This is a genomic window from Burkholderia cenocepacia (assembly GCF_900446215.1).
In the GTDB taxonomy this organism is placed as follows: domain Bacteria; phylum Pseudomonadota; class Gammaproteobacteria; order Burkholderiales; family Burkholderiaceae; genus Burkholderia; species Burkholderia cenocepacia.
Genome location: NZ_UAQZ01000015.1, coordinates 227757 through 283486 on the forward strand (window position 1 = coordinate 227757; position 55730 = coordinate 283486).

Consider the following 55730-nt stretch of genomic DNA (forward strand, 5'->3'; position numbering starts at 1 on the left):
GGCAACGAAATCACGTCGCGCCGCACCGCGGCGGCGTCGGCGCTGGCCGCCACCTACCTGGCCCGGCCGGACGCATCGCGCATCGTGCTGCTGGGCGCCGGCCGGGTCGGCAGCCTCGTGCCGCTCGCGTATCGCAGCCAGTTGCCGATCTCGCACGTCGAGGTCTGGGACAAGGACCCCGCAGCGGTGGCGCGCCTGGTCGACCGGCTGACCCGCGACGGTTTCGACGCGGCGCCCGTCACGCATCTCGAGGACAGCGTCCGGCGCGCCGACGTCGTCGCCTGCGCGACGCTCGCGACGGAGCCGATCGTCCGCGGCGAGTGGCTCGCACCGGGCTCGCATCTGGACCTGATCGGCAGCTTCACGCCGCGCATGCGCGAAGCGGACGACGACTGCTTCCGGCACGCGGAGATTTACGTCGACACGGACGAGGCCGCGCAAAAGTCCGGCGACCTGCTGGGTCCGCTGGCGCGCAACGTCATTGCGCCCGACCACCTGGGTCGGACGCTGACGGCGCTGTGCCGGGGCGACGCGCGGGGCCGGACGAACGACCTGCAACGCACCGTGTTCAAGGCCGTCGGCACCGCGCTGGAGGATCTGGCCGCGGCCATTCAAATCCATGAAAAAACGAATTGAACCCGTGACGGGCAAGGAGATCGAGATGAAAGAGCTGATGGACGTGCAGCGCGGCGACGCGCCGGCGGCGGACCGCGAACGCGTGCTGGAACGGATGGCCGCGGGCATGGCGCGCTGGTCGGAGAAGTGGTTTCCGGACGCCTATATCTTCGCCGCGCTCGCGGTGATCATCGTGGCGGCGGGCGCGCTGGCGGCCGGGGCGCCGGTCGCGCGGATCGGCGTGGCGTTCGGCGACGGCTTCTGGAGCCTCATCCCGTTCACGATGCAGATGGCGATCGTCGCGATCTCGGGTTATGTCGTCGCGGTGTCGCCGCCCGCGTCGAGGCTCATCGATGCGCTCGCGCGCGTGCCCGCGTCCGGGCGCGCCGCGGTGACGTTCGTCGCGCTCGTCAGCATCGTCGCGTCGTTGTTCAACTGGGCGATCAGCCTGATCTTCAGCGGCCTGCTGGTGCGTGCGCTCGCGCGCCGCGCCGATCTGCGGATGGATTACCGCGCGGCCGGCGCGGCCGCTTATCTCGGCATGGGTGCGACGTGGGCGCTGGGTTTGAGTTCATCCGCGTCGCAATTGCAGGCGAATCCGGACAGCCTGCCCAAGGCGCTGCTCGCGATCTCCGGCGTCATCCCGTTCACCGAGACGATCTTTCTCCCGCAGTCGATGCTGATGGCCGCGGTGCTGACCGTCGCGTCGCTGCTGATCGCGTATCTGTCCGCGCCGAACGACGCGCGGGCGAAGACCGCGACGGAACTCGGCATTGCGCTCGACGAGAGCCATGCCGCGCTCGCCCGCCCCAGCCGCCCGGGCGACTGGCTCGAATACAGTCCGCTCGTCACCATCGTGATCGTGGCGATCGGTGCGATCTGGGCGTGGCACGAGTTCACGACGAAAAATCCGCTGATCGCGATCTCGAACCTGAACACGTACAACTTCCTGTTCCTGCTGCTGGGCATGCTGCTCAACTGGCGACCGCGGCGCTTCCTCAATGCCGTCGCGCGTTCGGTGCCGTCGGTCGCGGGCGTGCTGATCCAGTTTCCGCTGTACGGCGGGATCGCGTACATCCTGACCAAGGCGGCCGCGCCCACCGGACTGCCGCTGTCCGATCACCTCGCCCACTTCTTCGTCGCGCTGTCGTCGCATGCGTCGTTCCCCGCGGTGATGGGCGTGTATTCGGCCGTGCTCGGGTTCTTCGTGCCGTCCGGCGGCGGCAAGTGGATCATCGAGGCGCCGTACGTGATCGAGGCGGCCAAACTGCTGCAGGTTCATCTGGGCTGGGCCGTGACGGTCTACAACGCGGCCGAGGCATTGCCGAACCTGATCAATCCGTTCTGGATGCTGCCGCTGCTCGGCGTGCTCGGGTTGCGTGCCCGCGACATCGTCGGCTTCACGTTCACGCAACTGGTCGTTCACCTGCCGCTCGTGATCTTCATGCTGTGGGCGCTCGCGAGCACACTCACCTACCATCCGCCCGTCATGCCGTGACGCGTGACGCGCATCACGTTCACGGCATCGCGACGATCGAGCGGCTTCACGGCCGGCACGCCGAGAGCACATCGAACGTGCGAAACACGATGGACATCGTTCATCCGAAAGGCGTTATCGACTCGTCATTTGGTTCGAAAATGCTGGCGATAAGCCGCCGGCGACATGCCGACGACATTTTGAAACGCCTTCCGAAACGAAATCACATCGTCATATCCCAATTCCTTCGCAACGAGCGCGATCGGCCGGTTACCCAATCGAAGCGCATCCTTCGCCTTCGTCATTCTCACCTGCCTTACATAGTTCGCGGGATTCAATCCCGTTGCCTTTTGAAATCGCCGAATGAATGTCCTTTCCGTGAGACAAGAAATTCCGGCAAGACTGGCTATGGTGTGATTGATACCCGGCGTTGAAAGGATGAGATGTTGAGCCTCCAATATCGCATCGTCGTCGTGATCGAGTCTTGGAAGGAATCCTTCTAGCGGCCGCTGGTCGTCACGCACCCCTTCGCTGAGCATGAAACGCGATGTGGCCAGCATGACATTTGCGCCCATGACGCGATCGACGATCAAGAAACCAAGATCATTCCATGCAAGGATGGCGCCGGCCGTAATGACATCCCCATCATCGAGCACGATGTTCTCGCTCGCGACGTGAGCGTCGGGGCAGGTACGGGAAAGGAGTTCCGCAAATGCCCAGTGCGTGGTGATCCGCCGTCGCGCCAACAGGCCGGTTTGGGCCAGCACGAACGCGCCTGCGCAGATGGAGCAGACGATTACGCCGCGCCCGTGCAGCTCGGCCAACCAGGCCGCCTCGCGCGGCATGTCCGACATGCGCTCGGGCATCACAACACTCGGCGGGGCGATAGCGAAAGCCGGCTGATGCGCGTCGGCCGGATCGCTGTCCCAACAGCATTCGATACGTCCCGACGCCGGGTTCAGTTGCCAATGCGTGACGCGGATACGGCAGTGGCGATCGTCCTCGTGCGGATAGGCCGCCCAATCATTGGCGATCCGAAACAGATCGGTCAAGCAGTGAATCGCGGCGATTTGACAGTCTGGATAGACCAGGAGTGCAACCTCGACAACTTTGTCAGTTTTGGACCTTAACAATGTCAACCTCGTCAGTTTCAATATATCTGCATCCGCCTACAATGGGTCTGCGCAAACCAGCATTACTAAGGAGCAGAGCGAAGTTGATATCCAATCCCTTCCGGCATTATCAACATATTAGCCAGCAATCGCGTTGACGTCTTGCAGATATCTGTCGAACCAGAAGATGAATTGTCTCGATCACCAGATAATCAGAAGAATATAGCAATGGAAAAAATTTGCGATTCGAACCCTCAAGGCGGCGACGACGTTGATGTGCGACGTCGTCAATTACTCCTCGGCGGCGTCATTGCCGCGACCACGGGTTACTTGGCTTTACCCGCTCGAGCAGCATCCAGCAATCCTCTCTCTTCACCACAAGGCAATACGCAAGGAGTTCAGCACATGGGTACCGTTACCACCAAAGATGGCGTCGAGATCTTCTACAAGGACTGGGGTCCGCGCGATGCCAAGGTCATCCATTTCCACCATGGCTGGCCTCTCAGCTCAGATGATTGGGATGCGCAACTGCTGTTCTTTGTGAACAAGGGCTTTCGCGTCGTCGCGCATGATCGCCGGGGCCACGGTCGTTCCAGCCAGGTTTGGGACGGCCATGACATGGACCATTACGCCGATGATGCCGCGGCAGTGGTCGAGAAGCTCGGTACCCACGGAGCAATGCACGTTGGCCACTCCACCGGCGGTGGCGAGGTGGTGCGTTATATCGCACGGCATGGCGAGCGCAATGTGAGCAAAGCCGTCCTGATCAGCTCGGTGCCGCCGCTGATGGTCAAGACCAGCAGCAATCCGAACGGTACGCCGAAGTCCGTCTTCGACGATTTCCAGGCACATGTCGCAGCGAACCGGGCGCAGTTCTACCTCGACGTGCCGGCCGGCCCCTTCTACGGCTATAACCGCCCCGGGGCCAAGCCGTCGGAGGGGGTGATCTACAACTGGTGGCGTCAAGGCATGATGGGCAGTACGAAGGCGCAGTACGACGGCATCGTTGCGTTCTCGCAGACCGATTTCACCAACGATCTCAAGGGGATCACCATCCCCGTGCTGGTCATTCATGGTGACGATGACCAGGTTGTTCCTTATGCCGATTCCGGCGTGCTGTCCGCCAAGCTGGTCAAGAACGGGAAGCTGATTACGTACAAGGGGGCTCCGCACGGCATTCCGACTACCCATGCCGACAAGGTCAACGCCGATCTGCTCGAGTTCTTGCAAAGCTGATTACCTCTTCCATGCGAGCAAGAGGTGACAGCCTGACGTGATGGTGAGGTCACGGTCCCGCCCCGCCTCCGCGCGGGCTGGGACGATTGAGGCAGGCTCCCCGCACCTGTTGTTCATGTGATCCGGACGTGCATCACGATCGAACCCGGATTGAATACGACCATTTCGTCGAAATGATCCGTGAAGCAGGCAACCCGTCATCGCTCGTCGGCTAGCGTGGCCGCAATCGGTCCCCGCACGCACGCAGGACGAAGCGCACGCGTGCCGGCAGTGCATGCCGACCTTAGTGGAATTCCCGGCTCGACGTGCGCAGGCCGCCGAGCAGCGGCGTCAGATCCTCGAAATGCTGCGCGACGAGGTGCCGCACGTCGCTCACGACCTGCCACACGCCGGACGCCGCGAGCAGCCGCGAATCGAGTGTTTCGCGGCGCTGCCGCGCGAGCAGCTCGGGCCGGACGATCACGTTCACGCAGCCCGTTTCGTCCTCGAGCGTCATGAACATCACGCCCTTCGCGGTGCCCGGCATCTGCCGGGCGATCACGAGCCCGCATGCGCGTGCGAGCCGGCCGTCGGGACGGTCGCGCAACTCGGCCGCCGACGACAGCCGCTGCGCGCGCAAGGCCGGCCGCAGCAACGCGACCGGATGGCGGTTCAGCGTGAGGCCGGTGGTGTGATAGTCGGCGAGGATGTCGTCGGCTTCCGACGGCGCGCCGAGCGCGGGTTGCTCCACCTCGTCGATCGGCGCGGCGGCGAGCAGGTCGCGCTCCGGCGCCGCGGCGACGGCCTGCCACAACGCATCGCGACGATGGCCGGCGAGCGTCGCGAGCGCATTCGCGGCGGCGAGCGCCTCGAGATCGCGACGTTCGAGTTGCGCGCGGCGCGCGAGGGTGTCGACGTTGTCGAACGGGCCGGCGGCGCGTGCGGCTTCGATGCGCCGCGCGGCGGCTTCGCTCAGGCCGCGCACGAGCGACAGGCCGAGCCGCACGGCCGGCTGACCGTGCGGCGGCGGCTGGTCGGGCAACGCTTCGAGCGCGGCTTCCCAGGTGCTTTGCGTCACGTCGATCGGCAGCACCTTCACGCGGTGACGCTTCGCGTCCTGCACGAGTTGCGACGGCGGGTAGAACCCCATCGGCTGGCTGTTCAGCAGCGCGGCGAGAAAGATCGCGGGTTCGTGGCATTTGAGCCAGCTGCTCGCGTACGCGAGTTTCGCGAAGCTCGCGGCGTGGCTTTCGGGGAACCCGTATTCGCCGAAGCCTTTGATCTGCTCGAAGATCTGTTCGGCGAATTCGCGTGTGTAGTTGCGTTCGAGCATGCCGCTGATGATCTTGTCCTGATATTTCTCGAGATTGCCCTTGCGCTTCCACGCGGCCATCGCACGACGCAAGTCATCCGCTTCGCCAGGTGTAAAACCCGCGGCGACGATCGCAATCTGCATCACCTGTTCCTGGAAGATCGGCACACCCAGCGTACGAACGAGCACTTCCTTGAGCGCGTCGCTCGGATACGTGACCTCGCCCTCCTCTTCACCGGCCACGATCCTGCGCCGCTGCAAATACGGATGCACGGCGCCGCCTTGAATCGGACCGGGCCGCACGATCGATACCTGAACGACGAGATCGTAGTAGTTGCGCGGCTTCAGCCGCGGCAGCATCGACATCTGCGCGCGCGATTCGATCTGGAACACGCCGACGGTATCGGCACGGCAGATCATGTCGTAGGTTGCCTTGTCATCCTGCGGAATGTGTTTCAGCGTGAATGGCTTGCCGTCCTTCGCTGGCCCGCGCCACGCGGTGCGCAGGTCGAACGCGCGATGCAGCGCCGACAGCATGCCGAGCGCGAGCACGTCGACCTTCATCAGCCCGAGCGCTTCGAGATCGTCCTTGTCCCACTGGATCACGCGCCGCCCGTCCATCGCCGCGTTCTCGACCGGCACGAGCCGCGTGAGCTTGCCGCGGCTGATCGCGAAGCCGCCCGAATGCTGCGACAGGTGGCGCGGGAAGTTGAGCAAGCGCCCGGCCAGTTCGGCCCATGTGCGAATCAGCGGCGTTTCGGGATCGAGCCCGGTCGACGCGAATTGCCGCAGCAGATCGCGACTGCCGTCGAACCAGCGATGCCCCTTTGCGACGCGATCGACCAGCATCGGATCGACGCCGAGCGCCTTGCCGGTTTCGCGCAGCACGCCGCGCGGACGATACGTCGAAACGGCAGCCGCGAGCGCGGCGCGATCCTTGCCGTATTTTGCGTAGATGTGCTGGATCACTTCTTCGCGGCGCTGATGCTCGAAGTCGACGTCGATATCCGGCGGCTCGCCGCGTTCCTCGCTGATGAAACGCTCGAACAGCATCGTGCTTTGCTCGGGATTCACTTCGGTGATGCCGAGGCAATAACAGACGACCGAGTTCGCGGCCGAGCCACGGCCCTGGCACAGGATGTTCTGGCTGCGCGCGTATTTGACGATGTCGTAGACGGTCAGGAAGAACGGCTCGTAGCTCAGCCGGGCGATCAGGTCGAGTTCATGGCGGATCTGCTTGTCGACCTTCTCCGGGATGCCCTGCGGATAACGCACCGCCGCTCCGGCGAAGGTTTCCTGTTCCAGATAGCGCGTCGGCGTCAGTCCCGCCGGCACGATCTCGTCGGGATACTCGTAACGCAGCGAGTCGAGTTCGAAATCGCATGCATCGAACATCGCGCACGTCTCCGCGATCTCGGCCGACGAAAACAACTTCGCGATCCGCCCGCGCGAACGCAGATGCTGCTCCGCATTCGGCGCGAGCGCGTACCCGCATTCGGAGACCGGCATCCCGACGCGAATCGCCGTCATCACGTCCTGCAGCGGCTTGCACGAGCGCACGTGCATCGTCACGTCGCCCAGCGCGACGAGTCGCACGCCGCGCCGTTTGCCGGCCTCGCGAATCTCGTCGCGCTGCGCGCCGTCCAGCGCGCGCTGCAACTGCACGAGCCCGAGCCGCGCCCGCTCGCCGAACGTCGCGCGAAACCACGCGACCTGCGCATCGAGCACGTCCGCCCGCACCGGGTACGTCGGCACGAGAATCGCGAAGCAGTCGGGCATGCCGCGCAAGTGGGCAAACTCCGCCGGCGGCGCCGACAGCATCCGCGACGTCAGCTGGTAAGTGCCCTTCGGCGATGCCATCCGCCGCCACGAAATCAACTCGGAAAGATTGCCGTACCCTTCGCGGTTCTGCGCGAGCAGCACGAGCCCGAACGCACCGGGGCCCGGGTCGTGGCCGGGCGCGACGTCATCCGGCGTGACGTCGAAATACGAACCGATGACGAGCGGCAATCCGTTCGCCTTCGCCGCGACATGCATGCGCGGCGCGCCGGCGAGCGAGCATTCGTCGGTGATCGCGATCCCGCGATAGCCGAGTTTCACCGCACGCTCGACCAGTTCGTCCGCATGCGATGCGCCATGCAGGAATGAAAAGTTCGAACGGCAGAACAACTCCGCGTAATCGGGCAGCCCGCTGAAATCCGCCATCATCTTCGTTCACCCGAACAGGCCGTGCAGGAACCAGTGCGGTTCGGACTCGCTCCCCGCCCGTTCCCTGAACACCCAATAGCACGCACCGGCTTCGTCCTGCGCGACGTGGTAATCGCGTGCCGCGAGCTGACCATCGAACCACCCGGCCTCGATCCGCTCCGCCGACGACATCATCCTCAGCGGCGTATGGAATACCGGCCGCTCGCCACGCATCAGCAACGGCAGCGGTTCGGCCAGCAACCACGCGGGGCGCGGCGGCACGGCCGGCGGCCCGCCGGCCGGCTTGCCCGCCTGCGCATCGAGCGGCAGCCAGCGGTTCGCGGCTTCGGGCCGATGATCGGCGACGGGTGCCGCGCGCAGCACGTTGTCCGCGCCGAGCCGCGCGACCAGCAACTCGAGCAACCGCTCGCGGGTTTCCCGCGTACCGCCCGGCTCGGGAAAAAGATCGTCGGCCGGCGGCGCGACCGATTCGACGCGCGTGGCCTTCAGACGCACCGCGATCACCGCGGCCGGCAGCTCGACGCGCGCGAGCCGCTCGCCGAGCAGCCGCATGAAATGCCCCTCGTCGCGCACGGGGGCGGCGAACGCGAGCGCGAGCGGGGTCGGCGGCACGGCCTGGCGGCCGCGTTCGTGCTCGAGATCGAACGTCATCGCGGCGAGCGACAGGTGCCGCGCGGCCAGCCAGCCGCACAGCTGCACGACGAGCCGCCGCGCGGCGAACAGCACGGCTTCCGCGTATTCGACGCGCTCCGGCAACTCGAGCCGCACGTCGAACACGGGCGGCACCGCCATCCATGCGAGCGGCTCGACCGCTTCGCCGTACGCACGATCGAGCGCGGCCAGCAACGCGGGACCGCAGCGTCGCTGCAGCCCTGCGCGCGGCAGGCGGCGCAGATCGGCGAGCGTGCGGCAGCCGAGGCCGTCGAACCAGCCCGCATACGGACGCGCATCGGGCAGCAGCACGCACGGCAGCCGGTCGAGCGTGCGGACGAGCGAGGTCTGGCGTGCGACGCGGCGCCGGCTGCGTGCGCGGGCCGACGTGCGCGCGAGCAGCCATGCGCCGCGCCCGGTCGGCGCGGCGGACAGGCGCGCCGCGTAGCCGAGCGCCGCGAGCATCGCGCGCACCTGGCGGCACAGCGACGGCAGGCCGCCGAACAGGCGCAGGCTCGAGCCGACGTCGACGATCAGCGTGGCTTCGTCGTCGAGCGCGACGCACGGCGAGAAACGCAGCAGCGCGAGCGCGACCGCGCGCAGCGCATCGGCTTCGCGCGCGGGATCGCGTTCGACGAGTTGCGTATCGGGCGCGAGCGTGAGCACGCCGCCGCGCTTCATGCCCGCGCGCACGCCCTGCCGGCGCGCGGCCGCGTCGGCGATCAGCACGACGCCCTGCTCGAGCACCGCGCAGCCGGCCTCGCCGGCCTCGCCGGCCGCCGCGTCAGACGGCGGCGGGGCGCACACGTCGAGCGGCAGGCGCGGCAGATGGATGCCGAGCAAGACGCGCATAGCGGCTCTCCACGATGGGCGACGGCAAATCGAGCACGAGCGGCTCGCTGCGCGCGGGCCCGCGACGCTTGACGATGTCGAGCGACACGCCGCCCGGCACCGGATACAGCGCGACGCGCAGCACGGCCGGCGACGGCTGCCGCGCGGCCGACAGCGGACGCAGCATCACGAACAGCGTGTCGCCCGTGCGCGCGGCCGCGAGATGCAGGCGCCGCAGCGCATCGGGCCGCGCGTCCTGCCAGAGCAGCAGCGCGCCGCAACAGCCGGCCTTGAGCGCCTGCTCGGCGGCCCACAACGCATCGGTACGGCTACCGGCGCGCAGCCACAGCAGCGTGTCGGCCGGCACGCCGAGACTGGCGAGCGCGGTGGCATGCGGCGACTGCGGCGGCGCAACGAGCGCGAGCGGCCGCCGCACGCTGACGGTGCGGGCAAGCGCCGGCGCGAGCAGCCGCATCTCGCCGCAGCCCGGCTGCGCGGCCAGCAGTTCGACGAGGCCGCCGACCGGCCAGCCGCCGCCCGGCAGCTCGGCCGACAGCGGCGCGAAGCCCGTGTCGATCGTGCGCGGGCCGCCGCGCGCGAGCTGCGAGCCGCGCCAAAGGGACGGATGAAGGGATTCGGGAGTAATGGAGGATGCGAGCATGACGCCACCCACAACTGTATGGATATACAGTATATGGCAATGCGCGCGCGTCGCACAGCACCGGTGCAAAACCGGTTTTCGTCGGAAGAAACCGGGGAGAAGCCGGCGCGCCCGTCATGTCACGGCGCGCCGGCCCGTCAGCCGTCGGTCAGCAGCCCGTCAGCCGAGCAGCAACGCGTCGTCGTCGAGCTGCTCGTGCCGCACCTTCTCGAACATCTGCAGCAGATCCGGCACGTCCAGCCCCTTGCGCGCGTCGCCCGACACGTCGAGCACGACCTGCCCCTGGTGCAGCATCACCGTACGGTCGCCGTAGTCGAGCGCCTGCCGCATGCTGTGCGTGACCATCATCGTCGTCAGCTTGCTCTCGGCGACGATGCGCGCGGTCAGCTCCAGCACGAACGCGGCCGTCTTCGGATCGAGCGCGGCCGTGTGCTCGTCGAGCAGCAGGATCCGCGACGGCCGCAGCGACGCCATCAGCAGGCTCACGGCCTGCCGCTGGCCGCCCGACAGCAGCCCGATCCGGTCGGTCAGCCGGTTTTCCAGCCCGAGGTTCAGCAGCCGCAGCTTGTCGCGGAACAGCTCGCGCGACGGCCGGTCGAGCGCCGCCCGGAAGCCGCGCCGCGCGCCGCGCGCCATCGCGAGCGCCATGTTCTCCTCGATCGTCAGCGCCTCGCAGGTGCCGGCCATCGGGTCCTGGAACACGCGCGCGACGAGGTGCGCGCGGTCCCACGCGGCCTTGCGCGTCACATCCGTGCCGTCGATCGCGATGCGTCCCGCATCGACGCGCTGGTCGCCGCTGACCGCATTGAGGAAGGTCGACTTGCCGGCGCCGTTCGAGCCGATCACCGCGACGAACTGGCCGTCGGGAATCTCGAGCGACAGCCCGCGCAGCGCGCGCGTCTCGATCGGCGTGCCGGGATTGAACGTGAGTTTGAGATCGTGTGCGGACAGCATGTCATGCCCCTCCGTTCTTGCGCGCGAACAGCTTCTTGCGCGTCGCCGGCAGCACCAGCGCGATCGTGACGAGCGCGGCCGTCACGAGGTTCAGGTCCTGCGCCTTCAGGCCGATGAATTCGCTGTTCAGCGCGAGCGCGATGAAGAAGCGGTAGACGATCGCGCCGAGCACGACGGCAAGCGTCGTCAGCACCAGCCGGCGCGCCGGCAGCAGCGTCTCGCCGATGATCACGGCGGCCAGCCCGATCACGATCGTGCCGATCCCCATCGAGATGTCCGAGCCGCCCTGCGTCTGCGCAAACAGGGCGCCCGCGAGCGCGACGAGCGCGTTCGACAGCGCCATCCCGGCGAGCGTCGCCCGGCCGGTCGCGATGCCCTGCGCGCGCGCCATCCGCGGGTTCGCGCCGGTCGCGCGCATCGCGAGGCCGAGCTGCGACGAGAAGAACCAGTCGAGGCCGAGCTTCGCGATCACGACGACGATCGCGAGCAGCGCCGGGCGCAGCACGTAATCGGGCATCCAGTCGGGCTGCAGCACGGTGAAGAGCGTCGGCTCGGTGATCAGCGGCACGTTCGGCCGGCCCATGATCCGCAGGTTCACCGAGTAGAGCGCGATCATCATCAGGATACTGGCGAGCAGATCCATGATCTTCAGGCGCACGTTCAGCCAGCCGGTGACGAAGCCGGCCAGCGCGCCCGCGACGATCGCGAGCAGCGTCGCGGAAAACGGGTCATGGCCGGCCGAGATCAGCGTCGCGGCGACGGCGCCGCCGAGCGGAAAGCTGCCGTCGACGGTGAGGTCGGGGAAGTTGAGGATGCGAAACGAGATCAGCACCCCGAGGGCGACGAGGCTGAAGATCAGGCCGATCTCCAGTGCGCCCAGAAACGAGAACAGAGACATGATGGGGAAATCCTGTTGCTTCCCGGCCGGACGTGTACGGCCGGGCGAAGCGGACGGGCGGCCCCGGGTGGGAGCCGCCCGTCCGGCGATGTCGTCGAGGCCCGGATCGGGCCTGCAAGCGCGGCGGTCGGGCCGCGGCTTACTTGATGACCGTCTTCGCTTCCTTCACGAGATCCGGCGACAGCGTGACGCCCTGCTTCGCGGCCGCGCCCGTATTCACGAACAGTTCGAGGTTGCTGCTCGTCTCCGACGCGATCGCGCCCGGCTTCTCGCCCTTCAGGATGCGCGCGACGACCTTGCCCGTCTGGCGGCCGAGGTCGCCGTAGTTGATGCCGAGCGCCGCGATGCCGCCGCGCTTCACGCTGTCGGTGTCGCCCGCGACGAGCGGAATCTTCGCTTCGTTCGCGACCTTCACCAGCGCTTCGTACGCGGACACGACGTTGTTGTCGGTGTTCGTGTAGATCACATCGACCTTGCCGATCAGGCTCTTCGCGGCCGGGCCGATGTCGACGGTGCGCGGCGCGGCCGCTTCCTTCAGCGTCATCCCCTGCTTCGCGAGGATCTCCTTGAGCTCCTTCACGACGACGACCGAATTCGCCTCGCCCGGGTTGTAGACCATGCCGACCGTCTTCGCATTCGGCACGACGCGCTTGATCAGCGCGACCTGGCGATCGAGCGGCAGCTTGTCGGACACGCCCGTCACGTTGGTGCCCGACGGGCCCCAGCCCTTCACGAGCTGCGCGGCGACCGGGTCGGTGACGCCCGAGTAGACGACCGGCACGCTCTTCGTCGCGGCGACGACCGACTGCGCGGCCGGCGTTGCGATCGCGACGATCACGTCGGGCTTGTCGCCGACGAACTTGCGCGCGATCTGCGCGGCCGTGCCGGTGTTGCCCTGCGCGCTCTGGTACTCCCACTTGAGCTTGTCGTCGCCGTAACCTTCCGCCTTCAGTTCGGCGCGCACGCCGTCGCGGATCGCATCGAGCGCCGGATGGTCGACGATCGACAGCACCTTGACGGTCTGTGCATGCGCGGCGCCTGCCAGCGCGAGTGCGGCGACGCCGGCCGTGATCGAACGGATCGCGAAAGTCTTGAATCGCTTCATGGGTGAGTCTCCCCCGTATTGTGTCGGTTCTGGATGATGGATTCCCGCCGCCGTCGGGCGGGCGCCGCCCGTGCGTACGAGACGCGGGCGATCGGCCCGCGCACGCTCCGGGAAAGCGTGCAGCGGCGAACGCACGAGGATACCATTTCCGCAGACCACCGCCTGACTCCGTGCTTTCGCGCGGCGCGCCGGGCACCACCTCGCCGAGGCCCCGAGAAAGCGCGCCAAGCCTTGCCGGTGGCGGCGCCGATCCGCGTCGGCCAATGCGTCGGCCGCGCATGCGGCTTTACGCTATGCTGTCGGCCGACCCAATCCACTCCACCGGAGGGCAGATGAAACGGGGTATCCGAGCCGCCGCATTCGCAGCATTCACCGCCGTCGCGCTGACGCCGCCGGGCGCGGCGTTCGCGCTGACCGACGGCAACGCGCAATACGACGACTGCATGCTCAACGCGCTGCGCGAAAGCCGCAACGGCGCGGCGGCCCAGTTGATCCAGCGCTCGTGCGACGCGCTGTACCGCAACAACGCGATGCTGCTGCCGCGCGAACGGCGCTTTCACGAGTGCGTCGTGCAGTCGCTGCCCGGCGTGCGCGACAACTACGCGATCCAGCAGATCATGTCGATCTGCTCGCGGCGCGGGGAGATGTAGGCATAGGCGCGCGTGCTGCGCCAATGAAAAAAGGGCCTGCGCGATGCAGGCCCTTTTCGTTCAGCGGTCCGACCGGTGAGCGGCGTTCAGAACGACGCGACCATCGAGCCCTTGAACTGCTTCTTGATGAATTCCTTCACTTCCGGCGACTGGTACGCCTTGACCAGCTTCTTCACCCACGGCTGATCCTTGTCCTTCGCGCGCACGGCGATCAGGTTCGCGTACGGGCTCGTCAGCGATTCGAGCGCGATCGCGTCCTTGGTCGGCTGCAGATTCGCGGCCAGCGCGTAGTTCGTGTTGATCACGGCCGCGTCGACGTCCGACAGCACGCGCGGCAGTTGCGCGGCGTCGAGTTCGGAGATCTTCAGCTTCTTCGGGTTCTCGGCGATGTCGAGCACCGTCGCGTTGTTGCCGCCCGTGCCGGCGCCGGCCTTCAGCTTGATCACGCCTTGCGTCTGCAGCAGCAGCAGCGCGCGGTTCTCGTTCGACGGATCGTTCGGCACCGCGAGCTTCGCGCCCTGCGGCAGATCCTTCAGCGACTTGAACTTCTTCGAGTACACGCCGATCGGCGAGATGTAGGTCAGGCCCGCGCTGACGATCTTGTAGCCGCGCTGCTTCACCTGGCTGTCGAGGTAGGGCTGGTGCTGGAAGCTGTTCGCGTCGAGATCGCCCGAATCGAGCGCCGCGTTCGGCTGCACGTAGTCGTTGAACTCGATGACCTTCACGTTCAGGCCTTCCTTCTCTTTCGCGACCTTCTGCACGACTTGCCACACTTCCGAATCCGGGCCGGCGACCGTGCCGACCTTGATCACCTTGTCTTCGGCGTGCGCGCCTGCCGACAGCGTCAGCGCGGCGCCGGTGGCCAGCACGGAAAATACCTTCAGGAGACTGCGACGCTTCATCTGTTTCTCGCTTTCTTGCTTACTGGAAATGGGGCGCGATACGGGTATGCCCGGACTCGCAGGAAGGGCCAAATGGTGTCACAGGATCGGCGGGAAGTGAAATACATCCCGCTCATATGGGTATGCACCAGCGCAGTGCCGGCGGCCGCCGCACAACTCGGCCGTTAGTTGCATTTTTCCTCGACGCATCGGCCCATTGGTCCATCGGCCGATCGGCCGATACACGTCACGCCGCCACCGTCTCGTCGGCCGCCTTCGTGCCGAAAGCCGGCTCGGCCGCCCATGCACCGGTCCCGCGCGGCGACGGGCCGCCGGTATTGGCGACCCGGAACGCGCCGACCGCGTCGCGCAGCCGCGCGGCCTGTTCCTGCAGCGACGCAGCGGCCGCGGCCGCTTCCTCGACCAGCGCCGCATTCTGCTGCGTCACCTGGTCCATCTGCGTGACCGCGCGGCCGACCTGCGTGATGCCGCTCGCCTGCTCCTCGGACGCCGCCGCGATCTCGCCCATGATGTCGGTCACGCGTGCGACCGCCTGCAGGATCTCGCCCATCGTCGTGCCGGCCTGGCCGACCAGCGTCGAGCCGTTGCGCACGCGCTCGACCGAATCGACGATCAGCGCGCGGATCTCCTTCGCGGCCGTCGCGCTGCGCTGCGCGAGCGAGCGCACCTCGCCCGCGACCACCGCGAAGCCGCGGCCCTGCTCGCCCGCGCGCGCGGCTTCGACCGCCGCGTTCAGCGCGAGGATGTTGGTCTGGAACGCGATGCCCTCGATCACGCCGATGATGTCGGCGATCTTGCGCGAGCTGTCGTCGATCTCGCCCATCGTGCCGATCACGCGGTTCACGACGTCGCTGCCCGCACGCGCGATGTCCGACGCATTGTTCGCGAGCCCGCTCGCCTGCCGCGCGTTGTCCGCGTTCTGCTTCACCGTCGCGGTCAACTGCTCCATGCTCGCGGCGGTTTCCTCGAGCGACGCGGCCTGCTCCTCGGTGCGCTGCGACAGGTCGTCGTTGCCGGCCGAAATCTGGCGGCTCGCCGACGCGATCGATTCGGCCGACTGGCGAATCCCGCCGATCGTCGCCTGCAACCGTGCCTGCATGTCGTGCATCGCGGCCATCATGCTGGTGCGATCGCCCGCGCGCACCGGCACCGGCTGCGTGAGGTCGCCCTGCGCGATGCGCGTCGCGAGCGCGACCGCTTCGTCCGGCTCGCCGCCGAGGCTGCCGCGCACGTTGCGGATGATCACCAGCATCGCCGCGCTGATCACGAAGCCGATCACGAACACCATGGCCAGATGGCCGAACAGCGTCCGGTAGTACACGGTGTCGATGTCCTTCAGGAACACGCCGCTCGAGATATTCCAGTCCCACGGCGCGAACCGCGTGACGTAGCTGATCTTCGGCACGGCCGTCTCGCTGTGCGGCAGCCGCCCGCGATATTCGGCGAAGCCGCTGCCGGTCGCCTTCGCCGCGTTCAGGATCGTCACGAACAGCGGCTTGCCGTCCGGATCGAGATAGTCGCCGACCTGCGTGTTGACGAGTTTCGGCAGCGTCGGATGCATCAGCACGACCGGCTTCGAATCCATCACGAACACGTAGCCCGAATCGCCGTAGCGCATCGCGGCGAGGCTCGCGAGCGCGTCGCGCTTCGCGTTGGCCTCGGGCAGCGTGCCGCTCTGCGCGAGCGCGTGATAGGCCTTCACGATGCCCGCCGCCGAGTCGACGAGATTCGCGATGCCGGCCTTGCGTTCGGCGAGCATCGTCGCGCGCGTCTCGTAGGCGCTCCATGCGCCGACGCCCAGAAGACCGATCCATACCAGCGCAAGCGCGAGCCACAGCTTGCGGTTCAAACTCATTCTGCTCATCTGCGTGCCTCTGTCGATGTCGATGCATCCGACGCGCGAACGGCCGGCCGCGCGCAAACGGTTGCTCTTTTATTTACGGCAACGAGGCTTACATCTTGAATACGCGTCGCCGCGGCGAACCGGCGATCGACAGGCCCCCACGCGGCGCGCCGGCGCGACAGCCCGCATCCGCTGTGCTAAAAAGACCGGCTGGCCGGCGCGCGAAGCGCCGGCATCATTCCAGGGGCATCCATGTACGTCATCGACATCCACTACACCGCGTCGCTCGAGCGCATCGACGACGCGCTCGAACGCCATCGCGCGTACCTGCAGCCGCAGTTCGACAAGGGCATCTTCATCGCGGCGGGGCCGAAGGTGCCGCGCGCAGGCGGCATGATCCTCGCGGCCCGCATCGATCGCGACGCACTCGACGCGATCCTCGAGACCGACCCGTTCGTCACCGAGGGGCTCGCCACGTATCGCGTGACGGAATTCCGGATCACCCGCGCCGCGTCGGGCTTCAACGTGCCGGCGCTGCCGTAACGCGGCTTCGGCGCAATACGTGCGCAATACGCGCGCATGCCGACGCGCCGCCCGGCGGGCAGCGCATGCGCGCAACGATGAGAGCGGGGAAACGTGACGGCGCGAACACGGCCGTCACGCGAAACGCCGGGCGGGCGCCCGGCGGCGGCCGGTCAGTCGACCAGCAGCTTCAGGTCGTGGACCCACGGGGCCGGGCCCTGGCCGTCGCGCACGAACAGGCGCAGCTTGCCGTCGCGGTCGAACACGTAGCTCGCGGCCGTGTGATCCATCGTGTAGCTGCCGGGCGTCTTGCCGGGCACCTTCGCGTAGTACACGCGGAAATCCTTCGTGACCTTCTTGAGCGCCGCTTCGTCGGCCGGCCGCAGGCCGATGAACGACGGATCGAACGCGGGCACGTACTGGCCGAGCAGCGCCGGCGTGTCGCGCTCCGGATCGACGGTGACGAACAGCACCTGCACGCGCTTCGCGGCATCCGGCCCGAGCTGCTTCAGCGCTTCGGACAATTCCGCCATCGTGGTCGGGCACACGTCCGGGCAATGCGTATAGCCGAAGAACATCACGACGGCCTTGCCCTTGAAGTCGGCGAGCGTGCGGACCTTGCCGCTCGTATCGGGCAGCGCGAAGTCGCTGCCGAACTGCGTGTTGCCGGTGATGTCGAGATTCTGGAATTTCGGCGCGTTGTCGCATCCCGCGAGCAGCAGCGCTGCCGTGAATGCGCACGCGAGCATCCAGCCTTGGCGCGCGCGGCGCCCGAACCGTGATGGGAGCATTGCGTTCAAACCGTGCGGTTACACGCCGAGCAGCGGGCGTGCGTAGTGATCGACGAGCAGCGCGGCAAACAGCAGCGACAGATAGACGATCGAGTAGCGGAAGGCCTTGCGGGCGAGTTCGTCCGAATAGTCGCGATGGATCTTCCACGCATACGCGAGGAACACCGCGCCGAGCAGTACCGCGCTCGTCAGGTAGACGGCCCCGCTCATCCCGGAAATGAAGGGCATCAGCGTGACCGCGAACAGGATCACCGTGTACAGCAGGATGTGCAGCCGCGTGAACTTCTCGCCGTGCGTGACGGGCAGCATCGGCAGCCCCGCGTTCTCGTAATCCTTGCGGCGATAGAGCGCGAGCACCCAGAAATGCGGCGGCGTCCACACGAAGATGATCAGCACGAGGATCCACGCGTCGCCCGGCACCGCGCCGGTGACGGCGGCCCAGCCGAGCGCCGGCGGCATCGCGCCCGACGCGCCGCCGATCACGATGTTCTGCGGCGTCATCGGCTTGAGCAGCAGCGTGTAGATCACCGCGTAGCCGACGAACGTCGCGATCGTCAGCCACATCGTCAACGGATTCGTGAACGTATAGAGCGTCCATGCGCCGACGCTGCCGAGCACGGCCGAGAACAGCAGGATCTGCGGCGTCGTGATCTCGCCGCGCGCGGACGGGCGCCATGCGGTGCGGCGCATCATCGCGTCGATCTTCTGTTCGACGAGGCAGTTGATCGCGAACGCGGCGCCGGCCAGCAGCCAGATGCCGACGGTGCCGCCGATCAGCACATGCCACGGCACCATGCCCGGCGTCGCGAGGAACATGCCGATCACCGCGCAGAACACCGCGAGCTGCGTGACACGCGGCTTCGTCAGCGCCATGTACTGGGAAAAGCGGCTACCGGGCGATTGGGAGAGGGTGCTTTGCATGGGGGCGGTCACGCCGGGGCGGCGTCGCGCGCAGGCTGCGCGACACGGCCGGGGCGGCTTGAAAGGATGCGAAAGTTTAACATGACGACGAGCAGCAGCAGGATCGCGGCCCCGCCGTTGTGCGCGACGGCGACGGGCAGCGGCCACTGCAGCACGATGTTGGTCAGGCCCGTCACGAACTGCAGCAGGACGACCAGCAGCACGCCGTTCGCGGGCCGCCGCAGCGATTCGAAGCGGCGCATCTTCAGCGCGAACGCGACCAGGTACGCGACCACGACGAACGCGAACGTGCGGTGCGTCCAGTGGATCGCGACCAGCGCGTCCTGCGTGATCGCGTCGCCGTCCTTCGTCATCCCGAGCGCGCGCCACAGGTGAAAGCCGTGCTGGAAGTCCATCGGCGGAATCCACTGGCCGTTGCAGGTCGGGAAGTCGGTGCACGCGAGCACCGCGTAGTTCGTGCTCACCCAGCCGCCGAGCGCGATCTGCACGACCAGCAGCACGAGCGCCGCGAGCGCGGCCGCGCGGTAACGCCCGGCCTCGGGGTCATACGACGGCAGCGGCGTCTGGCGCGCCGCGAGCCAACCCAGCGTGCCGAGCAGCGTGAGGCCGAGCAGCAAGTGGATCGTGACGATCACCGGTTGCAGCTTCATCGTGACCGTCCATGCGCCGAACGCGCCCTGCACGAGAATCAGCAGCAGCAGGCTCGTCGGCCACCACGGCGACACGTGCAGCGGGCGGCGACGCAGCCGCGCGGCCCATGCGATCACGGTCTGCGCGATGATCAGCACGCCGATCGCCATCGCGAAATAGCGGTGGATCATCTCGATCCACGCCTTCGTCATGCTGACCGGCCCGGTCGGCATCGCCTGGTGCGCGGCCGTGATCGCCGCGTGCGCGATGAACGGCGACGACGTGCCGTAGCAGCCTGGCCAGTCGGGACAGCCGAGCCCCGAATCGGTCAGCCGCGTGAAGCCGCCGAACATCACGAGGTCGAGGGTCAGGAAGGTGGTGATCCACACGAGCTTGCGAAACTTGTCGTCGTCGGCCTTCACCCACACGTACGACAGCGGCAGCAGCGCGATGCACAAGCCGATCAGGCCGAGTTGCAGTAGATACGACATCGGAATGGTGCCTCGTTCTCTCGCCTTAACCGATGCTCGACCACTTCAGCAGCTTCGTCACGTCCGACTTGATCTTGCTGGGATTCGGGTCTTTCGGGAAACGCATCATCAGGTTGCCGTTCGGGTCGACCATGTAGATGTGGTCGCTGTCCTTCGTGCCGGCGTCGGCCGGCAGCCACGCGGCCACCGCGGCCGGATCGGCGACGAGCCGGCGCGTGTCCGGATACGCGTCCAGCACCTTCTGCGGCACCGCGCCCGCATCGCTGCGCAGCCACACCATCGTGATCCGGTGCCGTTCTCCCGCCTGCGTGACGCGGATCTGGCGCATGAAATAGAGCTTCTGCGCGCACGCGTCGTCGCACGCGCTGCGGTCGGTCATCACGAACAGCCAGACGCCGCGCAGCGACGACAGCGGCACCGTCTTGCCGGCTTCGTCGGTGACCTGCAGATCCGCCGGGATCGGGCGCTGCGGCTCGATCAGCGTGCCGTAGTTGGTCGACCCGCCCTTCGGCTTGATCACGTAATAGGTGAAGTACGACGCGATCATCGGCGCGGCGCACACGAGACCCAGCAGCACGAGCATCCAGCGGCCGCGCTTGCGGGCCGCGGGCGACATCGGCGCAGCGGCCGGACCCTGACGTGGAGATTGCATGGACAAATCAGACCTCTCGAAACGAACCCGCGGCGCGCTCGCCGCGTCCTGGCATGACGCTCACGCGCCGGCCGACTTCTTCGCCGCACGCCGCGCGGCGTACAGCCCGAAGCCGAGCGCGGCCGCCGCCATCGCCCACCACTGAAACATGTAACCGTAATTGCGCTCGACGCCGGTCGTCGCCGCCGGCCAGTCGCGCACGAGTTTGTCGCCGTCGTCGCTCGTCTGCTGGATCACGAACGGCTGCAGCGGCAGCCCGGTTTCCTTCGCATACGCGGCGACGTCGAGGTTCTGCCGGATCTTCTGATGCGCGGCCGACCCGCCTTCGCCGAGCTCGAACGCGCGCGACGCATCGGCGCGCGCGATGCCGACGATCTCGACGTCGCCCGCCGGCGTCGCGAACGGCTCGATCGCCGTGCGATCGGCGATATTGCGCGGCAGCCACCCGCGGTTCACGAGCACGACGCCGCCGCCCGTGAGTTTAAACGGCATCACGACGTAAAAACCCGGCTGGTCGTTATACGGCCGATTGTCGAGGAACACCGCTTGCTCGGGCATGAAACGGCCCTTTGCCCGCACGCGATGAAACTCGATCGACGCGAGCGGAACCGGCTGCGCGCCGATGTCGACAGGGGCCGCCTGCTCGTAGCGCTCGATGCTCGCCTGCAGCGCTTCCTTCTGGTGCGCGCGGTCGCGCTGCCAGAAACCGAGACGGATCGTGACGGCGACGACGACGAGGATCAGCAACGCGGGCAGCCAGCGGATCTTCATCATGCGGCCCGCCCGGCACCTGCGCGAAAGCGAAGTGCGATAATTATCCTCTTCCTTTCGAATTGCCGTCGTCCGGTTCGTGTCATGCACATACTCGTTCCCATCGCCTTCGTCCTCATCATTGCCAGCATGGGCTCGGCGCTCTACTTCATGATGCACGACCGCGGCCATACGAAGCGCATGGTCTGGTCGCTCGCCACCCGCGTCGGGCTGTCGGTGTCGCTGTTCCTGCTCATCCTGTTCGCGAACTGGATGGGCTGGATCCATTCGACCGGCCTGCCGATCGGGCGTTGATGCCGTTGCCGCGCCGGCCGCTGTGACATTTCGCCGCACGGCCGCGCCACCAAGCAAAAGCGCCGCCTGACTGAGTCGCGGCGGCGCCAGGGTGGTGTCGCTCGCGGCTTCGCCGCCGCGCGCTCGACACCAATGAAAACGGCCCGCGCATTGCTGCGCGGGCCGTCGTTCCATTTACAGCCAGTAGACGACGACGTACAGGCCGAGCCAGACGACGTCGACGAAGTGCCAGTACCACGCGGCGCCTTCGAAGGCGAAGTGGTGATCGGGCTTGAAGTGGCCGCGGATCATGCGCACCAGCACCACCGCGAGCATCGTGCCGCCGAGGAACACGTGGAAGCCGTGGAAGCCCGTCAGCAGGAAGAACGTCGAACCGTACACGCCCGAGTTCAGCGTCAGGTTCAGTTCGTTGTACGCGTGGTAGTACTCGAAGCCCTGCAGGAACAGGAAGCAGATACCGAACACGAGCGTCGCGGCCAGCCACGCGATCGCCTTCTTGCGATGATCGTCACGCAGCGCGTGGTGCGAGATCGTCAGCGTCACGCCCGAAGACAGCAGGAACGCGGTGTTCAGCGTCGGGACCGGCCACGGGCCCATCGTCTTGAAGTGACCGGCGAGCGCGGCGGGGCCTTCGTTCGGCCACACGGCGGAGAAGTCCGGCCAGATCAGCTTGTAGTCGAGGCTGCCGAGCTGGTGCAGCGCGATTTCACGCGCATAGAACAGCGCGCCGAAGAACGCGCCGAAGAACATCACTTCCGAGAAGATGAACCAGCTCATGCTCCAGCGGTACGACTTGTCGACGTTCTTGCCGTAATGACCGCCTTCCGATTCGGCGATCGCGTCGCCGAACCAGTGATACAGCGTGAAGAGCAACCACAGCAGGCCGAGCAGCGCCGTAAACGGCGCCCAGTCGTGACCGTTGATCCACAGCGCTACCGAGCCGAGCATGACCAGCAGGCCGATGGCCGCGCTGATCGGATGCTGCGACGGATGCGGCACGAAATAGTACGGGGTCTGGTTTTGACCGCTCATGCTTGATTCTCCACTTCAGTCCAATTTGTGTACCGGAAACCGCTCCGGCTTTATTTCTTGCGCGGCGAGACCGCCACCGCTCTTTCCTGCACGCCGCGCCGTGGCGCCGCGCACTGCATTCTTTCGTCGCCGCGGGCCGCTAGCCGCTAACTGCGCCCTCAACCCACGACGGCACGCACGATCAGGATCAGCACGCCGATGAACACGCCGGCCGCGATCAACGCGACGATCAGCACGTGCAGCGGATTGAGCTGCGTCGCGTCGGCCTCCAGGTCGCGCCGCTTGCGCACCCCGAAGAACGACCACAGCACCGCTTTCAGCGCCTGACCGAACGTACCGCTCCGCTTGACCTCCGTCATCGCCCCGCCTCCGTCGTCATGCATCCGGCTTCGCCGCACCCTGCGCCGCCGCCGTACTCCGCTGCGCCGGGGCCGGCGTGGCCGGGGTATTCAGCTCGAAGAACGTGTACGACAGCGTGATCGTCTTCACGTCCTTCGGCAATTTCGGGTCGATCACGAACACCACCGGCATCTTGCGCGACTCGTTCGCGGTCAGCGTCTGCTGCGTGAAGCAAAAGCACTCGATCTTCTTGAAGAACTCCGTCGCCTGCTTCGGCGCGTAGCTCGGAATCGCCTGCGCGACGACCGGCCGGCCCTGCCCGTTCGTCACGTCGTACACGATCGTCGTCAGTTCGCCCGGATGCACGTCGAGACTGTTGTGCTCCGGCTTGAAGCCGAGCGGCCCGCGCGCGTTCGCATCGAACTCGACCGACACCGTGCGGCTGTAGTCGACCTGCGAGTTCTTCACCTCGCGCTCGCTGACATCGCGCTGCACCAGGTTGTTGATGCCGGTGATCTGGCAGATCGCCCGATACATCGGGATCAGCGCGAAGCCGAAACCGAACATCAGCCCGGCCACGACGAAGAGCTTCACCAGCATCGAACGATTGAACGCGCGATCCGCGGCGCCCTCTTCCGGCTTCGACATACGACGACTTCCTCGCTACTGCGTCAGTTACTGCATCAGTGGGTGGACAGCCACCACTGCTTGATCACGACACCCACAAAAAAAACGGCGGCGATGACGAGCAGGGTGAGGCCGAGCCGCTTGTTGCCCGCGCGGATCTGCTCGGGCGTTCGTCTTTCTTGTGGATTCCGGGTCATCTGAAACTTCGCTGAAACTTCCGTTTCGCGCCCGCCGCGCCTGCCTGCGCGGCAGGCAGCGGCGGAACGCTAGGTGAAACTTATTCGACGTGCGGCGGTTGCTCGAACGTGTGGAACGGAGCCGGGCTCGGGACCGTCCACTCGAGGCCCGTCGCGCCATCCCACGGCTTGTCCGACGCCTTTTCCAGCTCGCCGCCGCCACGGTAGGCCGGCAGCGCGACCGCGAACAGGAAGTACACCTGCGCGAGGCCGAAGCCGAATGCACCGATCGTCGCCACCTGGTTGAAGTCCGTGAACTGCGCCGGGTAGTCCGCATAGCGGCGCGGCATGCCCGCGAGACCGACGAAGTGCATCGGGAAGAACGTCAGGTTGAAGAAGATCATCGACGCCCAGAAGTGGATCTTGCCGCGCGTCTCGTTGTACATCCAGCCCGTCCACTTCGGCGCCCAGTAGTACCAGCCCGAGAACAGCGCGAACAGCGAGCCGGCCACCAGCACGTAGTGGAAGTGCGCGACCACGAAGTAGGTGCCGTGATACTGGATGTCGAGCGGCGCCATCGCGAGCATCAGGCCCGTCAGGCCGCCGAACGTGAACACGAACAGGAAGCCGATCGCGAACAGCATCGGGGTTTCGAACGTCATCGAGCCGCGCCACATCGTCGCGAGCCAGTTGAACACCTTCACGCCCGTCGGCACCGCGATCAGCATCGTCGCGTACATGAAGAACAGCTGGCCGGTGACCGGCATGCCCGTGGCGAACATGTGGTGCGCCCAGACCATGAACGACAGGATCGCGATCGACGCCGTCGCGTACACCATCGAGCTATAGCCGAACAGCGTCTTGCGTGCGAACGCCGGGATCACCTGCGACACGATCCCGAACGCCGGCAGAATCATGATGTACACCTCGGGGTGGCCGAAGAACCAGAAGATGTGCTGGTACATCACCGGGTCGCCGCCGCCTGCCGCATTGAAGAACGACGTGCCGAAGTGGCGGTCGAACAGCACCATCGTGATCGCGCCTGCCAGAACCGGCATCACGGCGATCAGCAGGTACGCGGTGATCAGCCACGTCCACGCGAACATCGGCATCTTCATCAGCGTCATGCCCGGTGCGCGCATGTTCAGGATCGTCACGACGATGTTGATCCCGCCCATGATCGACGATGCGCCCATGATGTGGACCGCGAAGATCGCGAAGTCCATGCCCGGGCCCATCTGCGTCGACAGCGGTGCGTACAGCGTCCAGCCGGCCGCCGTCGCGCCGCCCGGCGCGAAGAACGAACCGACCAGCAGCACGGCCGCGACCGGCAGCAGCCAGAAGCTGAAGTTGTTCATCCGCGCGAACGCCATGTCGGATGCGCCGATCTGCAGCGGAATCATCCAGTTCGCGAAGCCGACGAACGCCGGCATGATCGCGCCGAACACCATGATCAGGCCGTGCATCGTCGTGAGTTCGTTGAAGAACTCCGGACGCATGATCTGCAGGCCCGGCTCGAACAGCTCGGCACGGATGCCGAGTGCCATCACGCCGCCCGACAGGAACATGATGAACGAGAACAGCAGGTACAGCGTACCGATGTCCTTGTGGTTGGTGGCGAACAGCCAGCGACGCCAGCCGTGCGGGGCTTCGTGCGCGTGGTCGTCGTGCGCGTGGTCCGCGGCTACGTCGTGCCCGATGCTAGACATGAGAATCTCCTAATGCGAATACGTCGACTAACTCAGCGACACGTCAAGCCGCCGGGCCGATCTCGACACGCCGGGCTTCCTTCGCGTCAGCCCCGCCCGTGATCGTTTCCGGCTTTTTGAGAATAATGTGGTCTTCCGCCACGCCTGCTGCCTTCAGCGCATCGCGCACGGCCTGCGCCCGATGCTTCGCCAGTTCGGCGTTCGCGTCGGCCGAGCCCGTCTTGTCGGTGAAGCCCGACAGCGCGAGCTTCGCGTCCGGATGTGCCTTCGCATAGTCGGCCGCGGCGGCGATCGCCGCTTTCGCGTCGGCCGGCAGCACGCTCTTGCCCGTCTCGAAGTAGATCGTCGACAGCGCGGCCGATGCCGCTGCCGCCGGCTGCTCGGCGCCCGACGCGGCTTGCGCCGGCGCCGAAGCCGCTTCCGCCGGGGCCGCTGCCGTTGCCGCGCCTGCCGTGTCTTCCGGCAGCTTGCCGTTGCGTGCGTCGGCCACTTGCTTCGGCTGCAGCAGGTCGTTCTTGTGGTTGCCCCACGAGTTGCGTTCGTACGTGACGACCGAAGCGATGTCGAGGTCCGACAGCGACGCCCACGACGGCATCGCGCCCTTGCCGTGCAGCACGCGCTCGACGTGCGCGGCGATCGGGCCGTTCACGATCGGGCTGCCGTCCATCGCCGGGAATGCGCCGAGGCCCTTGCCGTTCACCTGGTGGCAGGCCGCGCAGTTCGCCTTGTAGACTTCCTCGCCGTGCGCGACGAGTTCGGCCATCGTGTAGACCTTGTTCGGGTCGACCGCCGCGCTGGCCAGCTTGGCCTTCTGCGCCGTCACCCACTTCGCGTAGTCGTCGTCCGACAGGACTTCGACGACGACCGGCATGTACGCGTGCTCCTTGCCGCACAGCTCGGTACAGAAGCCGCGGAACGTGCCGACCTTGTCGGCCTTGAACCACGTGTCGCGCACGAAGCCGGGGATCGCATCCTGCTTCACGCCGAACGCGGGCACGTACCACGAGTGGACGACGTCGTTCGCGGTCGTGATGATGCGGATCTTCTTGTTGACCGGCACGACGAGCGGATTGTCGACTTCCTGCAGATAGGTGTCGGTGATCGGCTTCTTGCCCATCACTTCGTCGCGCGGGGTGGTCAGCGTCGACAGGAAGCCGATGCCCTCGCCCGGGCCCTTCACGTAGTCGTAGCCCCACTTCCACTGGTAGCCGGTGACCTTGATCGTGAGATCGGCGTTCGTCGTGTCCTTCATCGCGACGACGGCCTTCGTCGCCGGCAGCGCCATCAGCACGACGATGACGAACGGCACGATCGTCCAGATGATCTCGACGGTCGTGCTTTCATGGAAATTGGCGGCCTTGTGGCCCTTGGATTTGCGGTGCGCGAAGATCGAATAGAACATCACGCCGAACACGCCGACGAAGATCACCGTACACAGGATCAGCATCATCGTGTGGAGATCGTAGAGCTCCTCGGCGATCTTCGTGACAGGCGGCTGAAAGTTGATCTCGTTGACACGGGGGCCGCCCGGGCTATCACCGACCGCCAGGGCCGCACCGGCAAAGAGCAATCCGCTGCATGCCAGCACGCCCGTGAGGGCTCGCTTGATTGTTTTCATAGCATCCTTACCCAAAATTTCCATTCAAACCCTCCCCCGTCGCAAGCCACCGGCCTCGTCCGGCCGATGACCGCGCCTCGTCAGCCGCAGCGCCTGAGCGACACGCGCAGTTCGTCGGCGAACTGCGCACGCTTGTACTGCGCGAGATGCTGCCCGATTACGACGGTCTGCCCGCGCGATACAAGCCGAATCGGATCGCGTGGCGTCGCACCCGGCTCGACCCGCACCCAGCGCGGGTTGAATTCGATCTGCGTGAGCCGCTCCGCATCCATCCGCTCGATCACGAGCCGGTGCGGAAACAGCCTGATGCGCTCGTAATCGACCGCATGGCGAGCATAGATCGCAAATGCGACACCCACCGCCAGCAACTCGATTCCGGTGAAGGGCATGACGAGCCAGACCCCTCTCCACATCAGCAACGCCGCGATCGCCAGCGAGAAGCCCGCGAGCGACGCATAAAACAGCACGAATTGGCGTGGCGACACCGAACAGTTGCGTTTCATGAGCCAGTCTTCGAGGACCGGTTCGCTGTCCGCCGTCTCCGCCAAAACCCTCGCTGCTTCCATCGCCGCCTCACGCGAATGGCATGCGATGCATGCCTGCATCGGACTCGTCGCCCCGTATTGCGGGGACCCCGGGACGACAAGCTGACGCATTATAGGCGGGTTCAATGGCATCCACAAGCAAGCGCCTATCGCCCGCCAAGCCAAGTGCGACAAGCTTTCCGGCCGTTTTTGGCGCCAATTCGACCCCGCTTTGCGCCGCTAATTTCAGACATAACAAAACCCCTCTTTACCGCTTTACCGATTCTTCGGACGCCCCTTGCCGATGTCCTCGATGCGCACGATCCCGTGGCCTTCCGCGGTCGTGCGCGGCACGGCCTTCCACGCGTGGCCGTAGATCACCTCGAAGGTCAGCGGGATCGTGCCGTCCTCGCGCCGGCGCGCGTCCAGCGCGTCGCCGAGCGCCGCGCGAAAGCGTCGCGTCGCGTGCTGCGGCGCCGTGCGCCCGAACGGATAGGCACCCCAGCGGCGCACGTCGGCCAGCAGGGAGTCGGGGGATTTGTAGGTGACGGTCAGCACTTCCTGGTCCATCACGGGAATCTCGAAGCCGCTCTCGACGAGCATGTCGCCGAGGTCGTGCATGTCGACGAAATCGATCACGCGCGCGGCGGGCGGCGCGATGCCGAGCGCCGCTTCGGCGTCCGCGCAGGCCGCGCGCAGCTCGCGCAGCGTGTCCGGGCCGAGCGTGCTGAACATCAGCAGGCCGTTCACGCGCAGCACGCGCTGCCATTCAGGAAACACCGTATCGGGACGCGAATGCCAGTGGAGCGCGAGATTCGACCAGATCAGGTCGAACGCGCCACCGGGAAACGGCAGCGCGGCGAAGTCGGCCTGCGCGACGCGCGGGCCGCGCTGGCCCAGCGCCCGGCCGAGCGACGCCGGCAGCCAGCGGCGCCAGTTGGTCTGCTCGACCTCGCGCTGGCCGGCCCGCGCGAGCATCGCGCCGGACAGGTCCACGCCGAACACCGGTGCCTCCGGAAAGCGCGCGCGCAGCGCCGGCAGGTCGTCGCCCGGGCCACAGCCCGCGTCGAGTACGGCCGCGGGGCTCACCTTGATGTATTCGAGGCGCTCGTTCATCCGCTGCGCGATCTCGCGCGGCAGGAACGCGACCGCATCGAACGTGGCGGCACGGCGGTCGAAGATCCGCCGCAGGCGCCGGGTGTCATTGGCCGGACGGCCGGTTGAAGTCGAAGCTGGGGACATGTCGGGCACACTGGCGAAGAGCCCGAAGTATACTCGCTCGCCTCGCAAGCTTCATTGAGGCGGCGTGCCAGGAGTGTTGCGATGGTCCGCGGTTCCGCCGAGCGCACGATGCGCGTCGTTTTGTCGCAGGTTCGAACGCTGGTCGTGCGCGTTGCCGCGGTCGCATTGCCGAATCGCTGCGCGTTGTGCGGCAATTTGTCACACGAAGTGATTTGCGGCGCCTGCGATGCCGCGTACTGGAATGAAGCGAGGCTGCGCTGCGCGGTCTGCGCGCTGCCGCTCGGCGTCGGGCATGCGCGATCGCTTGGCGGCCGTCGTACCGGCGCCGGCCGCGCGACCGCGTACCGGTGCGACGCGTGCCGCACCGCGCCGCCGCCGTTCGATGCGACGCTCGCGCTTGCCGATTACCGCGCACCGCTCGACGGGCTCGCGCGCGGCCTGAAGTTTCACGCGCGACTCGCGCTCGGCGGCGAATTCGCGGCCCGGCTCGCCCGGCTGGTCGACGATACGCACGGCGCGAGCGGCTTCGACCTCGTTGCGCCGGTGCCGCTGTCGCACCGGCGGCTCGTCGCGCGCGGCTACAACCAGACGTGGGCGATCGCACGTCCGCTCGCGCGCCGGCTCCGCGTGCAAGCGGACGCAACCTTGCTCACGCGCGTCGCCGACACCGCGCCGCAGTCGCGGCTCGACCGGCACGCACGGCGCGACAACGTGATGTCGGCTTTCGCGGTGGCCGGCGGCGTCGCCGGCCGCCACATCGCGCTCGTCGACGACGTGATGACGTCCGGCGCGACGCTCGCGGCGGCCGCGCAGGCGCTGAAGGCGGCGGGCGCCGCGCGCGTGACGAATCTGGTTGCGCTGCGCACCGCCAGGGATTAATTAGAGAGAGAGGCCGGCCGCCGCGAATGCGGCCGTCAAGAACCGGTCGGCCGGGAGCCCGCGCGCGTTGCGCGGCTCCGGCCGGCCCAGCCAAACCGAAACATGTTCAACGTCGTCCTCGTCGCCCCCGAAATTCCGCCGAACACCGGCAACGTGATCCGCCTGTGCGCGAACACCGGCGCGCACCTGCACCTGATCGAGCCGCTCGGCTTTCCGCTCGACGACGCGCGCATGCGTCGCGCCGGCCTCGACTATCACGAGTATGCGCAAATGCGCGTGCACCGCAACTGGGACGCATTCGTCGCCTCCGAAGCGCCCGATCCCGCGCGGATGTTCGCGTTCACGACGCGCGGCTCGGGCCGCTTCCACGATCGTGCGTTCCTGCCCGGCGACTGGTTCGTGTTCGGCTCGGAAACGCGCGGCCTGCCGGCCGAGCTGCTCGAACGCTTCCCGAACGAACAGCGCGTGCGCCTGCCGATGCGACCCGACAACCGCAGCCTGAACCTGTCGAACACGGTCGCGGTGGTCGTGTTCGAGGCGTGGCGCCAGGCCGGCTTCGAAGGCGGCGCCTGACGCTCGTCGCGCGCGGCGTCGAACGCGTCAGGTTCGCGCGAGCCGTGCGCGGTACAGGTCGTAGATATCGGGAGAAAAGCACGCGAACACCACGCGTGTGAGGTTCGGCGCCTGCGCGAGCATCTCGGCGACGGTGCCGACCGCGATATCGACGGCGGCTTCGGCCGGATAGCGGTAGACCCCGCAACTGATCGCCGGGAACGCGATCGACGTCGCGGCGACTTCTTCGGCCAGCTCGATCGCGCGCCGGTAGCACGACGCGAGCAACTCGGCCTCGCCACGCGCGCCGCCGTACCAGACCGGCCCGACCGCGTGGATCACATAGCGCGCCGGCAGCCCGTGGCCGCGCGTGAGCTTCGCGTCGCCGGTGTCGCAGCCGCCGAGCGTGCGGCACTCGGCGAGCAGGCCGGGGCCGGCCGCGCGGTGAATCGCGCCGTCGACACCGCCCCCGCCGAGCAGCGAGCCGTTCGCGGCGTTGACGATTGCGTCGACCTCGAGCGTCGTGATGTCGACGACTTGCGCATCGAGCGTGGTGGAATGGATCTGCAGCATGACGACCTCGCGGAACGCCGGAGATTGTTCAAGCGTAGTCCGCTTTGGCGCCGCGCGCCCGGCGCAACCGTGCCGGGCGAACCCGGCTCGCGCTACTCGGCGCGCGCGTCGCGGCGCAACAGGCCGCTGACGGCGTCGCGCGGCGCGATGCCGTCGAACAGCACCCCGCACACGGCTTCCGCAATCGGCATTTCGATCGATTGCGCGCGCGCGAGCGCCAGCACGGCCTGCGCGCAGCGCACGCCTTCGGCCACGTGGCCGAGCGCGCCGAGGATGTCGTTGAGCGTGCGGCCGGCCGCCAGTTGCAGGCCGACCGTGCGGTTGCGCGACAGGTCGCCCGTCGCGGTGAGGATCAGGTCGCCGAGGCCCGTGAGGCCCGTGAAGGTTTCCGCGCGGCCGCCGAGCGCCACGCCGAGCCGCGACATTTCGGCGAGGCCACGCGTGATCAGCGCGGCGCGTGCGTTCAGCCCGAGGCCGAGGCCGTCGGAAATGCCGGTCGCGATCGCCAGCACGTTCTTCACCGCGCCGCCGACCTCGACGCCGACCACGTCGTCGCCCGTATAGATCCGCATCGCGCCGTGATGGAACGCGGCGAGCGTGCGCTCGCGGCATCCGGCCGACGTGCTCGCCACCGTCAATGCGACGGGCAGCGACTGCCCGACCTCGCGCGCGAAACTCGGGCCCGACAGCACGCCGTTGCTCTGCTGTCCGGGCAGCTCGGCCGCGATCACCTGATGCGGCAGCAGGTGCGTGTCGGCCTCGAAGCCCTTGCAGACCCAGACGATATGCGCGGGCACGCAGCCGGCATCGCGCATCGCGTGACACAGCGTGCGCAGCCCGGCCACCGGCGCGGCGATCACGCACAGCGCGTCGTCCGCGGCGCCATGCGCGAGCGCGACGCCGAGATCGGCGTCGTAGCGCAGCGCGTCAGGCAACGCGATGCCGTCCAGATAGCGGGAATTTTCGTGCCGGGCCTGCAGCCCGGCGATGAGCGCGGCGTCGCGCGCCCACAAAAGCGTATCGTGCCGCGCGGCCAGATGGCCCGCGAGCGCGGTGCCCCAGGCACCGGCGCCGAGAACGGCTACTTTCATACCCAGCACCGGTCCGAGCGAAACGTCAGTTCAGCGTCGTGCCATTCGGCGCGCCGTTCGGTGCGCCTGCCGCACCAGCCTGCTGCTGGAGCTGCGCGAGACGCTGCTCGTACAGCGCCTGGAAGTTGATTTCCGCGAGGTGGATCGGCGGGAAGCCGGCGCGCGTGATCGCGTCGGCGATGTTCGAGCGCAGGTACGGGAACAGGATCGTCGGGCATGCGATGCCGACGAGCGGGTCGAGCTGTTCGTCCGGAATGTTGCGAATGTCGAAAATGCCGGCCTGCTTCGCTTCGATCAGGAACGCGACCTTGTCCTTCACCTTCGCGGTGACGGTACCCGACACGACGACTTCGAACACGCTTTCCGCGAGGCGGTCGGCCTTGACGTCGACTTCGACTTCAACCGACGGCATGTCCTGCTCGAGGAAGATCGCCGGCGAATTCGGCTGCTCGAGCGACATATCCTTCAGGTAGACGCGCTGGATGTTGAAGAACGGTTGGTTTTCGACGTCGGACATGGTGTTTCCCTAAAAGTGGTGACGGGGCGGCCCGGCTGTTCGCCGGCCGCCACGGATGAATCCTGCGCGCCCAAGCCGCGGCGCGGCCGGCGGCCATTCTGCCCTAATCAGGCCGCTTGCAGAAGCGGCACGAGGCCGCCTTCGCGGTCGAGCTTCGACAGATCGTCGTAGCCGCCGACGTGCGTGTCGCCGATATAGATCTGCGGCACCGTGCGGCGCCCCGTGCGCGTCATCATTTCCTCGCGGCGGGCCGGATCGCGATCGATCAGCACCTTTTCGATCTGCTCGACGCCGCGCAGCTTCAGCAGGCGCTCGGCCTGCATGCAATACGGACACACCTGCGTGCTGTACATCAAAACCTTGTTCACTTCGCCACTCCTTGTTTGACGACCGGCATCCCGGCCTGCTGCCAGGCGGCCACGCCGCCTTCGAGCACGTGCACCTCGGCGTACCCCGCCGCCTCGACCTCGCGCGCCGCCTTCTGCGACTGCTGGCCGTTCTGGCAGACGAGCAGCACCGGGGTGCTCTTGTTCTTCGCGACCTGCGCAATTTTCGCGCCGATCTCGCCCGCCGCGACCTGACGCGCCGACGGCAGGTGGCCGGCGGCGAAGTCGGACGCGGCGCGCAGGTCGATCACGACCGCGTTGCGGCGATTGATGAGCTGCGTCGCCTCGGCGGCCGACAGGCCGCCGCGGCCGCGGCGCAGGGCCGGCCATGCGAGCAGGCCGCCAGAAACCAGCAGGATCGCGATAAGGGCCAGGTTCGTGTAATTGGTAAAGAACGTCACGGAATGCCGCCGGAAAAAGAGAAATCGGATGAGGACAATCCCGCCATTATAAAATAACCGTCTTGCGCGATGTCGGGCCCCGGTTCGGTCCCGTGCGACGCGCCCCGCTTCCCTATCACTACCGACCGCAAGATCCATGTACAAACTCGTTCTCATCCGCCACGGCGAATCGACGTGGAACAAGGAAAACCGCTTCACCGGCTGGGTCGACGTCGACCTGACCGAACAGGGTCGCAACGAGGCCTATCAGGCCGGCGAATTGCTCAAGGAGGCCGGCTACACGTTCGACATCGCGTACACGTCGGTGCTCAAGCGCGCGATCCGCACGCTGTGGCACGTGCAGGACAAGATGGACCTGATGTACCTGCCGGTCGTCCATTCGTGGCGCCTGAACGAGCGCCACTACGGTGCGCTGTCGGGCCTGAACAAGGCGGAAACGGCCGCCAAATTCGGCGACGAGCAGGTGCTCGTGTGGCGTCGCAGCTACGACACGCCGCCGCCCGCCCTCGAGCCGACCGACGAACGCGCGCCGTTCAACGACCCGCGCTACGCGAAGGTGCCGCGCGAGCAGCTGCCGCTCACCGAGTGCCTGAAGGACACGGTCGCGCGCGTGCTGCCGCTGTGGAACGAGTCGATCGCGCCGGCGGTGCGCGCCGGCAAGCAGGTGCTGATCGCCGCGCACGGCAACTCGCTGCGCGCGCTGATCAAGTACCTCGACGGCATCTCGGACAGCGACATCGTCGGCCTGAACATCCCGAACGGCGTGCCGCTCGTCTATGAGCTCGACGAGAATCTGAAGCCGATCAAGCACTATTACCTCGGCGACCAGGAAGCGATCGCGCAGGCGCAGGCCGCCGTCGCGAAGCAAGGCAAGGCGGGCTGACGCCCGACGCGGCGGGCAGGCCCGGTTCCGGCGCGGCGCGCCCGGCCCCGGTCGCCCGCTGCACGCTGCACGCCGCGCGAACCTTCGCGGCCCCGCTGCGGTCGAACCCGCTTTCGAACCGCAGCGCCCCCGCCGGGGCCTCTGCGGCCTTTTCGACGCTTTTCGCGCCGTTCCACTGAGTTATCGGACGAACAGTTATACTTGTCCGCTACATCCCCGCTACCGCCACGCGCTTCCCGACCGCACCAGACTCTCTATGCGAATGAATTTGAAGAACATCGGCCTGATTGCCGCGGGCCTCGCCACGGGCGTGTTCGCCACGCTGCAGGTTTCCGCATCGGCCGAGCAGACCGCCACGGCGCCGCTTCCCCTCGACCAGCTCCGCCTGTTCGCGGAGGTATTCGGGCAGATCAAGCGCGAGTACGTCGAACCGGTCGACGACAAGAAGCTGCTGACGGCGGCGATCAAGGGCATGGTGTCGAGCCTCGATCCGCACTCGTCGTTCCTCGACAAGACCGACTATGACGAGCTGCAGGAGCAAACGAAGGGCCGCTTCGCGGGTCTCGGCATCGAGATCTCGCAGGAAGACGGCCTCGTCAAGGTGATCTCGCCGATCGAGGACACCCCCGCGTTCCGCGCCGGCATCCGTCCGGGCGACCTGATCACGCGCATCAACGACAAGCCGGTGCGCGGCATGACGCTCGACAAGGCCGTCAAGCAGATGCGCGGCGAGCCGGGCACCAAGGTCACGCTGACGATCTTCCGCAAGAGCGACGACCGCACGTTCCCGGTCACGGTCACGCGCGCGATCATCAAGGTCCAGAGCGTGAAGATGAAGATGCTCGATCCGGGCTACGCGTATGTCCGCATCACGAGCTTCCAGGAGCGCACGACGCCCGATCTCGCGCAGAAGCTGCAGGACATCGCGCGCCAGCAACCGAACCTGAAGGGCCTCATCCTCGACCTGCGCAACAACGGCGGCGGCCTGCTGCAGAGCGCGGTCGGCGTGGCCGGCGCGTTCCTGCCGCCCGACTCGGTCGTCGTGTCGACCAACGGCCAGATCCCCGATTCGAAGCAGGTCTACCGCGATACGTACGACAACTATCGCCTGCCGTCCTTCGACGGCGATCCGCTGAAGAACCTGCCGCCGATCTTCAAGACCGTGCCGATGATCGTGCTGACGAACGCGTATTCGGCGTCCGCGTCGGAAATCGTCGCCGGTGCGCTGCAGGATTCGAAGCGCGCGCAGATCATGGGCAAGACGACGTTCGGCAAGGGTTCGGTGCAGACGGTGCGCCCGATGACGGCCGACACCGCGCTGCGTCTGACCACCGCGTACTACTACACGCCGAGCGGCCGCTCCATCCAGAACAAGGGCATCACGCCGGACGTGCCGGTCGATCAGTACGCGGACGGCGATCCGGACGACGTGCTCGTGACGCGCGAGGTCGACTACACGAACCACCTCGCGAACACGCAGGATCCGAACGAGAAGAAGGAGCAGGAAGAACGCGAACAGCGCCGGATGGATCAGCTGCGCATTCTCGAAGAGCAGAACGACAAGAAGACGCCGGAGCAACGCCAGAAGGATCGCGATCGCAAGCCGATCGAGTTCGGCAGCGCCGACGACTTCATGATGCAGCAGGCGCTCAACAAGCTCGAAGGCAAGCCGGTCCAGGAATCGAAGTCGCTGCTCGCCGAGAGCACGACCAAGAGCCCGGCCGCGAAGGCGGCGACGGCGTCGAAGGCATCGGGCGCAAGCGCCGCGAAGCCGGCTTCCGCACCGAAGCCCGCATCCGCGCCGAAGTAAGCGCCGGCCGGCATCGAACGGGCCATCGCGGGAAGACCGCGATGGCCCGTTTTTCATGCGCGCCTAAAATAACGAACGTCCGCCCGCCTCGCTCACGACTCCCCATGAACGACGATCAACTCCTTCGCTACTCCCGCCACATCCTCGTCGACGAGATCGGCATCGAGGCGCAGCAGCGCTTTCTCGATGCGCATGCGATCGTCGTCGGCGCGGGCGGCCTCGGCTCGCCGGCCGCGATGTATCTCGCGGCGTCCGGAGTCGGCACGCTCACGCTCGTCGACGCCGACACGGTCGACCTCACGAACCTGCAGCGGCAGATCCTGCACGTGACGGCCTCGGTCGGCCGCAGCAAGGTCGAGTCGGGGCGCGACGCGCTCGCGCAACTGAACCCCGAGGTGACGGTGAACGCGGTCGCGGAGCGCGTCGACGATGCGTGGCTCGACGCGCACGTGCCGCATGCGAGCGTCGTGCTCGACTGCACCGACAACTTCGCGACGCGGCACGCGATCAATCGCGCGTGCGTCGCGCACGGCGTGCCGCTCGTGTCGGGCGCCGCGCTGCGCTTCGACGGCCAGATCAGCACGTTCGACTTCCGCGACGCGGCCGCGCCCTGCTATGCGTGCGTGTTCCCGGAAGACCAGCCGTTCGAGGAAGTCGCGTGTTCGACGATGGGCGTGTTCGCGCCGACCGTCGGGATCATCGGCGCGATGCAGGCGGCCGAGGCGCTGCGCGTGATCGGCGGCATCGGCAAGACGCTCAACGGCCGGCTGATGATGCTCGATTCGCTGCGGATGGAATGGACGACGATGAAAATCGCGCGCCAGGCCGACTGCCCCGTGTGCGGGGGTCGGCACTGACGCGCGACGGGCATGCGCTGGACGCGCATGCGTGACACTTCGCGACAGTTGGCGGCGACGAAAACGCCTACGCGGCCGCGTCCGCCCGCGGCTCGGCGACCGACAGCCGCTGCAGCGCCGCCTGCACTTCCTCCGGCTCGAACGCGGCCAGCACGTCGGCCGTCGGCTTTTCGAGCGCCTTCAGGTGCGCGCGCAGGATCTCCTGCTTCACGACGAGCAACTGGCTCGGGTGCATCGAGAACTCGGTGAGCCCCATCCCGAGCAACAGGCGCGTGAGCGCCGGGTCGCCCGCCATCTCCCCGCACACCGACACCGACACGCCCGCGCGCTTCGCTTCGCGCAGCGTGTACGCGATCAGATGCAGCACGGCCGGATGCAGCGGGTCGTACAAGTGCGCGACCGCGTTGTCCGCGCGATCGATCGCGAGCGTGTACTGAATCAGGTCGTTCGTGCCGATCGACAGGAAGTCGAAGCGCTTCAGGAACAGCGGCAGCGCGATCGCCGCGGCCGGGATCTCGATCATCGCGCCGAGGCGCACGTTCGGATCGTATGCGAGCCCCGCGTCGTCAAGCTGGCGCTTCGCCTCGCGGATCAGGTCGAGCGTCTGGTCGATCTCCTGCGCATGCGCGAGCATCGGGATCAGGATCTTCACCTGGCCGAACGCGGACGCGCGCAGGATCGCACGCAACTGCGTGAGGAACATCTGCGGCTCGGACAGGCTCCAGCGGATCGCGCGCAGCCCGAGCGCCGGGTTCGGCGCCGTTTCGTAGCCTTCGTCGAGCGCCTCGAGCGGTTTATCGGCGCCGACGTCGATCGTGCGGATCGTCACCGGCATGCCCTTCATCCACTCGACGGCCCGCTTGTACGCGGCGAACTGCTCCTCCTCTTCCGGCATCTCCTTCTGATGCATGAACAGGAACTCGGAGCGGAACAGGCCGACGCCGACCGCGCCGGCCTCGACGGCCGCCTTCGCGTCGTCGGGCAGCTCGATGTTCGCGTACAGCTCGATCTTCGTGCCGCACAACGTTTGCGTCGGCGAGAACTTCAGGCGCTGCAGCTTGCGTTGCTCCAGCAGCTTCTCGGACTGGCGGTACGAATATTCCTCGAGGACGATCGGCGCCGGATCGACGATCACGATGCCCTGGTCGCCGTCGACGATGATCAGGTCGTCCTGGCGGATCAGCGAGCTCGCGTGCTGCACGCCGACCGCGGCCGGAATGCCGAGACTGCGCGCGACGATCGCCGTGTGCGACGTGCGCCCGCCGAGATCGGTGACGAACGCCTGGAACGACTGCGTCTTGAACTGCATCATGTCGGCCGGCGCGATGTCGTGCGCGACGACGATCATGTCGTTCGTGCCGTTCCTGGCCGCGCCGTCGAGCGCCTGCGACGCGGACGGCGCACCGGCGAGCGCCTTCAGCACACGCTCGACCACTTGCTCGATGTCGGCCTTGCGCTCGCGCAGGTACTCGTCCTCGATGTCGTCGAAATGGCGCGTCAGCAGTTCGAGTTGCTCGGTCAGCGCCCATTCGACGTTGTAGCGGCGCGTGCGGATCAGGTCGATGGTTTCCTGCACGAGCATCTCGTCGCTCAGGATCATCGTGTGGACGTCGATGAATGCGCCGACTTCGCTCGGGGTGTCGTCGGTCAGGTCGGCGCGCAGCGCTTCGAGCTCGCGACGCACGACGTCGAGCGCCGTGCGGAATCGCTCCACTTCGGCGTCGATCTGGTTGGCCTCGATCAGGTAATGGGCGACGTCGAGCGCCGCCGGCGCGATCAGATACGCTCGCCCGATCGCGATACCTCGTGAGACGGGAATGCCATGCAGCGTGAAGGACACGCGCACCTCCTCTGTACAAGTAAAGCCGCGGCACACTGCTGCGATGCGCTTATGACCCCGGTTAGCGATTATAAATTCCGCGACTCCCTGCTGACTGCATGCAGCGCAGCATTGCGCATTCCGCATCAATGCTTCCGACGAAAAAAATGCCGCGAGATCCGCGGCATTCTGACTGGAAACGGCAATGATTCCGCGTGGCGATCACTGGCCTTCGCCGAACTTGTCGGCGATCAGCTTCAGCAGCGCGTCCATCGCTTCCCGCTCGTCGGGCCCTTCGGTTTCGATCGTCACGGTGCTGCCGATGCCGGCCGCCAGCATCATCACGCCCATGATGCTCTTCGCATTGATCTTGCGCCCGTTGCGTGTCATCCAGACTTCGGACTGGAAGTTGCCGGCCAGTTGCGTAAGCTTGGCCGATGCGCGCGCATGGAGCCCCAATTTATTGACGATGGTGGTTTCTTGTTGAAGCATGATTCTCGGTCGGGTCGGTCTGGACCGCCGGCGGCACGCGTCGGCGGGTCGGTCTAAAACGGAAAACGGCGGCTCAGTGCGATTCGGTGCGCGGTTGCGGCTCCGGCGGAATCGGCGCGCACTGGCCGCAGCCGGTTTCCGTCGGCGGCGGCGGCGTGCCGGACGACACCTCGTGGACGCCCTTCGCGCCGCCGGACAGCGCCTTGTCGACCAGCTTGTCGAGCGGCACGGTGCGGTAGCAGACGGCTCGCACGAGCATCGGCAGGTTCACGCCGGCCAGCACGCGCACGTTGTCGAGCTTCGCGAGCTGGCCCGCGATGTTCGCGGGCGTCGCGCCGTACATGTCGGTCAGTACGACCACGCCGTTTTCTTCCCGCAGCCGCGCGAGTTCCGCGTGCGCAAACGCCATCACCTGGGTCGGATCGCTGTCCGCCATCACGTCGATGCAGCCGATGCGGGCAGGTACGCCGCCGTAGATGTGCGCGATACAGTCCCGCAGCGCGGTGGCGAGCGGGGCGTGCGCGATGATCAGGATCCCGGCCATGTCAGATCGCTCCCGGCCGCCCCTGGCGGGCCGATACCCCGCGGCGGGGCAATGAGCGTAGCGAGTGTGGGGAACGTTTCATGTTCAGCCTTGCAACAGTGTCGGCCCGACCGCCGGGCCTTCGGTGCGCCGATCACGGCACCGGGCGAGCGGGCATTGTAGCAGGCCGGTCAAGCTGCTCCGGCGACGGGGGACCTGCGCGGCCGCCGCCGGGGTTGCGCGGGAAACGGGTCGGGCCTACGCGGCCGCACGCTCCAGCGCGTCGATGAACATCGCGGCGACGTCGAAACCCGTCTGCTCCATGATCTCGCGGAAGCACGTCGGGCTCGTGACGTTCACCTCGGTCAGCCAGTCGCCGATCGCGTCGAGCCCGACCAGCAGCAGCCCGCGCGATGCGAGCACGGGCCCGAGCGTGTCGGCGATCTCGCGGTCGCGGGCCGTCAGCGGCTGCGCGACGCCGAGCCCGCCCGCGGCGAGATTGCCGCGCACCTCGCTGCCCTGCGGAATCCGCGCGAGCGAATACGGCACCGGCTCGCCGCCGATCAGCAGGATGCGCTTGTCGCCGGCCTTGATCTCGGGAATGAACTTCTGCGCCATCACCGAGCGCGTGCCGTCGTGGCTCAGCATCTCGACGATCGAACCGAGGTTCATGCCGTCCGGCTTCACGCGGAACACGCCCATCCCGCCCATCCCGTCGAGCGGCTTCAGGATCACGTCGCCGTGCTCGGCGTGGAACGCGCGCAGCCGTTTCGCGTCGCGCGTGACGAGCGTCGGCGCGACGAACTGCGGAAACTCGCCGATCGCGAGCTTCTCCGAATGGTCGCGGATCGACTGCGCCTTGTTGAACACGCGTGCACCCGCGCGCTCGGCCAGCTCGAGCAGCCACGTCGACGTCACGTACTCCATGTCGAACGGCGGATCCTTGCGCATCAGCACCGCGCCGAACGATTCGAGACGGCGCGCGTCGACCGGGCCCGCGTCGAACCAGGTGTCGCGATGCAGGTCGTCCAGCTCGCCGACGAACGTGATGCGCCGCACGTCGGCCTCGACGGCCGAGCCCGTCCACGCGAGGTGGCGCGGCTCGCACGCGTACACCGCATGCCCGCGCCGGGCGGCCTCCACCATCATCGCGTAGGTCGAATCCTTGTAGATCTTGAAATGCTCGAGCGGGTCGGCGATAAAAAGAATGTCCATGCGGGTCCTGTACGTAGCGAAGCCGTTACACCTGGATGGCTTCGGGATCGGTCTTTTCCAGTTCGATCGACGACGCGATCAGCGACAGCCGCGCGACGACGCCGTACATGTAGAAACGGTTCGGCGGCGCGGCGCCCGGCTTGGCGCCTGCATCCGGCAGCGCGGTGTGCTCGAAGCCGAGCGGCACGTAGTGCATGCCCGGCGCGTTCAGGTTCTGGTCGCGCTCGCGGCCGCCGTGCGTGCGGTAGAAGCCGCCGACCACGTAGCGGTCGATCATGTAGACGACCGGCTCGGCCACTTCGTCGCCGACGCGCTCGAACGTGTAGACGCCTTCCTGCACGATCACGTCGCGCACCGCGAGGCCGGCCTTCGATTCGGCCATCTGCGCGCGCTCGGCCTTCGTCATGCGGCCGATCTCGGCCGCGTCGTGCACGGTCATCACGCCCCGGCCGGCGGTGCCCGCGTCGGCCTTCACGACGACGTACGGCTTCTCGCTGATCCCGTATTCGCGATACTTGCGCGCGATCTTCTTCAGCACGCCGTCGATCGCGTCGGCGAGCGCCTGCTCGCCTTCATGCGCCTGCCAGTCGACGCCTTCCACGTGCGCGAAATACGGATTCACCATCCACGGATCGACGCCGACCATCTTCGCGAACTTCTTCGCGACGTCGTCGTAGCACGAGAAATGCGTCGACTTGCGGCGCACGGCCCAGCCTGCGTGCAGCGGCGGCAGCAGGTACTGCTCGTGCAGGTTTTCCAGCACGGCCGGGATGCCGGCCGACAGGTCGTTGTTCAGCAGGATCGAGCACGGATCGAAATTCTTCAGGCCGAGGCGGCGCTGCGAACGCTCGAGCGGTTCGAGCACGATCTTCTGGCCGTCGGCCAGCGTGATCGGCGTCATGTCGGTGATGCTCGGGTCGAGCGAGCCGAAGCGCACGTTCAGGCCGGCCTGGCGCATGATCGTCGCGAGGCGCGCGACGTTTTCCAGGTAGAACGCGTTGCGGGTCGGCAGCTCGGGAATCACGAGCAGATTCTTCGCGTCCGGGCAGATTTTCTCGATCGCGGCCATCGCGGCCTGCACGGCGAGCGGCAGCACTTCGGACGGCAAATTGTTGAATGCGCCGGGAAACAGGTTCGCGTCGACGGGCGCCAGCTTGAAGCCGGCATTGCGCAGGTCCACCGAACAATAGAACGGCGGGGTGTGTTCCTGCCATTCGAGCCTGAACCAGCGTTCGATCGCAGGCGTCGCGTCGAGGATCTTCTGCTCGAGTTCGAGCAGCGGACCGTTCAACGCGGTAACGAGGTGGGGAACCATGAATCACTCGCGAGCGGGAGAATGAAGATTGTAGAGCAATTGCCTTGCCCATTTGGGGATTGTTCCCGGCTTCGCAAGGATATCGAGGAACTTTTCGGCTATTGACCCGATAGAGTGAAGGGTTATCCGCTACGGCAGCGGGTGGCAGGAGAAAAAAAGCCCGCCGGGTAGGCGGGCCGAAGTCGCTGCGCTCATTCGGGGCGGGCGCCGTCGTCGCGGCGGCCCGCCGTTGATTCGTGTGACTTATTCCACGTGCTCGCCGTGCAGGATCACGTCGAGACCTTCGCGCTCTTCCTCTTCGGTCACGCGCAGGCCGATCGTCAGGTCGATCAGCTTCAGCAGCACGAAGCTCAGCACGCCGCTGTAGACCAGCGTGATCAGCACGCCCTTGGCCTGCAGCAGCAGGCTGCCGTCGAAGCCGCCGATGTCCTTGACCGCGAATACGCCCGTTAGCAGCGCGCCGAGAATCCCGCCGATGCCGTGCACGCCGAACGCGTCGAGCGAATCGTCGTAGCCGAGCTTGGACTTGAGCCAGGTTGCCGACCAGAAGCAGACGACGCCCGCCGCGATACCGATCACCAGTGCGCCCGCCACGCCGACGAAACCGGCGGCCGGCGTGATCGCCACGAGACCCGCGACCGCGCCCGACACGATGCCGAGCACCGACGGCTTGCCCTTCGCGATCCACTCGGCAAACATCCAGCCGAGCGCCGCGCAGGCGGTCGCCACTTGCGTGGTCAGCATCGCGAAGCCGGCACGGCCATCGGCCGCGACCGCGGAGCCCGCGTTGAAGCCGAACCAGCCGACCCACAGCATCGAGCCGCCGATCATCGTCAGCACCAGGTTGTGCGGCGCCATCGATTCACGGCCGTAGCCGACGCGCTTGCCGAGCACGAGGCACGACACGAGGCCCGCGATACCGGCGTTGATGTGCACCACCGTGCCGCCCGCGAAGTCGAGCACGCCGTCGGCCGACAGCCAGCCGGTCGGCTCCCACACCATGTGCGCGATCGGCACGTAGACGATCAGCGACCAGAGCGTCATGAACACGAGCATCGCCGAGAACTTCATCCGGTCGGCGAACGCGCCGCAGATCAGCGCCGGCGTGATGATCGCGAACGTCATCTGGTAGACGAAGTAGACCGATTCCGGAATCGTCGTCGCGAGATGGCTGACCGTCAGCGTCGTCGCCTTGTCGCCCTTGATGTAGTTCATGCCGTGCAGGAACGCGCGCGACAGGCCGCCGATGAAGCCGTTGCCCGGCGTGAACGCGAGGCTGTAGCCGACCACCGTCCACAGCACCGTGATCACCGCGGTGATCGCGAAGCTCTGCATCACGGTCGCGAGCACGTTCTTCTTGCGGACCATGCCCGCGTAGAACAGCGCGAGGCCCGGGATCGTCATGAACAGCACGAGCGCGGTCGACGTCAGCATCCACGCGGTGTCGCCCGCGCTGATCTTCGACGAATCGACCGAGAACGGGGCGGTGGGCGCGGCCGGGGCGGCCGGCGCGGACGCGGCGGCGGCAGCCGATGCGTCGGTCGCGCCCGAAGCCGGTGCGGCCGCAGCGGCGGTGGCGGATGCGTCGGCGCTCGGCGCCGAAGCGGCCGGTGCGGCGGCAGCCGATGCGTCGGAAGCGGTGGCGGCAGGCGCGGAACCGGCCGCGGCGGACGCCGCGTCGTCCGCGAGCGCGGAGCCGACGCCGGCCGCGATCAGCGAGCCGGCCATCAGCAGGGACATCAGAAGTTTGCGCATCTTGGGTTTCCTCTTGTCGCTTGTCTTGTGTGTTCTGTTACAGCGCGTCCGCGCCCGTCTCCCCGGTGCGAATCCGGATCACCTGTTCGATCGGCGTGACGAAGATCTTGCCGTCGCCGATCTTGCCCGTGCGCGCGGCCCGCTCGATCGCTTCCACCGCCTGGTCGACGAGATCGTCGGACACGGCCGCCTCGATCTTCATCTTCGGCAGGAAATCGACCACGTATTCGGCGCCGCGATACAGCTCGGTGTGCCCCTTCTGGCGCCCGAACCCTTTCACCTCCGTCACCGTGATGCCCGAGACGCCAAGCGCCGACAGCGCCTCGCGCGTCTCATCGAGCTTGAACGGCTTGATGATTGCGGTAATGAGTTTCATGAAGTCCTCTCGCTGGGTTGTCCCGTCGAATGAGTTGGAATGTTGTAACGGACTCTTCTCAGCAACTCGCATGCCATGTTCGTCCGAACACCGTCTCGAAGGGCTTCGAAGCGGGGTCGCATCCCGCGGTGTAAGGCGCGGAAGCCCGGCCGAATGGCCAACATGGCCCGGTTTGCTGGCGCGGCGAAAGGATCGTTGCTAGAGTGCACGCACGTCCCGGATCGCCGGGCCATTCACCCATGCGGGCGCCATGCCCGGAATTCGCGCCCCGCGCGCACCATTTCCGGTCATGCGTGCATCATGGGCACGTACGCAACTGAAGATGCACATTTTTTGTGCAAGGAAGGGAAATCACATGAAGCAACCCAGCGACGTTTTCAACGATCTGCAGTCGCGCGTCAGCGATTTGCTGAAAAACTCGCCGGCCAAGGACGTCGAGCGCAACGTAAAGGCCATGCTGTCGCAAGGCTTCTCGAAGCTCGATCTCGTCACGCGCGAGGAATTCGACACCCAGGCACAGGTGCTCGCCCGCACCCGCGTGCGCCTCGAGGAACTCGAAAAGCGCGTCGCGGAACTCGAGCAGAAGCTCGCCGCCCCGCAGGCCTGACGCCCCACCCGGCCAAACGGTCCGGGCGCGGGCCGCCTCGTGCGGCCCGCGCCCCCACCCCCGAAGCCGGTCCCGCTCTTCGTCGTCCGTCGTTCTTCGCAGCACCCTCCGCTCTTCGCAGTCCATCGCTCTTCGCAGTACGTCGTTCCGCAACACCTCGTTCTTTCCCCCGCGCCACGCCGGCAAGCGCGCACCCGATTCCTCCGATTCCCGCGGCATGCGGCCCCGAACGGCCGTCGTCCGCCCGTTCACAGGAGCCTCGCCATGTCGCTCGCCGTGGTGCGCAGTCGCGCGCCCGCCTCCGGCCGCGCGCCGGACGTCACCGTCGAAGTCCATCTCGCCAACGGATTGCCGTCGTTCTCGATCGTCGGGCTGCCCGATCTCGAAGTCCGCGAAAGCCGCGAGCGCGTGCGCGCCGCGCTGCAGAACTGCGGATTCGAATTCCCGGTACGCCGCATCACCGTCAATCTCGCGCCGGCCGACCTGCCGAAGGAATCGGGCCGCTTCGACCTGCCGATCGCGCTCGGCATCCTCGCCGCGAACGGCCAGATCCCGGCCGACGCGCTGGCCGGCCGCGAATTCGCGGGGGAACTGTCGCTGACGGGCACACTGCGGTCGATGCGCGGCGCGTTCGCGATGGCGTGCGGCGCCGCGCGGGACTGGCGTGCGGCGGAATCCGGCGCGGGCCTCGCCGGCGGCCCGGGCCCGGATTCCGGCGCCGCGCGCGATTCCGTCGCGACCTCGCGACCGCCCGAGCTGTACCTGCCGCTCGACAGCGCCGCCGAGGCCGCGCTCGTGCCGGGCGTGACCGTGTTCGGTGCGCGCGACCTGCCCGCGCTGTGCGCGCACCTCGCGGATGCGCCGGACGGGCGGCTCGCGCCGGTCGCGGCGCCCTGTCTCGACGGCCTGCCGGCGCCCGCCGCGCCCGACCTCGCGGACGTCGTCGGCCAGCGCGGCGCCCGGCGCGCGCTGGAAGTCGCGGCCGCGGGCGGCCATCACATGCTGATGGTCGGGCCGCCCGGCGCCGGCAAGTCGATGCTGGCCGCGCGGCTGGCCGGGCTCCTGCCGCCGCTGACCGACGACGAGGCGCTGACCTCGGCCGCGCTGCTGTCCGCGAGCCGGCTCGGCTTCTCGCCCGCGCAGTGGCGCCGCCGGCCGTTCCGCGCGCCGCATCACTCGTCGAGCGCCGCCGCGCTGGTGGGCGGCCGCAATCCGCCGCAGCCGGGCGAAATCACGCTCGCGCATCTCGGCGTGCTGTTTCTCGACGAACTTCCGGAATTCGACCGGCACGTGCTGGAAATGCTGCGCGAGCCGCTGGAAGCCGGCCGCATCACGATCTCGCGCGCGGCCCAGCAGGCCGACTTCCCCGCCGCGTGCCAGTTGATCGCCGCGATGAACCCGTGCCCGTGCGGCTGGCACGGCGATCCGTCCGGGCGCTGCCGCTGCTCGCCGGACGTGGCCGCCCGCTATCTGCGCAAGCTGTCGGGGCCGCTGCTCGACCGCATCGACATCCAGATCGACCTGCCCGCGCTGTCGCCGGCGGAACTCGCGACCCGCGCGACGGCACCCGGCGAGCCGAGCGCGGCGGTGGCCGCCCGGGTCGCCCAGGCGCGGGCGCTGCAGCTCGATCGGCAAGGCAAGACGAATCACATGCTGAGCGGCCGCGAAACCGACGACCTGTGCCGGCCGACCGACGAAGGCGAGCGGCTGCTGCGCGAGGCCGGCGAGCGCTTCGGCTGGTCGGCGCGCGCGTATTTCCGCGTGCTGAAAGTCGCGCGGACGATCGCCGACCTGGCCGGCGACCCGCTGCCGACGGCCGCGCAGATCGCCGAGGCGATCCGCTACCGGCGCGCGCTGACGGCGCTGTGAGCGCGCTGGGAGGACAAAATCAGGCTGTCAAGACTTGACTTATGCACAATTTCGCGAATCCGGCCCCGGTTCGCGACTCGCCGCGGCCTTTGCCGGACGGAATTCGTATCCCATTGTTTTGATTGATTTTTCTCAAAGGGCGTACGGACGGCCAAACGGGCCGGAAGGCCGTCCGGCGCGGCTCTGCGGGAAATGCGCGCGACTTTTCAACAAAGTTATCCACATGCGCTGTGGATAGCCGAAAAACCCTCGCAAAATCCGGCGATTAGCGTCGAAAGCTGCGAACGAACTTTCAGTTGTCACAGTGTGTCCGGGCGCCGCGCCGGCCGTCGTCAATCGAGTTTGAACGAGCCGAAAAACTGGTCGAGTTGCTCCTGCGCGAGCGGCCCGTCGGCGATCACGACGGCCTGGTACGCATGCCGGCCGCGCGCGGCGAGCCGCGCGACGATCGTCTTGCGCGCGCGATCGCCGCCGGCGGCGGCGCCCGTGACGCGCAGCTCGAGCCCGTTCACCGCGCCGCCGGCCGCGAGCGGCACGGGCACCGACGCCGTCTGTGGCACGCCCTCGAGGTTGCGCGACAACCCGGCGCGCAGGAAGTCGAGCGCCGCGCGGCGCGTATCGTCGCGGTCGTCGGGCAGCGTCAGCGTGCCGACCGCGAACACCGCGCCGTCGACGTGCGCGGCCTGCATCCGCATCGGCATCGACGCGCCGCCGAGCGCCACCGGCTGCTGCTCGACGGTCGGCTTCGCCGGCAGGTCGATCGTATAGCCGGCGTCGTTGTGCAGCGTGCGCCAGTCGTACGACGGCGAGCACGCGGCCAGCGCGGCGCTCAGGCAGGCGAGCGCGGCGAAGTGTCGCAGCGGGCGAAAAAGGGGGCGCAACGAATCGGTGACTTCCTTCGGCATGGCGTGGATCGCGGCAGGCAAAACGGCCATTATCCGCCGAACCTGACAACCGGGATGCGGGGCCGCCGCCGGTGCGCGCGCCGCATTCGCGCTAAAATGAGCGCCGAATTTCGACGTCCCTTGCATCGATCCGCGTCATCGACTCCGAGAGCACCAGATGAACACCACGCCCCCCGCCCGCCGCAGTACCGGACCCGTCCGCTATATCGTCGCGGCCGCAGTCGTCGCGGCGATCGCCGTCGCCGGCTTCTTCGCGTTCAACGGCAAGTCCAGCGTGCCGGACGCGACCTTCACGCTGCTGTCGGGCCAGAAGGTCTCGACCGCCGGCGACCTGAAGGGCAAGGTCTATCTCGTGAATTTCTGGGCGACGAGCTGCGCGACCTGCATGCAGGAAATGCCGCAGATGGTCGATACCTACAATCGCTTCAAGGGTCAGGGGCTGGAATTCGTCGCGGTCGCGATGAACTACGATCCGCCGATGTACGTCGCGAACTACGCGCAGACGCGCCAGTTGCCGTTCAAGGTCGCGCTCGACGACGGCAGCGTCGCGAAGCAGTTCGGCAACGTGCAGCTCACGCCGACGACCTTCGTCGTCGACAAGGACGGCAAGATCCTGAAGCGCTACGTCGGCGCGCCGCAATTCGCGGAGCTCGACGCACTGCTCAAGAAGGCGCTCGACGGCAACGCGGCCTGAGCGCCGCCCGATCCGGCTCGCAGGCGCGCGCACCGCGCCCTTCCGGCAAGACAACGGACCGCATGACCGGGCAACCCGGTTCCGCGGTCCGTTTGCTTTTCAGCGCTCGGTGTCGCCTTTCGCCGACAGCCCGTAGCGCTTCATCTTCTCGTACAGCGTCGCCTTGCCGACGTGCAGCCGGTCGGCCGTTGCCGCGACCGCGCCGCCCGTCTGGTTCAGCGCCTCGGCGATCACCGCGCGCTCGAACTGCTCGATGCGCTCCTTCAGCGTCTGGTCGTTGTCGGCGTCGTCGCCCGCGCCCGTTTCCTGCGGCATGTCGGCCACGCCGAGCACGAAGCGGTCGGCCGCATTGCGCAGCTCGCGCACGTTGCCCGGCCAGTCGCGCTGCATCAGGCTCGCGCGCTGCCGGTCGGTCAGCACCGGTGCGGGCCGCCCGTAGCGCACGGCCGCGTCGAGCATGAAATGCTCGAACAGCGGCACGATGTCCTCGCGGCGCTCGGCGAGCGGCGGCAGCGCGATCGTCACGACGTTGAGCCGGTACAGCAGGTCGCGCCGGAACGTACCGGCCGCGACGAGTTCGCTCATGTCGCCCTTCGCGGCCGCGACCACGCGGCAGTTCACGCGGATCGGCTGGTTCGAGCCGAGCCGCTCCAGCACACCGTCCTGCAGCACGCGCAGCAGCTTGACCTGCAACGCGAGCGGCATGCTTTCGATTTCGTCGAGAAACAGCGTGCCGCCGGACGCGTATTCGAGCTTGCCGACGCGCCGCTTCGCCGCGCCGGTGAACGCGCCGGGCTCGTAGCCGAACATCTCCGATTCGAACATCGGCTCGGGCAGCGCGCCGCAATTGACCGCGATGAACGGCTTGTCGCGGCGCGGCGACAGCTCGTGCAGGCTGCGCGCGATCAGTTCCTTGCCGGCGCCCGTGTCGCCGTTGATCAGCACCGACGCGTCGGTCGGCGCGACGTTCGCGATCAGCTTGCGCACCTGCTCGATCGCCGGGCTGCGGCCGATGATGCGCGGCGCGACCACGTGCTGCCCGGCCAGTTCGCGCCGCAGCGCGTGGTTCTCGAGCACGAGCTCGCGGCGCTCGAGCGCGCGGCGCACCGTCTCGATCAGGCGCTCGGCCGCGAACGGCTTTTCGATGAAGTCGTACGCGCCGTCGCGCATCGCCTGCACGGCCATCGAGATGTCGCCGTGCCCGGTGACGAGGATCACCGGCACGTCGGGCACGCGCTCGCGGCACTGCGCGAGCACGTCGAGCCCGCTCGCGCCGGGCAGCCGGATGTCGCTGACGACCGCGCCGGCGGTATCCGCGACGATCGCCTTCTCGGCCGCTTCGGCCGACTCGAAGCCGGCGACGTCGAAGCCCGCCAGTTGAAGGCTCTGCACGCTCGCCCGGCGCACGAGCGCATCGTCTTCGATATAGATCACTTGCAGCCGGTTGGCCATCTTGGTCACTTGCTCCTGACAGGCCGCGCTGCGCTCGCACGCGGCTCTCGATTGATGCCGGTCGGTCGCCGACCGGGCCTGTTCACGCTAATGCGAACCCGCCGGCTCGGACACGGAGTCCGGATGATGCGTGCGGGCGCGCCGCAGCGTCAAGACGAACAGCGCGCCGCCCGACGGGGCGTTGCGGGCGGTCAGCGCACCGCCCGCGTCGCTCGCGATCGACGACGAGATCGCGAGGCCGAGCCCGAGCCCGCGCCCCATTTCCTTGGTCGTGAAGAACGGCTCGAACAGGCGCGGCAGCAGATCGGGCGCGATCCCGGAGCCGTTGTCGCGCACCTCGACCGCGAGCGTCGCGGCCGACACCGCGATCGTCACCTCGATCGCCGGCGCCGCGACGCCGGCCACCGCGTCGAGCGCGTTGCCGAGCAGGTTGATCAGCACCTGTTCGAGGCGCAGATCCTCGCAGCGCGCGACGAGTTCCGGATAGTCGCGCGCCAGGTCGAGCGGCGCGTCGCGCGCGGGCGACACGGTCGCGTCCTGCAGCGTCAGCGTGAGCGCGACGCCGCGCAGGCGCTCGTCGAGCAGCGACAGCACGCTGCGCAATGCGCGCACGACGAGGGCCTGCTCGTTGCGCGGCTTCGCGCGGCCGACGAACAGCTTCAGCTGGTTGGTGATCTTGCCCATCCGCTCGGTCAGCGCGGCGATCGCCTCGAGATTCTCGCGCGCGGCGGCCTGCTCGCCGCGATCGAGCAGCACGCGCGTGTTGTCCGAGAAGCTGCGCAGCGCCGCGAGCGGCTGGTTCAGTTCGTGCGTGATGCCGGCCGCCATCTGGCCGAGCGCGGCGAGCTTGCTCGCCTGGATCAGTTCGTCGTGCGCGGCGCGCAGCTCCTGCTCCGCGCGGATCCGGTCGCCGACTTCCTTCTGCAACTGCTCGTTCGCTTCCGACAAATCGGCCGTACGCTCCTCGACGCGCCGGTTCAGCTCCGCGTACGCCTGCTGCAGCAGCGCGCGGCCGCGGATCATCTCGCGCACGCGGGCGCGGCGCATTCGCCAGTAGAACGCCAGCAGCGCGACCGACACGAAGCCGAAGCCGGTGACGATCGTCGCGTTGCGCGCATCGGCATCGATCGGCGCGATCGGCGCGAGCGTGACGAGCAGCCAGTCGGGCTCGCCGATCCGCCGCTTGCTGGCGAGAAAGCGCGGCGCGCGCCGGCCGGCGCCGAGGCGCACGATCTCCGCATCGGCGCCGAGCGTCTGCTCGACGCGCAACGGCAACGGCGTGACCGGTTGCTGCGCGTACTGGCGCGTTTCGTAGATCGACGCGGCGACCGGCCCCGTGAGCGGGCGCAGCGTGTGGTACTTCCACGCGGGCACCGACGACAGGAACACGACGCCGTGATCGTCCACGACGACGAGCGGCTCGGACGCGTCGGCGCCCTGGAACCATTCGAGGTTGAGCTTCACGACGACGACGCCCGCGATCTTGCCGTCGTGCCACACGGGCTGCGAGATGTAGTAACCGGGGTCGCGCGAGATCGTGCCGATCCCGAAAAAGCGGCCGACCTGGCCGTTCATCGCGTCGAGAAAATACGGGCGGAAACGGTATTCGATTCCGACGAAGCTGTCGGGCGCGCGCCAGTTGCTGGCGGCGACGCACAGCCCGTCCGCGCCGATCACGTAGGTGACGGTCGCGTGCGCGTGTTCGTTGAGGTCTTCGAGATAGCGGTTGACGCGCGCGGTGTAGTCGCCGCGCTTGGGCTCCGCGAGCAGATCCTGCACGTACGGATGGCTGCCGAGCAGGTAAGGCAGCGATTCGTAGCGATCGAGCGTGCTCTTGAGCGCGTTGGTGGTGCGGTCGACGCGCACCGCGGCATTGCGCTGCAGCTCGGCGACGCCGCGCTGCCAGGTGACCGTCCACGTGAGCGCGCACGCCGCGACGAGCGCGGCGGCAAGCACGACGAGGATGAGCAGGCGGCGCGTCACGGTCGAGGCTTCCTGGCGATGCGGATCGCCTATTGTGTCATAGGCCTCCGCCTCGATGCCCCGGGCGCCGCGGGCCGCACGGCCGGCGGGCGGCTCCGCCGCCTGCTCGTTCATCGCGTCAGACGCCGGCCGTCTCGGTCGGCGCGACTTCGCTGCCGCCCTTCAGCGCCTGGCGCAGCTTGTTGCGGTCGAGCTCCTTCTCCCAGGCCGACACGACGACCGTCGCCACGCCGTTGCCGACGATGTTGGTCAGCGCACGGCATTCGCTCATGAAGCGGTCGATGCCGAGGATCAGCACCATGCCTGACAGCGGGATCGTCGGCACGACGGCCAGCGTCGCGGCGAGCGTGATGAAGCCCGCCCCGGTCACGCCGCTCGCGCCCTTCGACGTCAGCATCGCGACGGCCAGCAGCGTGAGCTGCTGCATCCAGGTCAGCTCGATGTTGGTCGCCTGCGCGATGAACAGCACGGCCATCGTCATGTAGATGTTGGTGCCGTCGAGGTTGAACGAATAGCCGGTCGGCACGACGAGGCCGACGACCGAACGCGAGCAGCCGGCCTTCTCGAGCTTTTCCATCAGTTGCGGCAGCGCGGCTTCCGACGAGCTCGTGCCGAGCACGATCAGCAGTTCTTCCTTGATGTACGACACGAAGCGGATGATCGAGAAGCCGGTGAAGCGCGCGATCGCGCCGAGCACGACGAGCACGAACACGACCGACGTCAGGTAGAACGTGCCGATCAGCTTGAGCAGCGGCACCAGCGAGCCGACGCCGTACTTGCCGATCGTGAACGCCATCGCGCCGAACGCGCCGATCGGGGCCAGCTTCGTGACGATGTGCACGATGCCGAACAGCACCCGCGTCAGGCCGTCGATGAAGTCGGTGACCACACGGCCGCGCTCGCCGAGGTGCGCGAGCACGCTGCCGAACAGCAGCGCGATCAGCAGGATCTGCAGGATTTCACCCTGCGCGAACGCGTCGACCATCGTGTTCGGGATGATGTGCATCAGGAAGTCGACCGTCGACTGCCCGTGCGCCTTCGCCGCGTACGACGCGACGGCCTTGCCGTCGAGCGTCGCCGGATCGATGTTGAAGCCGACGCCCGGACGCAGCAGGTGCGTGGCCGCGAGGCCGAGCAGCAGCGCGAAGGTCGACACGATCTCGAAGTACAGCAGCGCCTTGCCGCCGACTCGGCCGACCTTCTTCATGTCCTCCATGCCGGCGATGCCGGTGACGACCGTACAGAAGATGATCGGACCGATCACCATCTTGATCAGTTTGATGAACCCGTCGCCGAGCGGCTTCATGTCGGTGGCGAGCGCCGGGTAGTAGTGGCCGAGGATCACGCCGACGATGATGGCGAAGATCACCTGCACATAGAGCACTTTGTAGAAGGGTTTCTTCTTCACGATGGTTCCTGCTGAAGTAGATGATGAGCCGGTGGAAACGGCGTCACGCGCGCAGGCGAATGTCTCAGGGGAAAGTCACTCGCCCGCGCGGCTGCCGTGCCGCAACAAGCGATGCCTCAGAACATCCGGAGGGGGAGGAAGGCAGTGGTCATCGGTTGTCTCCTTGGTTTAATAGTCAGGCCGGGGGCCGGCCATGCGCTTTATATCGCAAGGTCGATGCCAGGTTTCCGGAACCCCTCAAGCCGTTGTTTTCATTGTATTTCTCATAATGCGGCAGGCAAGAAAATCCGGGATTCCGGATTTCCGGAAAATATCCGTCCGGCGATCCGGACGGATGTGTCGCTTCGTCAGACGAATCAGTGCCGCACGGCCTGGCTGGCCAGCACGCCGGTCTGCGCGTAGAACTCCTGCTGCGCGAACGCGTCGCGCTCGCGGCGTGCGCGCTCGCCGCGATCCGCGAGCGAACCGATGACGATCCCGACGAACGCGAGCGGCACCGACACGAGCGCAGGGTTGTCGAGGAACACCGGCGCATGCGCGTGGTGCAGCACGTCGACCCACACCGACTTCGACAGCACCGTGAGCGCGACCGCCGACACGAGGCCGAGGCCGCCGCCGAGCACCGCGCCGCGCGTGGTCATCCCGCGCCAGAAGATCGACATCGCGAGCACCGGGAAATTGGCGCTCGCGGCCACCGCCGCGACGAGCCCGACCATGAACGCGACGTTCACGTGCTCGAACAGGATCGACAGCCCGATCGCGACGGCCGACAGCACGATCGTCGCCGCGCGCGAGATCCGCATCTCCAGCCGTTCGTCGGGCTTGCCGCGCGCCCACATCTGCGCATACAGGTCGTGCGAGATCGTCGTCGCGCCGGCGAGCGTCAGGCCCGCGACCACCGCGAGGATCGTCGCGAACGTGACGGCCGCGATGAACCCGTAGAACCAGTTGCCGCCCACTGCCTGCGCGAGCTTCACCGCGACCATGTTGGAGCCGCCGAGCAGGTCGTGCGTCAGGTTGAACGTGCCGTTCGCGCCGAGCCGGAAGAATTCCGGATGCTGCGCGAGCAGCACGATCGCCGAGAAGCCGATCACGAAGGTCAGCAGGTAGAAGTAGCCGATGAAGCCCGTCGCGTAGAGCACCGACTTGCGCGCCTCCTTCGCGTTCGGCACCGTGAAGAAGCGCATCAGGATGTGCGGGAAGCCGGCCGTGCCGAACATCAGCGCGATGCCGAGCGACAGCGCATTGGCCGGGTCGCGGATCAGCTTGCCGGGCCCCATGATCGACAGCGCGCCCGGATGCACGGCCACCGCGCGGCGGAACATCGCGTCGATGCTGAAGCCGAACTCGCCGAGCGCGAGCACCGCGAGCAGCGTCGAGCCGCACAGCAGCAGCACGGCCTTGATCACCTGCACCCAGGTGGTCGCGGTCATCCCGCCGAAGAACACGTAGACGACCATCAGCACGCCGACGATCAGCTCGGCCGTGCCGTACGACAGCCCGAACAGCAACTGGATCAGCTTGCCCGCGCCGACCATCTGCACGACGAGGTACAGCACGACGATGGTCAGCGCGTTCGCCGACGTCAGCAACCGGATCGGCCGCTGCGCGAAGCGGTACGCGACGACGTCGACGAACGTGAACTTGCCGAGGTTGCGCAGCGGTTCGGCGATCAGGAACATCACGAACGGCCAGCCGACCAGGAAGCCGATCGAATAGATCAGCCCGTCGAAGCCGAACATGAACACCATCCCCGACAGCCCGAGGAACGACGCGGCCGACATGTAGTCGCCGGCGATCGCGAGCCCGTTCTGCAGCCCGGTGATGCCGCCGCCGGCCGTGTAGAAGTCGCGCGTCGAGCGGGTGCGGCGCGCGGCCCAGCGCGTGAGCGCGAGCGTCGCGAACACGAACGCGAAGAACATCGCGATCGCGACCGGGTTCAGCTCGACCTTGTCGGGCATCGGGCCGGCGACACCGGTCGCATGGGCGGTGGAGGAGACGAGAACGGTCAGCGCGCCGAGCGCGCGCGCAATGCGTCGCATGCGGGCCTCCGTCACGAACGTTGCAGGATCGCGTCGACGCGGCGGTCGAACGCACGGTTCGCGCGCAGCACGTAGCACGCGGTCAGGCCGATCGCGATCAGGATGATCGCGACACCCGCGGCGATCCCGACCGTCGTCGTCGCGCCGCGGTACAGCGGCGCGGCGAGCACGTGCGGCGCAAGCGCGACGAGCAGGATGAAGCCGTAGTAGGTGGCGATCATCAGCGCCGTCAGCGTGAAGCTGAAGCGGCGCCGTGCCCGCACGAGCTGCTGGTAGTCGCGGCGCGCCGTGACCGATTCGATGACGGAAAGCTCCATGGTGTCTCCATTTCCAGCTCGTCATGGCGAGCGGTGTTTTGTGGAATGGTCGGCGCGCGTCGACTGTTCCGCCCGCGCCGCGGCGGTAAATTGAATTACACGACGCGATCCGCGCGCAGCCGCGCGACGTCCTCCGCCGACATCCCGAGCCAGCCGCCCAGCACCGCATCGGTATCGGCGCCGAGCACCGGCGGCGCGCCGCGTACCGGCAGCCGCGCGCCGTCGAAGCGGTACGG

At 67.3% G+C, this 55730-nt stretch carries 55 protein-coding genes (2 of these 55 cut by a window edge); 14 read left to right on the plus strand and 41 right to left on the minus strand.

Annotated features, from left to right (window positions below; genetic code table 11):
* Window positions 1-636, plus strand: the 3' portion of a protein-coding gene (gene lhpI, locus DTA15_RS30750) for a bifunctional Delta(1)-pyrroline-2-carboxylate/Delta(1)-piperideine-2-carboxylate reductase (RefSeq protein WP_006487025.1). Its footprint begins 300 nt before the window's first position; the window shows 636 of its 936 coding nt (coding positions 301-936); its start codon lies off the left edge, out of view; its stop codon occupies window positions 634-636.
* A gap of 25 nt (window positions 637-661) precedes the next feature.
* A complete protein-coding gene (locus DTA15_RS30755; protein ID WP_012492392.1) occupies window positions 662-2113 on the plus strand; it encodes a short-chain fatty acid transporter in 1452 nt (483 codons plus the stop codon).
* Between the two features lie 125 nt (window positions 2114-2238).
* Here DTA15_RS30755 and DTA15_RS30760 read toward each other — a convergent pair whose 3' ends face one another.
* A complete protein-coding gene (locus DTA15_RS30760) occupies window positions 2239-3144 on the minus strand; it encodes a GlxA family transcriptional regulator (protein WP_227743243.1) in 906 nt (301 codons plus the stop codon).
* Between the two features lie 465 nt (window positions 3145-3609).
* On the opposite strand from DTA15_RS30760, the gene DTA15_RS30765 reads away from it, so the two are divergent.
* A complete protein-coding gene (locus tag DTA15_RS30765; RefSeq protein ID WP_006487016.1) occupies window positions 3610-4440 on the plus strand; it encodes an alpha/beta fold hydrolase in 831 nt (276 codons plus the stop codon).
* Between the two features lie 283 nt (window positions 4441-4723).
* On the opposite strand, the gene DTA15_RS30770 is transcribed toward DTA15_RS30765, so the two are convergent.
* The 6 genes from DTA15_RS30770 to DTA15_RS30795 form a co-directional block, all read right to left on the minus strand.
* Window positions 4724-7939 (minus strand): error-prone DNA polymerase, encoded by a 3216-nt coding sequence (locus tag DTA15_RS30770; RefSeq protein ID WP_034195644.1) that lies wholly within the window; start codon window positions 7937-7939, stop codon window positions 4724-4726.
* Window positions 7940-7945: 6 nt separating this feature from the next.
* Window positions 7946-9442 (minus strand): Y-family DNA polymerase, encoded by a 1497-nt coding sequence (locus DTA15_RS30775; protein WP_012492391.1) that lies wholly within the window; start codon window positions 9440-9442, stop codon window positions 7946-7948.
* Entirely contained in the window at window positions 9375-10082 is a 708-nt protein-coding gene (gene imuA, locus DTA15_RS30780) for a translesion DNA synthesis-associated protein ImuA (RefSeq protein WP_012492390.1), read from the minus strand. Before imuA ends, DTA15_RS30775 begins: the two co-directional genes overlap by 68 nt.
* 159 nt (window positions 10083-10241) lie before the next feature.
* Window positions 10242-11036 carry an ABC transporter ATP-binding protein gene (locus tag DTA15_RS30785; RefSeq protein ID WP_006486391.1) on the minus strand — a complete coding sequence of 265 codons (795 nt, stop codon included), beginning with the start codon at window positions 11034-11036 and terminating at the stop codon, window positions 10242-10244.
* A gap of 1 nt (window position 11037) precedes the next feature.
* Window positions 11038-11934 carry an ABC transporter permease gene (locus DTA15_RS30790; RefSeq protein WP_006486373.1) on the minus strand — a complete coding sequence of 299 codons (897 nt, stop codon included), beginning with the start codon at window positions 11932-11934 and terminating at the stop codon, window positions 11038-11040.
* A 139-nt stretch (window positions 11935-12073) separates the two neighbouring features.
* Window positions 12074-13039, minus strand: coding sequence for an ABC transporter substrate-binding protein (locus DTA15_RS30795; RefSeq protein ID WP_006486371.1), 966 nt, complete (start codon window positions 13037-13039; stop codon window positions 12074-12076).
* Window positions 13040-13371: 332 nt separating this feature from the next.
* Here DTA15_RS30795 and DTA15_RS30800 point away from each other — a divergent pair, with 332 nt between their 5' ends.
* Window positions 13372-13689: a VF_A0006 family four-cysteine protein gene (locus tag DTA15_RS30800; protein ID WP_006486375.1), complete on the plus strand. Its 318-nt coding sequence runs from the start codon at window positions 13372-13374 to the stop codon at window positions 13687-13689.
* Between the two features lie 86 nt (window positions 13690-13775).
* On the opposite strand, the gene DTA15_RS30805 is transcribed toward DTA15_RS30800, so the two are convergent.
* Window positions 13776-14591, minus strand: a complete 816-nt coding sequence (locus DTA15_RS30805; protein WP_006486394.1) for a MetQ/NlpA family ABC transporter substrate-binding protein — start codon at window positions 14589-14591, stop codon at window positions 13776-13778.
* Between the two features lie 226 nt (window positions 14592-14817).
* Window positions 14818-16455, minus strand: a complete 1638-nt coding sequence (locus DTA15_RS30810; RefSeq protein ID WP_012492389.1) for a methyl-accepting chemotaxis protein — start codon at window positions 16453-16455, stop codon at window positions 14818-14820.
* 231 nt (window positions 16456-16686) lie between these two features.
* Between DTA15_RS30810 and DTA15_RS30815 the strand changes: the two genes are divergently transcribed.
* Complete coding sequence (locus tag DTA15_RS30815; RefSeq protein ID WP_006486398.1) at window positions 16687-16977, plus strand: YciI family protein; 291 nt, start codon at window positions 16687-16689, stop codon at window positions 16975-16977.
* 152 nt (window positions 16978-17129) lie between these two features.
* Here DTA15_RS30815 and DTA15_RS30820 read toward each other — a convergent pair whose 3' ends face one another.
* The 5 genes from DTA15_RS30820 to DTA15_RS30840 are packed head-to-tail and all read right to left on the minus strand — an operon-like array spanning window position 17130 to window position 21212.
* Window positions 17130-17747: an SCO family protein gene (locus DTA15_RS30820; RefSeq protein ID WP_012492388.1), complete on the minus strand. Its 618-nt coding sequence runs from the start codon at window positions 17745-17747 to the stop codon at window positions 17130-17132.
* A gap of 18 nt (window positions 17748-17765) precedes the next feature.
* The gene (cyoE, locus tag DTA15_RS30825; RefSeq protein WP_006477738.1) at window positions 17766-18668 is read right to left on the minus strand and encodes a heme o synthase; all 903 of its coding nucleotides are present in this window, start codon (window positions 18666-18668) and stop codon (window positions 17766-17768) included.
* Between the two features lie 8 nt (window positions 18669-18676).
* A complete protein-coding gene (locus DTA15_RS30830; protein WP_006486378.1) occupies window positions 18677-19789 on the minus strand; it encodes a COX15/CtaA family protein in 1113 nt (370 codons plus the stop codon).
* Window positions 19790-19814: 25 nt separating this feature from the next.
* Window positions 19815-20441: an SCO family protein gene (locus DTA15_RS30835; RefSeq protein WP_012492387.1), complete on the minus strand. Its 627-nt coding sequence runs from the start codon at window positions 20439-20441 to the stop codon at window positions 19815-19817.
* A 60-nt stretch (window positions 20442-20501) separates the two neighbouring features.
* The gene (locus tag DTA15_RS30840) at window positions 20502-21212 is read right to left on the minus strand and encodes an SURF1 family protein (protein ID WP_012492386.1); all 711 of its coding nucleotides are present in this window, start codon (window positions 21210-21212) and stop codon (window positions 20502-20504) included.
* An 84-nt stretch (window positions 21213-21296) separates the two neighbouring features.
* Here DTA15_RS30840 and DTA15_RS30845 point away from each other — a divergent pair, with 84 nt between their 5' ends.
* Window positions 21297-21506 (plus strand): twin transmembrane helix small protein, encoded by a 210-nt coding sequence (locus DTA15_RS30845; RefSeq protein ID WP_006477735.1) that lies wholly within the window; start codon window positions 21297-21299, stop codon window positions 21504-21506.
* A gap of 174 nt (window positions 21507-21680) precedes the next feature.
* Here the strand turns inward: DTA15_RS30845 and DTA15_RS30850 are convergent, their stop codons facing one another.
* The 8 genes from DTA15_RS30850 to DTA15_RS30880 all read right to left on the minus strand — a co-directional run bounded on the left by DTA15_RS30850 (window position 21681) and on the right by DTA15_RS30880 (window position 28773).
* Window positions 21681-22538 carry a cytochrome c oxidase subunit 3 gene (locus DTA15_RS30850; RefSeq protein ID WP_006486364.1) on the minus strand — a complete coding sequence of 286 codons (858 nt, stop codon included), beginning with the start codon at window positions 22536-22538 and terminating at the stop codon, window positions 21681-21683.
* Window positions 22539-22696: 158 nt separating this feature from the next.
* Window positions 22697-22897 carry a DUF2970 domain-containing protein gene (locus DTA15_RS30855; protein WP_006486367.1) on the minus strand — a complete coding sequence of 67 codons (201 nt, stop codon included), beginning with the start codon at window positions 22895-22897 and terminating at the stop codon, window positions 22697-22699.
* A gap of 16 nt (window positions 22898-22913) precedes the next feature.
* The gene (locus DTA15_RS30860) at window positions 22914-23525 is read right to left on the minus strand and encodes a cytochrome c oxidase assembly protein (RefSeq protein WP_006486387.1); all 612 of its coding nucleotides are present in this window, start codon (window positions 23523-23525) and stop codon (window positions 22914-22916) included.
* Between the two features lie 35 nt (window positions 23526-23560).
* Window positions 23561-23701, minus strand: a complete 141-nt coding sequence (locus DTA15_RS38755; protein ID WP_006486385.1) for a cytochrome oxidase small assembly protein — start codon at window positions 23699-23701, stop codon at window positions 23561-23563.
* A gap of 80 nt (window positions 23702-23781) precedes the next feature.
* Window positions 23782-25389 (minus strand): cytochrome c oxidase subunit I, encoded by a 1608-nt coding sequence (gene ctaD / locus DTA15_RS30865; protein ID WP_006477731.1) that lies wholly within the window; start codon window positions 25387-25389, stop codon window positions 23782-23784.
* A gap of 43 nt (window positions 25390-25432) precedes the next feature.
* On the minus strand, window positions 25433-27031 hold the full coding sequence (gene coxB / locus DTA15_RS30870) for a cytochrome c oxidase subunit II (protein WP_006477730.1): 1599 nt from the start codon (window positions 27029-27031) through the stop codon (window positions 25433-25435).
* 56 nt (window positions 27032-27087) lie between these two features.
* Window positions 27088-27612 carry a DUF2244 domain-containing protein gene (locus tag DTA15_RS30875; protein WP_006486400.1) on the minus strand — a complete coding sequence of 175 codons (525 nt, stop codon included), beginning with the start codon at window positions 27610-27612 and terminating at the stop codon, window positions 27088-27090.
* Between the two features lie 195 nt (window positions 27613-27807).
* The gene (locus DTA15_RS30880) at window positions 27808-28773 is read right to left on the minus strand and encodes a methyltransferase domain-containing protein (RefSeq protein ID WP_012492383.1); all 966 of its coding nucleotides are present in this window, start codon (window positions 28771-28773) and stop codon (window positions 27808-27810) included.
* An 81-nt stretch (window positions 28774-28854) separates the two neighbouring features.
* Here DTA15_RS30880 and DTA15_RS30885 point away from each other — a divergent pair, with 81 nt between their 5' ends.
* A complete protein-coding gene (locus DTA15_RS30885) occupies window positions 28855-29652 on the plus strand; it encodes a ComF family protein (protein WP_006481563.1) in 798 nt (265 codons plus the stop codon).
* A 102-nt stretch (window positions 29653-29754) separates the two neighbouring features.
* Entirely contained in the window at window positions 29755-30225 is a 471-nt protein-coding gene (trmL, locus tag DTA15_RS30890) for a tRNA (uridine(34)/cytosine(34)/5-carboxymethylaminomethyluridine(34)-2'-O)-methyltransferase TrmL (protein WP_006481560.1), read from the plus strand.
* 27 nt (window positions 30226-30252) lie between these two features.
* Here the strand turns inward: trmL and DTA15_RS30895 are convergent, their stop codons facing one another.
* The 5 genes from DTA15_RS30895 to DTA15_RS30915 form a co-directional block, all read right to left on the minus strand.
* Window positions 30253-30777 carry an O-acetyl-ADP-ribose deacetylase gene (locus DTA15_RS30895; RefSeq protein WP_006481556.1) on the minus strand — a complete coding sequence of 175 codons (525 nt, stop codon included), beginning with the start codon at window positions 30775-30777 and terminating at the stop codon, window positions 30253-30255.
* Between the two features lie 92 nt (window positions 30778-30869).
* Window positions 30870-31868 carry an NAD(P)H-dependent glycerol-3-phosphate dehydrogenase gene (locus DTA15_RS30900; RefSeq protein WP_006481559.1) on the minus strand — a complete coding sequence of 333 codons (999 nt, stop codon included), beginning with the start codon at window positions 31866-31868 and terminating at the stop codon, window positions 30870-30872.
* Window positions 31869-31893: 25 nt separating this feature from the next.
* Window positions 31894-32385 (minus strand): protein-export chaperone SecB, encoded by a 492-nt coding sequence (gene secB, locus DTA15_RS30905; RefSeq protein WP_006481561.1) that lies wholly within the window; start codon window positions 32383-32385, stop codon window positions 31894-31896.
* A 107-nt stretch (window positions 32386-32492) separates the two neighbouring features.
* Window positions 32493-32753: a glutaredoxin 3 gene (gene grxC, locus DTA15_RS30910; RefSeq protein ID WP_006477722.1), complete on the minus strand. Its 261-nt coding sequence runs from the start codon at window positions 32751-32753 to the stop codon at window positions 32493-32495.
* On the minus strand, window positions 32750-33172 hold the full coding sequence (locus DTA15_RS30915) for a rhodanese-like domain-containing protein (protein ID WP_006481558.1): 423 nt from the start codon (window positions 33170-33172) through the stop codon (window positions 32750-32752). The genes grxC and DTA15_RS30915 overlap by 4 nt, the downstream gene beginning before the upstream one ends.
* 136 nt (window positions 33173-33308) lie before the next feature.
* Here DTA15_RS30915 and gpmA point away from each other — a divergent pair, with 136 nt between their 5' ends.
* The 3 genes from gpmA to DTA15_RS30930 all read left to right on the plus strand — a co-directional run bounded on the left by gpmA (window position 33309) and on the right by DTA15_RS30930 (window position 36722).
* A complete protein-coding gene (gene gpmA, locus DTA15_RS30920; RefSeq protein WP_006481562.1) occupies window positions 33309-34055 on the plus strand; it encodes a 2,3-diphosphoglycerate-dependent phosphoglycerate mutase in 747 nt (248 codons plus the stop codon).
* Window positions 34056-34311: 256 nt separating this feature from the next.
* A complete protein-coding gene (locus tag DTA15_RS30925) occupies window positions 34312-35865 on the plus strand; it encodes a S41 family peptidase (RefSeq protein ID WP_006487071.1) in 1554 nt (517 codons plus the stop codon).
* Window positions 35866-35969: 104 nt separating this feature from the next.
* A complete protein-coding gene (locus tag DTA15_RS30930; RefSeq protein WP_006487067.1) occupies window positions 35970-36722 on the plus strand; it encodes a HesA/MoeB/ThiF family protein in 753 nt (250 codons plus the stop codon).
* Between the two features lie 67 nt (window positions 36723-36789).
* Here DTA15_RS30930 and ptsP read toward each other — a convergent pair whose 3' ends face one another.
* From ptsP to DTA15_RS30965, 7 genes are all read right to left on the minus strand, one after another.
* The gene (gene ptsP, locus DTA15_RS30935; protein WP_006487070.1) at window positions 36790-38562 is read right to left on the minus strand and encodes a phosphoenolpyruvate--protein phosphotransferase; all 1773 of its coding nucleotides are present in this window, start codon (window positions 38560-38562) and stop codon (window positions 36790-36792) included.
* 201 nt (window positions 38563-38763) lie between these two features.
* On the minus strand, window positions 38764-39033 hold the full coding sequence (locus DTA15_RS30940; protein ID WP_006477716.1) for an HPr family phosphocarrier protein: 270 nt from the start codon (window positions 39031-39033) through the stop codon (window positions 38764-38766).
* Between the two features lie 73 nt (window positions 39034-39106).
* Window positions 39107-39577 carry a PTS sugar transporter subunit IIA gene (locus tag DTA15_RS30945; RefSeq protein ID WP_006487073.1) on the minus strand — a complete coding sequence of 157 codons (471 nt, stop codon included), beginning with the start codon at window positions 39575-39577 and terminating at the stop codon, window positions 39107-39109.
* A gap of 237 nt (window positions 39578-39814) precedes the next feature.
* On the minus strand, window positions 39815-40771 hold the full coding sequence (gene gshB / locus DTA15_RS30950; protein ID WP_006487068.1) for a glutathione synthase: 957 nt from the start codon (window positions 40769-40771) through the stop codon (window positions 39815-39817).
* 25 nt (window positions 40772-40796) lie between these two features.
* Window positions 40797-42086 (minus strand): glutamate--cysteine ligase, encoded by a 1290-nt coding sequence (gene gshA / locus DTA15_RS30955; RefSeq protein ID WP_006477713.1) that lies wholly within the window; start codon window positions 42084-42086, stop codon window positions 40797-40799.
* A gap of 243 nt (window positions 42087-42329) precedes the next feature.
* Window positions 42330-43841 (minus strand): ammonium transporter, encoded by a 1512-nt coding sequence (locus DTA15_RS30960; RefSeq protein ID WP_006499054.1) that lies wholly within the window; start codon window positions 43839-43841, stop codon window positions 42330-42332.
* Window positions 43842-43878: 37 nt separating this feature from the next.
* Window positions 43879-44217 (minus strand): P-II family nitrogen regulator, encoded by a 339-nt coding sequence (locus tag DTA15_RS30965; protein ID WP_006398175.1) that lies wholly within the window; start codon window positions 44215-44217, stop codon window positions 43879-43881.
* A 355-nt stretch (window positions 44218-44572) separates the two neighbouring features.
* On the opposite strand from DTA15_RS30965, the gene DTA15_RS30970 reads away from it, so the two are divergent.
* A complete protein-coding gene (locus tag DTA15_RS30970; protein ID WP_006489451.1) occupies window positions 44573-44824 on the plus strand; it encodes an accessory factor UbiK family protein in 252 nt (83 codons plus the stop codon).
* A gap of 264 nt (window positions 44825-45088) precedes the next feature.
* Window positions 45089-46693, plus strand: coding sequence for a YifB family Mg chelatase-like AAA ATPase (locus DTA15_RS30975; RefSeq protein ID WP_012492380.1), 1605 nt, complete (start codon window positions 45089-45091; stop codon window positions 46691-46693).
* 332 nt (window positions 46694-47025) lie between these two features.
* Here DTA15_RS30975 and DTA15_RS30985 read toward each other — a convergent pair whose 3' ends face one another.
* The gene (locus DTA15_RS30985) at window positions 47026-47598 is read right to left on the minus strand and encodes a hypothetical protein (protein WP_006499056.1); all 573 of its coding nucleotides are present in this window, start codon (window positions 47596-47598) and stop codon (window positions 47026-47028) included.
* A gap of 157 nt (window positions 47599-47755) precedes the next feature.
* On the opposite strand from DTA15_RS30985, the gene DTA15_RS30990 reads away from it, so the two are divergent.
* Window positions 47756-48292 (plus strand): peroxiredoxin family protein, encoded by a 537-nt coding sequence (locus DTA15_RS30990; RefSeq protein WP_006490813.1) that lies wholly within the window; start codon window positions 47756-47758, stop codon window positions 48290-48292.
* Between the two features lie 99 nt (window positions 48293-48391).
* Here the strand turns inward: DTA15_RS30990 and DTA15_RS30995 are convergent, their stop codons facing one another.
* The 6 genes from DTA15_RS30995 to DTA15_RS31020 form a co-directional block, all read right to left on the minus strand.
* The gene (locus DTA15_RS30995; RefSeq protein WP_006499057.1) at window positions 48392-49744 is read right to left on the minus strand and encodes a sigma-54-dependent transcriptional regulator; all 1353 of its coding nucleotides are present in this window, start codon (window positions 49742-49744) and stop codon (window positions 48392-48394) included.
* 87 nt (window positions 49745-49831) lie between these two features.
* Window positions 49832-51841, minus strand: a complete 2010-nt coding sequence (locus DTA15_RS31000; RefSeq protein WP_006490815.1) for a sensor histidine kinase — start codon at window positions 51839-51841, stop codon at window positions 49832-49834.
* A gap of 4 nt (window positions 51842-51845) precedes the next feature.
* Window positions 51846-53135: a dicarboxylate/amino acid:cation symporter gene (locus DTA15_RS31005; RefSeq protein ID WP_006490818.1), complete on the minus strand. Its 1290-nt coding sequence runs from the start codon at window positions 53133-53135 to the stop codon at window positions 51846-51848.
* Between the two features lie 356 nt (window positions 53136-53491).
* Window positions 53492-55177: a cation acetate symporter gene (locus DTA15_RS31010; protein ID WP_006490821.1), complete on the minus strand. Its 1686-nt coding sequence runs from the start codon at window positions 55175-55177 to the stop codon at window positions 53492-53494.
* An 11-nt stretch (window positions 55178-55188) separates the two neighbouring features.
* A complete protein-coding gene (locus tag DTA15_RS31015; RefSeq protein ID WP_006477703.1) occupies window positions 55189-55494 on the minus strand; it encodes a DUF485 domain-containing protein in 306 nt (101 codons plus the stop codon).
* Between the two features lie 95 nt (window positions 55495-55589).
* A protein-coding gene (locus DTA15_RS31020; protein WP_006490819.1) for a CaiB/BaiF CoA transferase family protein crosses the window boundary here: on the minus strand, window positions 55590-55730 show its 3' end. 1065 nt of this gene lie beyond the right edge of the window; the window shows 141 of its 1206 coding nt (coding positions 1066-1206); its start codon lies beyond the right edge, outside the window; it ends in the stop codon at window positions 55590-55592.

What these genes read in the sequence shown, in the direction of transcription:
- DTA15_RS30855 (WP_006486367.1), bottom strand. Translation starts at nt 22,897, where the DNA reads ATGACGGAGGTCAAGCGGAGCGGTACGTTCGGTCAGGCGCTGAAAGCG.
- DTA15_RS30800 (WP_006486375.1), top strand. Translation starts at nt 13,372, where the DNA reads ATGAAACGGGGTATCCGAGCCGCCGCATTCGCAGCATTCACCGCCGTC.
- DTA15_RS30755 (WP_012492392.1), top strand. Translation starts at nt 662, where the DNA reads ATGAAAGAGCTGATGGACGTGCAGCGCGGCGACGCGCCGGCGGCGGAC.
- DTA15_RS30790 (WP_006486373.1), bottom strand. Translation starts at nt 11,934, where the DNA reads ATGTCTCTGTTCTCGTTTCTGGGCGCACTGGAGATCGGCCTGATCTTC.
- DTA15_RS30765 (WP_006487016.1), top strand. Translation starts at nt 3,610, where the DNA reads ATGGGTACCGTTACCACCAAAGATGGCGTCGAGATCTTCTACAAGGAC.
- DTA15_RS38755 (WP_006486385.1), bottom strand. Translation starts at nt 23,701, where the DNA reads ATGACCCGGAATCCACAAGAAAGACGAACGCCCGAGCAGATCCGCGCG.
- DTA15_RS30850 (WP_006486364.1), bottom strand. Translation starts at nt 22,538, where the DNA reads ATGAGCGGTCAAAACCAGACCCCGTACTATTTCGTGCCGCATCCGTCG.
- DTA15_RS30795 (WP_006486371.1), bottom strand. Translation starts at nt 13,039, where the DNA reads ATGAAGCGATTCAAGACTTTCGCGATCCGTTCGATCACGGCCGGCGTC.
- gpmA (WP_006481562.1), top strand. Translation starts at nt 33,309, where the DNA reads ATGTACAAACTCGTTCTCATCCGCCACGGCGAATCGACGTGGAACAAG.
- gshA (WP_006477713.1), bottom strand. Translation starts at nt 42,086, where the DNA reads ATGGTTCCCCACCTCGTTACCGCGTTGAACGGTCCGCTGCTCGAACTC.
- DTA15_RS30875 (WP_006486400.1), bottom strand. Translation starts at nt 27,612, where the DNA reads ATGCAGGCATGCATCGCATGCCATTCGCGTGAGGCGGCGATGGAAGCA.
- DTA15_RS30940 (WP_006477716.1), bottom strand. Translation starts at nt 39,033, where the DNA reads ATGCTTCAACAAGAAACCACCATCGTCAATAAATTGGGGCTCCATGCG.
- DTA15_RS31010 (WP_006490821.1), bottom strand. Translation starts at nt 55,177, where the DNA reads ATGCGACGCATTGCGCGCGCGCTCGGCGCGCTGACCGTTCTCGTCTCC.
- DTA15_RS30775 (WP_012492391.1), bottom strand. Translation starts at nt 9,442, where the DNA reads ATGCGCGTCTTGCTCGGCATCCATCTGCCGCGCCTGCCGCTCGACGTG.
- DTA15_RS30860 (WP_006486387.1), bottom strand. Translation starts at nt 23,525, where the DNA reads ATGTCGAAGCCGGAAGAGGGCGCCGCGGATCGCGCGTTCAATCGTTCG.
- secB (WP_006481561.1), bottom strand. Translation starts at nt 32,385, where the DNA reads ATGTCCGACGTCGAAAACCAACCGTTCTTCAACATCCAGCGCGTCTAC.
- DTA15_RS30845 (WP_006477735.1), top strand. Translation starts at nt 21,297, where the DNA reads ATGCACATACTCGTTCCCATCGCCTTCGTCCTCATCATTGCCAGCATG.
- DTA15_RS30995 (WP_006499057.1), bottom strand. Translation starts at nt 49,744, where the DNA reads ATGGCCAACCGGCTGCAAGTGATCTATATCGAAGACGATGCGCTCGTG.
- DTA15_RS30805 (WP_006486394.1), bottom strand. Translation starts at nt 14,591, where the DNA reads ATGAAGCGTCGCAGTCTCCTGAAGGTATTTTCCGTGCTGGCCACCGGC.
- DTA15_RS30960 (WP_006499054.1), bottom strand. Translation starts at nt 43,841, where the DNA reads ATGCGCAAACTTCTGATGTCCCTGCTGATGGCCGGCTCGCTGATCGCG.
- DTA15_RS30895 (WP_006481556.1), bottom strand. Translation starts at nt 30,777, where the DNA reads ATGCTGCAGATCCATTCCACCACGCTCGATGCGCAAGTCGTCGACATC.
- DTA15_RS30885 (WP_006481563.1), top strand. Translation starts at nt 28,855, where the DNA reads ATGGTCCGCGGTTCCGCCGAGCGCACGATGCGCGTCGTTTTGTCGCAG.
- DTA15_RS30880 (WP_012492383.1), bottom strand. Translation starts at nt 28,773, where the DNA reads ATGTCCCCAGCTTCGACTTCAACCGGCCGTCCGGCCAATGACACCCGG.
- cyoE (WP_006477738.1), bottom strand. Translation starts at nt 18,668, where the DNA reads ATGCAAAGCACCCTCTCCCAATCGCCCGGTAGCCGCTTTTCCCAGTAC.
- DTA15_RS31000 (WP_006490815.1), bottom strand. Translation starts at nt 51,841, where the DNA reads ATGAACGAGCAGGCGGCGGAGCCGCCCGCCGGCCGTGCGGCCCGCGGC.
- DTA15_RS30830 (WP_006486378.1), bottom strand. Translation starts at nt 19,789, where the DNA reads ATGTCGTATCTACTGCAACTCGGCCTGATCGGCTTGTGCATCGCGCTG.
- DTA15_RS30785 (WP_006486391.1), bottom strand. Translation starts at nt 11,036, where the DNA reads ATGCTGTCCGCACACGATCTCAAACTCACGTTCAATCCCGGCACGCCG.
- DTA15_RS30770 (WP_034195644.1), bottom strand. Translation starts at nt 7,939, where the DNA reads ATGATGGCGGATTTCAGCGGGCTGCCCGATTACGCGGAGTTGTTCTGC.
- DTA15_RS30835 (WP_012492387.1), bottom strand. Translation starts at nt 20,441, where the DNA reads ATGCAATCTCCACGTCAGGGTCCGGCCGCTGCGCCGATGTCGCCCGCG.
- DTA15_RS30815 (WP_006486398.1), top strand. Translation starts at nt 16,687, where the DNA reads ATGTACGTCATCGACATCCACTACACCGCGTCGCTCGAGCGCATCGAC.
- trmL (WP_006481560.1), top strand. Translation starts at nt 29,755, where the DNA reads ATGTTCAACGTCGTCCTCGTCGCCCCCGAAATTCCGCCGAACACCGGC.
- DTA15_RS31015 (WP_006477703.1), bottom strand. Translation starts at nt 55,494, where the DNA reads ATGGAGCTTTCCGTCATCGAATCGGTCACGGCGCGCCGCGACTACCAG.
- coxB (WP_006477730.1), bottom strand. Translation starts at nt 27,031, where the DNA reads ATGGAAATTTTGGGTAAGGATGCTATGAAAACAATCAAGCGAGCCCTC.
- DTA15_RS30985 (WP_006499056.1), bottom strand. Translation starts at nt 47,598, where the DNA reads ATGCCGAAGGAAGTCACCGATTCGTTGCGCCCCCTTTTTCGCCCGCTG.
- gshB (WP_006487068.1), bottom strand. Translation starts at nt 40,771, where the DNA reads ATGGACATTCTTTTTATCGCCGACCCGCTCGAGCATTTCAAGATCTAC.
- DTA15_RS30925 (WP_006487071.1), top strand. Translation starts at nt 34,312, where the DNA reads ATGCGAATGAATTTGAAGAACATCGGCCTGATTGCCGCGGGCCTCGCC.
- ctaD (WP_006477731.1), bottom strand. Translation starts at nt 25,389, where the DNA reads ATGTCTAGCATCGGGCACGACGTAGCCGCGGACCACGCGCACGACGAC.
- imuA (WP_012492390.1), bottom strand. Translation starts at nt 10,082, where the DNA reads ATGCTCGCATCCTCCATTACTCCCGAATCCCTTCATCCGTCCCTTTGG.
- DTA15_RS30900 (WP_006481559.1), bottom strand. Translation starts at nt 31,868, where the DNA reads ATGAAAGTAGCCGTTCTCGGCGCCGGTGCCTGGGGCACCGCGCTCGCG.
- DTA15_RS30965 (WP_006398175.1), bottom strand. Translation starts at nt 44,217, where the DNA reads ATGAAACTCATTACCGCAATCATCAAGCCGTTCAAGCTCGATGAGACG.
- DTA15_RS30945 (WP_006487073.1), bottom strand. Translation starts at nt 39,577, where the DNA reads ATGGCCGGGATCCTGATCATCGCGCACGCCCCGCTCGCCACCGCGCTG.
- DTA15_RS30930 (WP_006487067.1), top strand. Translation starts at nt 35,970, where the DNA reads ATGAACGACGATCAACTCCTTCGCTACTCCCGCCACATCCTCGTCGAC.
- DTA15_RS30975 (WP_012492380.1), top strand. Translation starts at nt 45,089, where the DNA reads ATGTCGCTCGCCGTGGTGCGCAGTCGCGCGCCCGCCTCCGGCCGCGCG.
- DTA15_RS30820 (WP_012492388.1), bottom strand. Translation starts at nt 17,747, where the DNA reads ATGCTCCCATCACGGTTCGGGCGCCGCGCGCGCCAAGGCTGGATGCTC.
- DTA15_RS30810 (WP_012492389.1), bottom strand. Translation starts at nt 16,455, where the DNA reads ATGAGCAGAATGAGTTTGAACCGCAAGCTGTGGCTCGCGCTTGCGCTG.
- DTA15_RS30990 (WP_006490813.1), top strand. Translation starts at nt 47,756, where the DNA reads ATGAACACCACGCCCCCCGCCCGCCGCAGTACCGGACCCGTCCGCTAT.
- DTA15_RS30840 (WP_012492386.1), bottom strand. Translation starts at nt 21,212, where the DNA reads ATGAAGATCCGCTGGCTGCCCGCGTTGCTGATCCTCGTCGTCGTCGCC.
- DTA15_RS30970 (WP_006489451.1), top strand. Translation starts at nt 44,573, where the DNA reads ATGAAGCAACCCAGCGACGTTTTCAACGATCTGCAGTCGCGCGTCAGC.